The organism is Halorhodospira sp. 9621, assembly GCF_022228055.1.
Taxonomy (GTDB): Bacteria; Pseudomonadota; Gammaproteobacteria; order Nitrococcales; family Halorhodospiraceae; genus Halorhodospira; species Halorhodospira halophila_A.
Genome location: NZ_JAJNRD010000004.1, coordinates 112,782 through 158,991, shown reverse-complemented (window position 1 = coordinate 158,991; position 46,210 = coordinate 112,782). Strand labels below are relative to the sequence as shown.

Here is a 46,210-nt window from a genome sequence, read left to right as displayed (position 1 = left end):
GGACGCCGCCGGCGAGGGCTTCTAGGTGGTAGCCCTCCTCCAGCACAAAGGCCAGTCGGCCTTCGCAGTGCCGGTCGGCGATCCCTTGTACCACACCGGTCAGGGCGCCGAAGCCGGCGAAGGTGGCGTTGAGGGCCAGGTCGAACTGGTGTGCGTCGAAGCCGGCCGAGACCAGCACCAGATCCGGCTGGAACCAGTCCGCTGCGGGCACCAGGATGTCGTTGATAGCGCTGAGCAGGGCCGCATCACCGGCGCCCGCCGGCAAAGGGGCCGAAGCGGTGCCGATCTTGCGAGTGGTCATAGGGCCAGTATATGACCAGCGAGCGGCGGGCGTTGGGGCAGCGCGGCCGGCGTGAGGTCGGCTCAGAAGGGCCACACCCACGGGATCACGGCCAGCGCTACGGCGCCGGTGACCAGGTTCAGCGGCAGGCCGGCGCGCAGGTAGTCGGTAAAGTGGTAGCCGCCGGGGCCGTAAACCATCAGGTTGGTCTGGTAGCCCATGGGGGTGGCGAAGCTCGCCGAGGCGGCTAGCATGATCGCCACGGCAAAGGGGACCACGCTGACACTCAGATCCGCGGCGACGGACGCGGCGATGGGGACCATCAGAACGGCCGCCGCGTTGTTGGTGATCACGGAGGTGAAGAGCACGGTGACCAGGTAGACAACTGCCAAGTTGAGCCAGGGCACCTCGCCGGCAAGCTGCAGGAGGCCCCCGGCAATGACGGCGGCCAGCCCGGTCTGGTCCATCGCCGCGCCGATGCCGAAAGCGGCGGCGATGGTCAGGATCACGGACCAGTCCACCGATTGCCGCGCGGCGTTGAGCGTCATGCAGCGGGTGGCCAGCAGCGCGGCGCCGGCAGCCAGTGCCCCCTCCAGCATGCTTAGCCATCCGACGCCGACGACCCCGAGCATCACGCCGAGGATCCCCAGCGCCAGCCAAGCCCGGTCGTGGCGCGGCACGGCGGAGCCCTCGATGCCGCGGACGAGCAGAAAGTCGCGGGCGTTGCGCTGGCGCTCGACGAACCCCTCGCCGGCCTCGATCAGGAGGGTGTCGCCGGGGCGCAGGACGATGTCACCGATCTTGCCGTCGACCCGCTCGCCATTGCGGGCGACGGCAATGACCACGGCGTCGTAGCGGGTTCGGAAGCGGCCGTCACGGACCGTCCGGTTGGCCACCGGGCAGGTCTCGGAGACCACCACCTCGACGAGCCGGCGGTCGGAGCGGCGGCCGTCGAGCTTGAAGACCTGATCCGTGGCCGGTTGGAGGCCGCGTATCTTCTGCAGCTCCACCACCGAGTCCACCACGCCGACGAAGACCAGGCGGTCGCCGGCGCGCAGCTTCTCCCGGGGCGAGACCGCGGGCAGGATCTCGCCGCCGCGGTCGATCTCCATCAGGTAGCAGCCGGGCAGATGGCGCAACCCGGCCCGTTCGATGGTCCGGCCGACCAGCGGCCCGCTGGGCTCGACGATCATCTCGACCGTGTACTCGCGCGGATCTTCGAGGGTCTCCGCCGCCGGTCGGCGATCCGGGAGCAGCCAGCGGCTGGTGGCGAACATAAAGGCCAGCCCGACGATCAGCACCGGGATGCCGACCCAAGCGAGTTCGAAGAGCATCAGCCCCTCGCCGGTGCGTTGCTCCAGCGCGCCGTTGACCACCAGGTTGGTGCTGGTGCCGATGAGCGTGCAGGTGCCGCCGAGCATGGCGGCGTAGGACAGCGGCAGGAGGAGTTTCGACTCGGCGAGGTTGTGCTTGCGTGCCCAATCCCCCACCGCCGGGATGAGCATGGCCACCACCGGGGTGTTGTTGAGGAACGCCGAGAAGCCGGCCACCGGCAGGGTGAGGCGGCGCTGGGCGTCGAGCAGGGAGCGCGGGCGACCCAGCAGGCGGGTGCTGACCCACTGGACCCCGCCGGTCTCGCGGATGCCGGCCACCACCACGTAGAGCGCGGCCACGGTGAGCACGCCGGGGTTGGAGAGGCCCTCGAAGGCCTCCCTGGGCCCGATCACGCCGCTGACCAGGAGCACGGTCACCGCCCCGAGGAAGGCCATGTCCGGAGCCAGGCGCGTTGTGATTAGGGTGGTCAGCAGGGCGACGACGACGGCGGCCGTCAGGTACGCCTCCCAGCCCATGGCGCTAGATCGCCCCGCGCTGCTGGAGGGCCTGCAGGAGGTGTTCGGTGGCGGTCTCGACGCTGTCCCGGTCGGTGTCGATGATCAGGTCCGGGTCGTCCGGCGCCTCGTAGGGGTCGTCGATGCCGGTCATCCCCTGGAGCTCGCCGCGCCGCGCGCGGGCGTAGAGGCCCTTGGGGTCGCGCTGCTCGCAGGTGGCCAGCGGGGCGCGGACGTGGACCTCCAGGAAGCGTTCGGCGCCGATGGCCTCGCGCACCCGGGCGCGGTCCTCGCGATAAGGCGATATGAAGGCGGTGATCACGATCAGGCCGGCATCGAGCAGCAAGCGGGTGACCTCGCCGATGCGGCGGATGTTCTCCTGCCGCCCGGCGGCGGAGAGGTCCAGGTCCCGATTGAGCCCGTGACGGATGTTGTCGCCGTCGAGCAGGAAGCTGTGGCGCCCCCGCTCATGCAGGGCGTGCTCCAGCGCGTTGGCCAGGGTCGACTTGCCGGAGCCGGAGAGGCCGGTCAGCCAGACCGCCACGGGCCGTTGCCCGAGGGCCGCGGCGCGGTCCTCGGGGCGGATGCGGGTCTGGTGCCAGACAAAGTGCGGCTGTTCCGGCATGGCGGTGACCGCTGCCAGGCTCAGACGAAGGTGAGCCAGTCGGTGTGCGCCGGGTCGCGTCCCTCCACCGCCGCGAAGTAGCGCGACTGCAGCCGCTCGGTGATCGGTCCGCGGTGCCCGGGGCCGATGGTGCGGCCGTCGAGCTCGCGGATCGGCGTGACCTCGGCGGCGGTACCGGTGAAGAAGGCCTCGTCGGCGATGTAGACCTCGTCGCGGGTGATCCGCCGCTCGCGCACCTCGATGCCCTCCTCGGCGGCCAGGCGCAGGATGGTGTCCCGGGTGATGCCCTCAAGCGCCGAGGTGAGCGCCGGGGTGTGGAGCACGCCGTCGCGGACCATGAAGAAGTTCTCGCCGGAGCCCTCGCAGACGAAGCCGTCCACGTCGAGCAGCAGCGCCTCGTCGCACCCGGCCCGGGCGGCCTCCTGCACGGCGAGCATCGAGTTCATGTAGTTGCCGTTGGCCTTGGCCCGGCACATGGCGATGTTCACGTGGTGGCGGGTGAAGGAGCTGGTCTGCACGCGGATGCCCCGCTCCCGGCTCTCGTCGCCGAGGTAGGCGCCCCAGTGCCAGGCCGCCACCATGGTGTGGGTCCGCAGGCCGTCGGCGTGCAGCCCCATGCCCTCGGAGCCGTAGAACGACATGGGCCGGATGTAGGCGCTGCTCAGGCCGTTGCGGCGGACCGCGTCGATGCATGCCTGGTTGATCGTCTCGGGCGTGTGGGCGATCTCCATGCCGAGGATCTTGGCGGAGTTGAAAAGCCGCCGGGTGTGCTCGTGCAGGCGGAAGATCGCCGGCCCCTGATCGGTGGTGTAGGCCCGCAGCCCCTCGAAGACGCCCATGCCGTAGTGCAGGGTGTGGGTCAGGCAGTGGACCCGGGCCTCGCGCCAGGGCAGCATCTCACCATCGAGCCAGATGGAACCGTCGCGATCGGCGAAGGACATGGAATGAATCTCCGTCGGTAGTCATCGGGACCTGGGTGCAGCGCCGCAGTTTGCCATACTTGCCCGGCCGATGCCGCCCGCTGCCGGCGCGAAGGCGCCTTTAACCCTCCATGATCCGCTCCCAGATTCCGCTTACGGCCGCCCGCTCGTCGGCGAGCTCCTCGCTGTCGACCGCGGCGTCCTGATCCTGCAGGGCGAGCTGGTGGACGCGGCGCCGGTAAGCGCGGTAGGCGCCGGCCAGGCGGTTGGCGTCCGCCTCGTCCAGCCGACCGGCCCGGGCGAGCTCGCGCAGCAAGCGGATGTTGTCCGGGTAGCGGGTCAGCTCTGGGTGGTCGTGGGCGGCGTCGAGGACGCCGTACTGGACGATGAACTCGATATCGGTCAGCCCGCCGCGGTCGTTCTTGAGGTCGAAGCGCCCGGCGCGGCGACTGCCTTTCTCCTTGCGCTGGCGCTCGCGCATGCCGGCGACGGCCTCGCGCAACGCCGCCGTGTCGCGTCCCTGGCAGAGCACCTCGGCGCGGATCCGCTCGAACGCCTCGCGTGGTCCGGGGTCGCCGGCGACGCCGCGGGCCCGCACCAGGGCCTGGTGCTCCCACGTCCAGGCACCCTCGTGCTGATACTGGCGGAAGGCGTCCAGGGTGGTGCTCATCAGTCCGGCATTGCCCGACGGGCGCAGTCGGGTGTCGACCTCGTAGACGATGCCCCCGGGGGTGACGGTGTTGAGGACGTGGACCACGCGCTGGGCCAACCGGGCGAAAAAGACCTGGTTGTCGATGGACCGCTCGCCGTCGGTATGCTGCGCCTCGCCGCGGCTGTCGTGGAGGAAGACCAGATCCAGATCGGATCCGTAGCCCAGCTCCAGGCCGCCGAGCTTGCCGTAGCCGGCCACGGCGAACCCGGCCTCGCGGCGCTTGCCGTCATCGGTGCACATGGGCCGGCCGTGGCGGTGGACCAGGTGGGCGCGGCAGATGGATACCGCTCGCTCCAAGGCGGTCTCGGCGATCTGGGTGAGGTAGTCGCTGACCACCATCAGCGGTGCGGCGCCGGAGACATCGGCGGCTGCCACCTTGAGTTGGTTGGCCTGTTTGAACTGGCGCAGCGCCTCCATCTGCTGCTCAAGATCGTCCTCGGCGACACGCCGCAGCCGGGCGTCGAGGTCCGCTTCCAGGGCTTCGCGCCCGAGGGGCTCGTAGAGGGTGCGGGGGTCGAGGAGTTCGTCGAGCAGCAGCGGGTGTGCCGCCAGGAAGCGCGCCACCCACGCCGAGGCGTCGCAGAGCTGGACCAGCTGCGAGAGCGCCATGGGGTGCTCGACCAGCAGGGCCAGGTAGGCGGTGCGCCGGGCCACCGTCTCGATCAGGTCGAGGATCCGCTCCAGGGCCAGATCCGGGCGGCGGGCGCGCACGCAGGCGTTGATCACCAGGGGCATCAGCCGGTCCAGGCGGTGGCGGCCGCGGGCCGAGAGCGCGCGTACCTCGGCGCCCTCGCGCAGGCGCTCGAGACGTCGGGCGAGGTGTCCGGGCTCGGGGAAACCGAGCGCGTGCAGACGCTCGGCGGCCTCGTCCGGGTCCAGCTGGCCGTTCCAGACCAGCTCGGCGGGATCGGCTTCGCCTTCGGCGTCCTCAGCCTGCGGCGCGGCGAAGACCTGGTCGAAGTGGCCATGGACGTGGCGCCGGGTCTGCTCGAGCTCCGCCTCGAAGGTGTCGGCGTCCTGGAAGCCGGCGGCCAGCGCCACCCGGGCACGGCGCACCGGATCCTCGGGGACGGTGTGGCTCTGCTCGTCGGCGAGCATCTGCACGGCGTTCTCGGCCCGGCGCAGGAACCGGTAGCCGTCGCGCAGTTCGGTCACCGCGTGATCGGGCAGCAGCTGCTGATCGGCGATGGTCTCGAGGGTGGTCATCAGCCGCCGCGAGCGCAGCGCCGGATCGCGGCCGCCGCGGATCAGCTGGAAGGCCTGGGTAACGAACTCCACCTCGCGGATGCCGCCCAGGCCGGTCTTGATGTTGCGTGCCGTCCCGCGCCGCTGCACCTCGCGGGCGATCATGCCCTTCATCTCGCGGATCTGCTCGAGGGCCCCGTAGTCGAGGTAGCGGCGATAGACGAAGGGGCGCAGGCTGCGCGTCAGCTCGTCGCCGGCGGTGTAATCCCCACCGACGCAGCGCGCCTTGATCATGGCGTAGCGCTCCCACTCCCGCCCCTGGCTTTCGTAGTAGGTCTCGACGGCGGAGAAAGGTAGGGCCAGCGGGCCGGCGTCGCCGTTGGGGCGCAGGCGCATGTCGACGCGGTAGGGCTGTCCGTCGGGGGTGATCTCGCTGAGCGCGCCGATCAGCTGTCGGCCGAGCTTGACGAAGAACTCGTCGTTGCTGCGCCGCCGGTCGCCATCGGTCTCTCCGGTCTCGGGGAAGGCGAAGATCAGATCGATGTCCGAGGAGAAGTTCAGCTCACGGCCGCCGAGCTTGCCCATGCCCAGCACCACCAGGTGCTGGGGTTCACCGTCGGGTCCGCGCGGCGTGCCCCAGCGCTCGGCCAGGGCGCGGTGGAGCCAGCCGAGGGTCAGATCGATGCACGCCTCGGCCAGGTCGCTGGTCTCCTCCAGGGTCTCTTCCAGTCCGGTCCAGCCGGCCAGGCTGCGGTAGGCGATGCGCACCATCTCGCGGCGCCGGAAGCGACGCAGGGCGCGGTAGAGCTCGGCCTCTTCGGTGGCGGCGTCGAGGCATGGGCGCAGGCGCTGCCGGTGTCCGCTCTCGCCGTAAGCGGTGAATAGGTCGCCGCTTTCGGCCAGGTCGTGGAGCAGCTCCGGCTGCCGTTCGGCGACGGCCTGGGCGACGAAGTCGCTGGCGGCGACGACCCGGGGCAGGCTGGCGGTGATGCGTTCGTCGTCGGGCGCCGCCCCGGCCTCGTGCAGGGTGGCCAGGTGGCGCTCGGCGATCTCTTCAAGGGCGGCGGGTAGGGCATCCATGCCCGCAGTTTCGGCGCCGGGGCGGGGCGGTGTCCAGTCTCAGCGGCCCAGGCGGCGTAGCGCCTTGGCCACCCGCTCGATGAGGGTGCGCCGCTGTAGCCGAGCGACGGCGGCGGGCATCTGCGCCGGATCCTTACCCCAGCCGTAGCGCGCCCAGGCGTTCCAGTCCTGCTGCGCCGCCCAGCGCCACAGCGGCCCGCCGCGGCGATCCGGGTCGCGCAGCAGGGCGGTGCCGAAGTCGATCACCACCGCCTCGTGCTCTGGGGTGAGGATGATGTTGTCGTGGCGCTTGAGATCGGCGTGGGCCACGCCGCGCGCGTGCATGCCGGCGATGGTCCGGCGCAGGCCGACCACCGCGGGGTGTGGGGTGGCAGCATCCGGTGTGCGCACGTAGGGAAAGCGGATCTTCCACCCCGGCTGGTACGCCAGGACCAGCCACGCACCTGCGTACAGGCCGTAGCAGTGGGCGATGCCGGGTACGCCCGCCAGGCGCTGGTAGATGCGGTATTCGCGGCGGATCGCCCAGCGGCTGGCCGCATACGCCAGCCCGGGTCGAGGTGTCTTGATCACCAGCGGCGGGTCGTGGTCCGCGAAGACGTGGACCTGGCTCTGATTGGCCGTGGTGCCCCGGGGGACATCGCCGCCGCTGCGCAGCAGCGCGGCGATGTCGTGGTCGCTGAACGGGGCGGGGCCGTCGGGTGCGGTCTCGGGCATGGCTGCGTGGCTGTCAGCCGAGGCGCAGCCCCATGATGATCAGGCCGATGGTCAGCAGCGTGGCGATGATCGGCTCGCCATTGGGCTGGAGGCTCTGCCGGAACGACCAGCTGGTGACGTTCAGCGGGCGATCCGGGTTGAGATTGGGGATCAGCGCCGAGGTCTTGGCATGCCACGGCTCCCACTGCTCGGGGAATTTCTTGCGCAGCTTGGCGTCTTCCTTCTGGATCGCCGGCGGGTAGTAGAGGATGGCGAAGGCGAGGGCGACCGGAACCAGCCACAGGACCTGGCCAGCCATGAGGAAGCCGCCGATGATCAGAAAGTTGCCCACGTACAGCGGGTGGCGGACCAGGGCGTAGGGGCCGTCCTGGGCCAGTTCCTTGTCCTTGCTCAGGTAGCCGGCCGCCCACAGGCGGAAGAGGATGCCGGCACCGGCGATGATCGCGCCGAGGGTGTACAGCCAGCCTACGGTGGGGGCGCTGACGACGACGATGACGATCAGCAGCAGGATGCCGAGCGCCTGGCGCGCCTTGTGCCGCTCATGGACGACGGAGTTGTAAAGGCTCTTGGGATGGAGGTTCATGCGCTTCTGCCAGCCGGGTGTCGGAAATGGCCGGAAGCGTACCATCGTCGCCGGGTGGCTTCTAGCCGGAACTGCCTGCTGCGGGTTGTTGCTGGGAGCGCCCCGGCGGGCCGGCTTGCAACTTGCCAGCTGCGGACGGAGACTGGGCGGCCATGGATACCGTCTTCATTCGCGGCCTGCAGGTCGAGACCGTTATCGGCATCTTTGAGTGGGAGCGGCGCATCCACCAGCGGGTGCGCATCGACCTAGAGATGTCCGCCGATATCGCCCGGGCTGCAGCGACCGACTCCATCGACGACGCCCTCGACTACAAGGCCATCGGCAAGCGGATCATTGGGTTCGTCGGGGAGAGTGAGTTCCTGCTCGTGGAGACGCTGGCCGAGGAAGTGGCGAAGATCGTTCGCGACGAATTCGGCGTGGCGTGGCTGCGGCTTTCGGTGAGCAAGCCCGGCGCGCTGCGCGGCGCGGACGATGTGGGCGTGACCATCGAGCGAGGCGAGCGGATTTGAGACAGGCGTATCTGAGCATCGGCAGTAACATCGACCGCGACCGCAACATCCGCTCCGCCATGGCGGAGCTGCGCACGCGCTGGCCGGACATGGTGTTCTCCACCGTCTACGAGACCGCAGCGGTGGGTTTCGAGGGCGAGGACTTCTACAATCTGGTGGCGAGCTTCCGGGCCGAGGAGCCGCTGGAGAACGTCCTGGATACCCTGCGCGAGTTGGAGGATGCCCACGGCCGGCATCGGGCCGGCGAGAAGTTCTCCGCGCGGACCCTGGATCTGGATCTGCTGCTGTGGGGGGATGCAGTCCTCGAGGGCGATCCGGTGACCCTGCCCCGGGATGAGATCCTCCGCTTCGATTTTGTCCTCCGCCCCCTGGCCGAGCTGGCCCCCGAGGCCCGGCACCCGGTCAACGGGGAGTGCTTCCGCGATCTCTGGGCCGGTTTCACCGGCCACCCCTCCATCCGTCGTTCCGTGCCCCTGGCCGACTAGTCCCTGCGCCCGGCGCGGGCGTACGGGTTGGGGGCGTCCGGGTCGGGGCGCGTCTTGAAACGGCGGTGCAGCCACAGGTACTGCTCCGGGGCGTCGCGCACCTGAGCCTCGATGACCGAATTGATCCGCGTGGCGTCAGCGACGTCGTCGCCCGTCGGGAACGGCTCCAGCGCCGGCTCCAGGAAGACGTGCCAGCGGTTGCCGGCCAGGCGCCGGCAGTGCAGCGGCACCACCCGGGCGCCGGTGCTCCGCGCCAGGCGCGCGGTCATGGTTAGGGTGCTGGTCTCGACGCCCATGAACGGCGCGAAGACCGAACCCTGGCGGCCGAAGTCCTGGTCCGGGGCGTAGAAGACGACGTTGCCTTCACGCAGCACGCGCAGGATGCGACGCATGTCGGTATTGGGCAGCACATCGACCACGCCGGTGCGGCGCGCGCGCACCATGGCGGCGTTGAAGGCGCGGTCCTTGGCCGGCTTGTAGACCGGGTAGAAATCCGCGACGTGGGCGCCGATGATCTTCCCGCACATCTCTACGCTGGTGTAGTGCGGCCCCAGCAGGATAACCCCGCGACCGTGCTCCCGGGCCGCTTCTAGGTGCTCCAGGCCATCGATGGTGTAGTAGGGCGCCAGGCGGTTGATGGGTGCCCACCAGGCCAGTGCGCCTTCCAGCATGCCGCGGGCCGCCGAGCGGAAGTGTGCTCGCTCCAGGCGGCGCCGGCCGCGTGTGTCCAGCTCCGGGAAGGCCAGGCCCAAGTTGGTGCGCACGATGTGACGCCGGCTCGGCACCACCGCCCACAGCAGCATGCCGAGCCCGTCCCCGAGCCGGCCGATCAGCGGGATGGGCAGCAGCGCCAGCAGGCGCAGCACCCCGAGCCCGAGCCAGGTCGGCCAGTAGACGGGGTGGAAAATGTTGGTCGGCGGTTTTTTCTTCTTGCCCTTGCGGCGCTTTTTCTTCTCGCTCACCGGCGATCCGTGCTCTTTTCGGGTGAATGGGGCGGCTCGGGAGCGTAGTTTGGGCCGCTGGCGGCCGGCTCGCAAGCTGCCCCCGTAGCCATGAAAAAACCCCCGCCGGGCGAGGCCCGACGGGGGTTCGGTTGCGGCGTCAGGGCGCCGGGAACCGGACGGCTTACATCATGCCGCCCATGCCCCCCATGCCGCCCATGCCACCCATGTCGCCGCCACCGCCTTCGTCGTCCTTCTTCGGCAGGTCGGCGACCATGGCCTCGGTGGTCAGCATCAGCGCGGCCACGGAGGCAGCGTTCTGCAGGGCCGAGCGGGTGACCTTGGTCGGGTCGAGGACACCGGCCTGCACCAGGTCCACGTACTCGCCGGTGGCGACGTTGTAGCCCTGGTTGCCGCTGCCCTCCTTGACCTTGTTGACGATCACGGAGGCGTCCTCGCCGGCGTTGGTCACCAGCTGGCGCAGCGGCTCCTCCATGGCACGGCGGACCAGCGCGACGCCCTGGGTCTGCTCCTCGTTGGCGCCGCTCAGGCCCTCGAGGGCGGCCAGGGCGCGGATCAGGGCCGTGCCACCACCGGGGACGATGCCCTCTTCCACCGCAGCGCGGGTGGCGTGCAGGGCGTCCTCGACGCGGGCCTTCTTCTCCTTCATCTCGACCTCGGTGGCCGCGCCGACCTTGATCACGGCAACGCCACCGACCAGCTTGGCCACGCGCTCCTGGAGCTTCTCCTTGTCGTAGTCGGAGGTGGACTCCTCCATCTGCGCACGGATCTGCTCGACGCGGGCCATGATGTCGTCGTGACGGCCGGCGCCGCCGACGATGGTGGTCTCCTCCTTGGAGATCTGCACCTTCTTGGCGGTGCCCAGGTCGTCGACCGTGGCGTTCTCCAGGGTCATGCCGACCTCGTCGGAGATGACCGTGCCGCCGGTGAGGATGGCGATGTCCTGGAGCATGGCCTTGCGGCGGTCACCGAAGCCGGGCGCCTTGACCGCGGCGACCTTGACGATGCCGCGCAGGTTGTTGACCACCAGCGTGGCCAGGGCCTCGCCCTCAACCTCCTCGGCGATGATCAGCAGCGGCCGGTTCTGCTTGGCCACGCCCTCGAGCAGCGGCAGCAGATCGCGGATGTTGGAGATCTTCTTGTCGTGGAGGAGGATCGCCGCGTCCTCGAGCTCCGCCTTCATCGTCTGCTGATCGGTGACGAAGTAGGGGGAGAGGTAGCCGCGGTCGAACTGCATGCCCTCGACGACATCCAGCTCGTTCTCCAGGCCGGAGCCCTCCTCGACGGTGATCACGCCTTCCTTGCCGACCTTGCCCATGGCATCGGCGATGATCCGGCCCACGGCCTCGTCGGAGTTCGCGGAGATGGTGCCGACCTGGGCGATGGAGTTGTCGTCCTCGCAGGGCTTGGACAGCTCGTTGGCCAGGTAGTTGGAGGCCGTCTCGGTGGCCTTCTCGATGCCCTTCTTGAGCTCCATCGGGCTCATGCCCGCGGCCAGGGACTTCATGCCCTCGCGCAGGATGGCCTGGGCCAGGACGGTCGCGGTGGTGGTGCCGTCACCGGCGACGTCCGAGGTCTGCGAGGAGACCTCCTTGAGCATCTGCGCGCCCATGTTCTCGAAGTGGTCTTCGAGCTCGATCTCCTTGGCGACGGAGACGCCGTCCTTGGTGACGGTGGGGGCGCCGAAGCTCTTCTCGAGGACGGCGTTACGGCCGCGCGGGCCGAGGGTGACCTTGACGGCGTTGGCCAGCTGGTTGACGCCGCTCATCATGCGCTGGCGCGCATCATCGGAGAAACGGATTTCCTTCGCAGCCATGGTTGGCTCCTCTGCTCGATTCGGTGTTCGGGTCTCGGGTGTCTGGCTCGCTGCGCGTTGGAAGTCGGCGCTGCGTCAGCCCTCGAAGACGGCCATGATGTCGTCCTCGCGCATCACCAGGTAATCCTGGCCGTCGATCTTGACCTCGGTGCCGGCGTACTTGCCGAACAGGACCTGGTCGCCGACGTTCACCTCGACGGGGCGACGCTCGCCGTTGTCGAGCATCTTGCCGTTGCCGACAGCGATGACCTTGCCCTTCATCGGCTTCTCGGCCGCGGTGTCCGGGATGACGATGCCGCCCGGGGAAGTGCGCTCTTCTTCAAGGCGCTGGATGACCACTCGGTCGTGCAGGGGACGGATGCTCATCGGTCCTCTCTCCCTCTCTCTTTGGTCGTGGACTCTGGGATCTGGTTCGCCGCGCTTCCCGCGGCCTGCTAGCTGTTAGCACTCGGTAACCGTGAGTGCTAATCATATCGTTCGGTTCTTCTCCGTCAAGGGCTTCCGACACCTGCTTCGGGTGACGTTCCCTGCCGGTACCCGGTGGATGAGGACGCCGATGGTAGAATTCAACCCCTGTTCAACGACCGAGGAGGTGCAGCCATGTCGAGTCGAGAACTGGTCGTCCTGTGCACCTGCCCCGATGAGGAGACCGCCCGCCGGCTCGCCGGCGAGGTGGTGGAGGCGCGGCTGGCCGCCTGCGTCAACATCGTCCCGGGGGTGACCTCCGTCTTCTACTGGGAGGGAGAGGCGCAGGCGGAGACCGAGTGCCTGTTGGTGATCAAGACATCGGATTTTGCCTACACCCGATTGGAGGGGATGCTTGTGGAGCGGCATCCGTATGAACTTCCAGAGGTCATCGCGGTCGGCATCGAAAAGGGCCTGGCAGGCTTCCTGGACTGGATACGCGATGAAACCCGGTAGGAGGGTGTAAGCCGATGAAGGGCAGGATGCGTTACGACCGAGGCGGTCTGATCGCGGCGCTGTGGCTGGCGCTGGGTCTGCTGATTGCGGCCGCCCCGGCACAGGGAATGGTGGATCAGCAGGAGATCTTCCCGTTCACCGTCGAACAGGTGGGCGAGGATCGCCTGGTCGCACGCTGGGACGTGGCTGAGGACCACTACCTCTACCGCCACGCCTTCGACTTCGAGTTGCGCGACGGTGATAACGAGATCGTCGAGGTCGCGTACCCGAGCGGCGAGTCGTTCTCCGACGAGTTCTTCGGCGATGTGGTCATCTACCGGGGCACGCTGCAGGTGCACCTGGAGACCGCGGAGCCGATCGGCGAGGGGGCGCAGCTCTACGCCGAGTTCCAGGGTTGCAACGAGCCCGATTCCCTCTGCTACCCGCCAAGCAGCCTGGAGGCCGACCTCGGCTCCGGTGCCGTGCAGTACAGTGATGGCTCCGGCGGCCCCGCCGGCGGGGCCGGCAGTGGTCAGGGGCCCATGGGGGACCTGCAGGCGCTGCTCGGCGGCGGCAACCTCTGGGCCATCCTCGGGGGATTCTTCGTCGCCGGGCTGCTGCTCGCCTTCACCGCCTGCATCTACCCGATGATCCCGATCCTCTCGGGGCTGATCGTCGGCAGTCAGCCCGGCGGAGGCCGGCCCGGTACCGGGCGCGCGCTTTGGTTGTCCTTCGTCTACGTCCAAGGCATGGCGATTACCTACGCGCTGGCCGGCGCCCTGGCCGGGCTCTCCGGGCGCGCCATCCAGGCCGACCTGCAGGGGCCGGTGGTGACGGTGGCCTTCAGTGCCTTGTTCGTCGCCCTGGCGCTGGCCATGTTCGGGCTTTACAACCTGCAGATGCCGGCCTCGGTCCAGGGCCGGCTGCAGGCCGCTTCCAGCCGGTTGCCGGGCGGGCAGACGGCCGGAGTGGCGGCCATGGGTGTGCTCTCCACGCTGATTGTCGGCGCGTGCTCAGGGCCGGCACTGGTAGCCGCGCTGGCGTTCATCGGCAACACCGGCGAGGTGGTCCTCGGTGCCGGGGCGCTCTATGTCATGGCGCTGGGTATGGGGGCACCGCTGCTGGCCGTGGGCACGGCCGCGGGGCGCTGGATGCCGCGCTCCGGGCCGTGGATGGAGTCGGTCAAGCAGGTCTTCGGCTTCATCTTCCTGGGGGTGGCCTGGTGGATGTCCGCCCGTCTGATGCCGGACTGGCTGGTGCTGGCCGGCTGGGCGGCGCTGCTGCTGGCCGCCGCCGCGTGGCTCGTCTGGCGCCTGCTGCGCAGCCGTGGTGGGGGCGGTTCGCTGCCCATCCGGGCGGCGGGGGCCACGCTGGCCGTTCTGCTGGCGGTGGCCGGCGGGGCGCAGGTCCTGGGGGCGGCTACCGGTGCCGGCGATCCGCTGCGGCCCTGGGTCGGGATCACCGGCGATCCGTACGCCCAGGCCCGGGCTCGCGTGCTGGAGGAGTGGCACCACGTCGAGACCCTCGACGAACTCGAGGCGCTGCTCGCCGAGGCCCGCGAGGATGGCCGGCCGGTGGTCATCGACTTCTCGGCCGAGTGGTGCGTCTACTGTGTCCAGCTCGAGGAACGCACGCTCCCGGATGAGCGGGTGCAGGAGGCCCTTGAGGGCGCCGAGAAGGTGCGCATCGACGTCACCGACATGAGCGACGCGGACCGCGAGCTGATGGAGGCGTACGGCGTCTATCTGCCTCCGGCCATCCTCTTCTATGACGGCGAGGGCGAGGAGCGCTCGGAGCATCGGGTGGCCGGCTTCAAGGATGCCGAGGCGTTCGCTGAGCGCACCCGCGAAGCCTTCGGCGGCTGATCGGCCGGCCCGCGGCTCCTTTGGAATCCGCGCCGGCCGGCAGGGTTCAGCGCCGGTCGGCGCGGGCAATACGTCGCAGCCATCCCCGGGGAAACGGCGGCGAATGTGTTGCGATCGCCGTAAAACTGGACAATCTTTCGGCGCTCAGTCAGAATCGCGGACGGTGCGAGTCGGGTGAGCGCGTCAGATGCCTAAGCTGCTGTTAATCCACGGGCCCAATCTGAATCGGCTGGGAACCCGCGAGCCGGAACGCTACGGACGGCTGACGCTTCAGGACATCGAAACCCGCTTGCGGTCCATCTGCGATGCGGCCGATGTACAGCTGCACAGCGCCCAGTCCAATCACGAGGGCGAGCTCATCGATCGAATCCACGCCGCGGCGGACGAGGGCGTCGAGTTCATCGTCATCAATCCCGCGGCCCTCACGCACACCAGCGTCGGTCTGCGCGACGCGCTGCTCGCCGTCGCGCTGCCGTTCATCGAGGTGCACTTGAGCAACGTCCACGCCCGCGAGGCGTTCCGGCAACACTCTTTTCTGTCCGACATCGCCGAGGGGGTGGTCACCGGCCTCGGCGCGGACGGCTATGAATTTGCGGTCCGTGCAGCCATCCGGCGCATGGGCGGGCAGGCCTGAATACAGGGTTTCGTCGATCTATGGATATTCGCAAGATCAAACGTCTTATCGAGCTGCTCGACGAGTCCGGCGTCCACGAGATTGAGATCGCCGAGGGCGAGGAGTCGGTCCGGATCACGCGCAACGCGCCCAACCCGCCGCCGCAGCCGCAGCCGGCGTATGCTGCGCCGGCACCGGCGCCCGCCGCGGCCCCGCCGGCGGCTGCAGCCGCGGCGCCGGCCGGCGCCGCCGAGCCCGAGGAGGCCGGCGACGATGAGCCGGAGGGCGAGCCGATCCGCTCGCCGATGGTCGGTACCTTCTACCGGGCTCCGTCGCCGACGGCCAAGCCGTTCGTCGAGGAGGGGCAGCGGGTCAAGGCCGGCGACACGTTGTGCATCGTCGAGGCAATGAAGATGCTCAACCAGATCGAGGCCGACCGCGACGGGGTGATTACCGCCGTTCTGGTCGAGAACGGTCAGCCCGTCGAGTACGACCAGCCGCTGTTCCTGATCTCCGACTGAGTGAGCACCATGCAGAAGATCCTCATCGCCAACCGCGGCGAGATCGCGCTGCGCATCCTGCGCGCCTGCCGTGAGCTGGGCATCCGCAGTGTCGCCGTGCACTCGGCGGCTGATCGCGAGCTCAAGCACGTGCGCCTGGCCGACGAGTCGGTCTGCATCGGGCCGAACAACGTCCGCGACAGCTACCTCAACATCCCGGCGATCATCGCCGCCGCCGAGGTGACCGACTCCACCGCCATCCACCCCGGCTACGGCTTCCTCTCGGAGAATGCCGACTTTGCTGAGCGGGTGGAGCAGTCGGGTTTCGTCTTCATCGGCCCGCGCGCCGAGAGCATCCGCACCATGGGTGACAAGGTCTCGGCGATCCGCGCCATGAAGGAGGCCGGCGTACCGTGTGTGCCCGGCTCCAACGGTCCGGTGCCCGAGGACGATCCCGACGAGACGCTGCGTATCGCCTCGGAGATCGGCTATCCGATCATGATCAAGGCGGCCTCCGGCGGTGGCGGCCGCGGCATGCGCGTGGTGCGCAGTGAGGCGGCGCTGCTCAATGCCGTGTCGCTGACGCGCGGCGAGGCCGAGAACGCCTTCGGCGACGGCACCGTCTACATGGAGAAGTACCTGGAGAAGCCGCGCCATATCGAGGTGCAGGTGCTCGCAGACCACCACGGCAACGCCATCCATCTGGGCGAGCGCGACTGCTCCATGCAGCGGCGTCACCAGAAGGTGGTCGAGGAGGCGCCGGCGCCGGGGATCACCGAAAAGCAGCGCCAGGATATCGGCGAGCGCTGCGCCGAGGCGTGTCGGCAGATGGGCTACCGCGGCGCGGGCACCTTCGAGTTCCTCTACGAGAACGGCGAGTTCTACTTCATCGAGATGAACACCCGGATCCAGGTCGAGCACCCGGTCACCGAGATGGTCACCGGCTGCGATCTGGTCGCCGAGCAGATCCGCATCGCCTCGGGCGAGCCGCTGAGCTGGCGCCAGGAGGACATCCAGGTGCGCGGCCACGCCGTGGAGTGCCGGATCAACGCCGAGGATCCGAAGACCCTGATGCCGTGCCCGGGCACCATCGACCACTTCCACGCCCCGGGTGGCCCCGGGGTGCGTGTGGACTCCCACGTCTACACCGGCTACGCCGTGCCGCCGTACTTCGACTCCATGATCGGCAAGCTGATCACCCATGGTCCGAGCCGGGACAGCGCGCTGGCCCGCATGCGCACGGCGCTATCCGAGATCGTGGTCAGCGGCATCGGCACCAATATCTCGCTGCAGCAGGAGATCATCGGGGATGCCGCGTTCCGCGCCGGCGGGACCGACATCCACTATCTGGAGAAGAAGCTCGCCCTCGATTAAGGCTTGCACCACGGTGCGGCGACGCCCTGTAATGGGCGCAGGCGGGCAGACCCCAGCGGGGAGACGAGCATGATCAAGCGGATCGCGGCGGTGGCGGCCCTGGCACTTTGGGCGACAGCCCCGATGGCGCGGGAGCTGGACATCAATCTTCACGACGACGCCGCGGAGGTCGGGTTCTACTTCCCGCCCACCGAGGAGATGTACGTCGAGGATGCCGATCTGGGCGGCAGCCTGTTCTTCAACGACGACGGGGATGTCGCCCTCAGCGGCATCGTCCACGTCACCGGGCCGCCGGCCGAGGGGTTCAGCCCGCTTCAGTTCGGGGCCGGGGCCAAGGGTTACATCATCTACGCCGACGAGCCCGAACGCACCGTCGGCGCCTTGGCTCTGGGCGGTTCCGCGCGATTGAGCATACCGGCCCAAGTGCCCCAGGCGCTGGTCATCCGCGGCCATGTGGCGCCGAACATCACCGCCTTTGGCCGCGCCAAGCGGGTCTTCGAGGGGAATATACGTTACAAGCTGGACTTCACCCCTCGGGCCAGCGCCTATCTGGGTTTCCGCTACCTTCGCCTGCACATGTCGAGCGCCAGCAACCAGACCCTGGACAACAACCTCCACCTCGGCGTGCGGGTTCGGTTCTAGCTCAGCTGAGCAGCAGGCGCAGGGCCACGAACAGCAGCAGGATCGCGAACAGTCGCCGCAGCCGCCTTGCCGGGACCCGGTGGGCCAGCCGCGCCGCCAGAGACGAGGCGAGCAGGCTGGCCGTGACGATCCCGGCGAATGCCGGCCAGTAGATGTAGCCGGTGGCTCCCGGGGGTAGCTGCGGCTCACCCCAGCCGACGACCAGGTAGCCCAGGGCCCCGGTCAGCCCCAGCGGGAGCGCGGTGGCCGATGAGGTGCCCACCGCCCGGTGCATGGCCAGGCCGCGCCAGACCAGATACGGGACGGTCACCGTGCCGCCGCTGACCCCGACCATGGCCGACAGGGTGCCGATGCCGCCCCCGACTCCGGCGAGCACGCCGTCCCCCCCGCCACCACCGCGCCGCGGTGGCTGCCAGCCGGAGAGCATGTAGAGCGAGACCAGCAGTAGGAAGGTTCCGAACAGTCGCTGCAGTGCGACACCGTCCAGGTAGCCAGCCAGCCCCGTGCCCAGCACCGCCCCGGCAACCATGCCGGCCCCCAGGCGCAGCAACAGCGGCATGTCCACGGCCCCCAGCCGGTAGTGGCCGCGTGCCGAGCCCAGCGAGGTGACCACCACCGTAGCCAGCGAGGTGCCGATGGCCAGGTGGGTGGCGACCGCCGGGGCGACCCCGAGTACCGGGAAGACCAGCAGCAGGACGGGGACCACCACGATCCCGCCGCCGACCCCGAACAGCCCGGCGGTCGCACCGGCCAGGCAGCCGGCACCGAGGTAGATCAGCAATTCGAGCACCGGCCGAGTGTCGGCGGGATCAGCCCGCGGTGCAAGGGGTGGCCCGGCGTCGTTGAAAAGTTGCGCATAAAAGGCCACGGTATCGCACCGTAGCGATCGTTATTCGGTTCTTCAGGAGACCGTTCATGGACGCGAAGACCGTCTGTATCGTCGGCGGGACCGGTTTCGTCGGGATGCATGTGGCCAACCGGCTCGCCGGGCGGGGGTACGCGATACGGGCGCTGACCCGCCGCTACTACCGTGGCCGCGACCTGCTGCCCTTCCCCGGGCTGCGACTGATCGAGGCCGACGTCCACGACGAGCGGCAGCTGGTGCGCCACTTCAGCGGTTGCCACGCCGTGATCAACCTGGCCGGTGCCCACACCGGCCGCAATGGCCCGCGCGAGGGTGCCTATCGCGAGGTCCACGTCGACCTGGCCCGGCGGGTGCTTTCCGCCGCTCGCCGGGCCAGCGTGCCACGCTACCTGCACATGAGCGCCGTCGGCGCGCACCCGGACGCCAACAGCCTGTTCCTGCGCACCAAGGGCGAAGGCGAGCAGCTGGTGCGGGCGGCGGATCCGGAGCAGATCGGTGCCACGGTGCTGCGACCGTCGGTGATCTTCGGCAGTGGCGATCGGTTCCTGAATCGCTTCGCCGGGCTCCTGCGCTTCGCCCCCGGGGTCTTCTTCCTGCCCACGCCGGACGCCCGCTTCCAGCCGGTCTTCGCCGGCGACGTGGGCCAGGCAGTGATCAACGCCATGGAGAATCCGCGTACGGCCGGGCGTGCCTACGAGCTCTGCGGACCGCAGATCTATACCCTGCGCGAGCTGGTGGAGTACGTCGCCGAGCTGCGCGGCCTGCGCCGCCGGGTGGTCGGCCTGAACGACAGCCTGTCCCAGGCCAGTGCCCGAGTGCTCGGCTGGATGCCCGGCAGACCGTATACCCTGGATCAGTACCGGCTCAGCGCCACCCCGAGCTGCTGCGCCGAGGACGGCCTGGCGGCACTGGGCATCCAGGCGAACGCGCTCGAGGCCATCGCACCAAACTACCTGGGCACGGCCGGGCGGCAGGCGCAGTATCAGCAAGCCCGGCGCGAGGCCGGTCGCTAGCCCGTGCAACGGTATCGTGTCGGCGGCGCGGTCCGCGATCGCCTCCTGGGGCGGTCGGTGGACGAGGTGGACTGGGTGGTGGTCGGAGCCACGCCCGAGGCCATGGAGGCGGCCGGCTATCGCCCGGTGGGCCGGGAGTTCCCGGTCTTCCTCCACCCGCAGACCGGCGAGGAGCACGCCCTGGCGCGCACCGAGCGCAAGACGGCGGTGGGATACCACGGGTTCGCCTTCCACGCGGCGCCGGATGTCACCCTGGAGCAGGACCTGGCCCGGCGCGATCTGACCATCAACGCCATGGCCGAGGATGCCGAGGGCAACCTCATCGACCCGTTCGGCGGCCGGGCCGACCTCGAGGCCCGTCGGCTGCGCCATGTCACCGAAGCCTTTGCCGAGGACCCGGTGCGCATCCTGCGCCTGGCGCGTTTCGCGGCGCGTTTCGCCGATGCGGGTTTCGTCGTCGCCGAGGACACTATGGCCTTGTGCCAGCGCATGGTCGATGCTGGCGAGGTCGACGCCCTGGTCCCGGAGCGGGTGTGGCAGGAGCTGGCTCGGGGCCTGATGGAGCCCGCGCCCAGGCGCATGATCGAGGTCCTGCGTGAGGCCGGCGCCTTGGCCCGCGTGCTGCCCGAAGTGGATGCCCTGTTCGGTGTGCCGCAGCCGCCTGCGTACCACCCCGAGGGTGATGCCGGCACCCACACCCTCAAGGCCCTAGACGCCGCGGCGGGCAACGGTGCGCCGCTGGAGGCGCGCTTTGCCGTGCTGCTCCACGATGTGGGCAAGGCGCTCACGCCGGCCGAGGAGCTCCCCCATCACCCGGGCCACGAGGCCGCCGGAGTCGAGCCGGCGCGGGAGGCCAGCGAGCGTCTGAAGGCGCCGCGGGCGTGCCGGGACCTGGCCATCCTGGTCACACGTTGGCACATGCGCGCCCACCGCGCGCCGGAGCTGCGCCCCGGGGCGCTGGTGGAACTCTTCGAGGCCCTGGACCTGTTCCGGCGCCCGGAGCGCCTGGAGCCGTTCCTCCAGGCCTGCCTGGCGGACTACCGCGGCCGTGCCGGCAACGAGGTGGCCGACTGGCCCGCCGGGGCCTTCCTTCGCGACGCCTTCGAGGCGTGCCGCGGGGTGTCGGCGCGCGTCTTCGTCGAGCAGGGCCTGCGTGGGCCGGAGGTGGGCGAAGCGGTGCGCGAGGCGCGCTGCCGGGCGATGGCACAGGTCCCGCGCCCGGAGCGCGGCGGGACGGCCGCCGGCACGCCGCCGGCGGATCCGGATTAGAGCGTGGCGCGTCGGTCGGCCAGGGTGAAGCCGCTCAACGGGCCATGGTAGCCGCGCCCCAGGGCCATCACCTTGAACCGCTCCCCCATGTCGCCGGGGTGGGTGATGCGCTGGACCTCGTTGCTGACGGCCACCTGGCCGGCCGCATCGGCGCCGTCGATGGCCGACTCGGCGACCTGGGCAAGGCCGGCGCCCATGAGAAACGGCCCCTGCGGTGCATAGCCGAGGATCTCCAACCCGCAGTCGAGGGCCGCGTCGGCCACCGCCGTGAAGTCGACGAAGGCGGTGATGTCCTGCAGCCCGGGGTGAAAAAACGGATCGTCGTGGGCCCGGTGGCGGAAGTGGCAGAGCAGGGTGCCGCGGTGGCGCTCGGCCAGATAGTACTCGCGGCGGGGGTAGCCGTAGTCGAGCCACAGCATCACGCCGTGCGGCAGCGCCTCGGACAGCCCGCGGAGGAAGGGCTGGAGGCGGGTGCAGACCTCAGAGACGTAGCCCTCGGGCAGGGGCGCGTCCAGGCGTGCCTCGATGGCGGCGACGGCCCGCTGCAGCTCGGTGTCGGCGGGCTGTTCGCTCCACGCAAAGCCGTCGCCGTCGGGCTGCACGCCGAGCTCGCGGATCCCGTCGCCGCGCTTGACGAAGCGGCGCACCGGCAGGGCGTCGAGGACCTCGTTGGCGACCCAGACCGCCCGCGGGCTGTCGGTGGGCAGCGTCTCGAGCCACTCGACGCGCTCGAGCAGGTGGGGGACGAGGTCGGCGAGGGTCTGCTCCTGCTCCTGGCGCAGGGCGGCGCTCACCTCGAGCATGCGCCAGCGCCGCGGCAGACGGCCGAGGTGCTCGAGTTCGGCCAGCGCAGCGGCCGCCAGGCGTCCGGTGCCCGGGCCGAGCTCGATGACGTCGCCGCCACCCAGGTGGTCGAGGATTTCCGCGGCCTGCCGGGCCAGGGTGCGGGAGAACAGCGCGCTGAGTTCCGGGGCGGTGGCGAAGTCGCCCCCGGCACCGAAACGGGCCGCGCCGGCGCGATAGTAGCCGAGGCCGGGCTCGTACAGGGCCCGGTCCATGAAGGCCTCGAAGGTCAGCGCACCGCCGGCCTCGTCCATGGCCGTACGCAGGCGCTGGCTCAGGCGGTGGCTGATCGCCAGGGCGGCCGGGTCGAGGTCCAGGGCGGGGTTGTCTCGGGTCATGCCCGAGAGTTTCAGGGGCAACGCGCCGCGTGGCAAGGCGTATCGTCCGTGCCGCGTTTCCGGTATACGGTGGAGGGCGGCAGCGCCGCCCGGAGCTGATTGAAACTTGCAACGCGCCACTGATCGACAGAGACTTGCGCCATGCTGGATGTCATCCTTGTAATCATCGGTTATCTCATCGGTTCCATCTCCTCGGCGATCGTGGTCTGCCGGGTGATGAATCTCGGCGACCCGCGCCAGGGCGGCTCCGGCAACCCCGGGGCGACCAACGTGTTGCGCCTGGCCGGCAAGGTGCCGGCGGGCATTACCCTGGTTGGCGACTGGCTCAAGGGGACGCTCCCGGTGCTGCTGGCCTGGCTGGCCACCGAGGATCCGGTGGTGGCCAGCGCCGCGGGTCTGGCGGCCTTCTTTGGCCACCTGTTCCCGGTCTACTTCCGGTTCCAGGGGGGCAAGGGTGTGGCCACGGGCCTGGGGGTGATCCTGGCCTGGTCTCCGCTGGCCCTGCTGGCCACTGCGGTGACCTGGCTGGCCGTGGCCGGCGCCTTCCGCTACTCCTCGCTGGCCGCCGTGGTGGCCTTCGCCATGGCGCCGATCTACATGCTCTGGCTCTCGGGCTCGCCGGTGCTCACCGCGGCGACGGCCATCCTCACGGTGGCCATCGTCTGGCGCCACCGCGAGAACATCGTCCGGCTCGCCGCCGGTGAGGAGAGCCGCATCGGCTCCTCGGGCTCATGAGCGAGCGTGCGGCCGGCAGCAGCCCGTTCCGGATCGGGCACGCGGCTGCCGTCCTGCGCCGCGGTGGGGTGGTGGCCTATCCCACCGAGGCGGTCTGGGGGCTGGGGTGCGATCCGCGGCGCGACGACGCCGTGGCGCGCCTGCTGGCGCTGAAGGGTCGTCCCGAGCGTCAGGGCCTGATCCTGATCGCCGCCGAGCCGGAGCAGCTCGGCGGCTTCCTGGCACCGCTGCCGGAGGAGCGGGCCGAGGAGATCCGCGCCAGCTGGCCGGGGCCGATGACCTGGGTGCTGCCGGCCTCGCCCCGGGCGCCGAGGTGGGTCAGTGGTGGACGCGACACGGTGGCCGTGCGGGTGACCGCGCATCCGGTGGCCGCGGCCCTGTGCCGGGCCTTCGGCGGTGCGCTGGTCTCCACCAGCGCCAACCCCTCGGCCGGGCGGCCCGCTCGGAGCGCACCGCAGGTGCGGCGTTACTTCGGCACGCGGATCGATGCCCTGGTGCCTGGTCGGCTGGGCGGGCTGGGGCGCCCCACCCCCATCCGGGACGGGCGCAGCGGGGCGTACCTGAGACGCTGAGCCGCCGTTTTCTGAATCCGTCCGGATCGGAGTCTCCCCTGTGCGCGTACTAGGTATCGAGAGTTCCTGTGACGAAACCGCCGCGGCGGTCTACTGCCGCCGCGAGGGTCTGCTGGCGCACGCCGTGCACAGCCAGGTGGTCGACCATGCCGCTTATGGCGGGGTTGTGCCGGAGCTGGCCTCACGGGATCACGTGCGCAAGTTGCCCGGGTTGGTCAACGGGGTGCTGCGTGACGCCGGCCTGACGCCGGCGGAGCTCGACGGCGTCGCCTGGACCCGCGGCCCCGGCCTGCCCGGGGCGTTGATGGTCGGGGCCGCCTTCGCGCGGACTCTGGCCTGGGCCCGCGGCCTGCCCGCCGTCGGCGTCCACCACATGGAGGGGCATCTGCTGGCTCCGCTGCTCGAGCCGGATCCGCCGGCGATGCCGCTGGTGGCCCTGTTGGTCTCCGGGGGGCATACCATGCTGGTGCAGGTGGCGGACTTTGGCCGCTACCGCGTCCTTGGGGAGTCGGTGGATGACGCCGCCGGCGAGGCGTTCGACAAGACCGCCCGGCTGCTGCAGCTGCCGTATCCCGGTGGTCCGTCCATCGCCCGCCTGGCCGCGGAAGGGACTCCGGGCGCGGTGCGCCTGCCGCGGCCGATGACCGACCGGCCGGGGCTCGATTTCAGCTTCAGCGGGCTGAAGACCGCCGTCCTGCATGCCGTCGAGGCTGCCGGGGACGACTCCCAAGGGCGGGCGGACATCGCCCACGGATTCCAGGAGGCGGTGGTGGATACCCTGGTGATCAAGTGCCGGCGTGCGCTCGAGCAGACCGGCGCGGGCCGGCTGGTGGTCTCGGGCGGGGTGGGGGCCAACGCCCGGCTGCGCGAGCGGCTCGACGAGGCCGGGCGCGCGAGCGGATTCACCGCCCACTACCCGCGCTTGGAGCTGTGTACCGACAACGCCGCGATGATCGCCTACACCGGCTTGCGTCGCCTGGAGGCCGGCCACCGCGACGATCTCGACTTCAGCGTGCGCCCACGCTGGCCGCTGGCCGAACTCAGGTAGTCGCCTTGCTGCGCCCGCGCCCGCCCTTGGAGGTGCCGCCGCGGCGCCCCTTGCGGGCCGGTGCCTTGGCGATCAGCTCCTGGCACTCCTCGTGGGTGAGCGAGTCCGGCTCCCGGTCCTTGGGCACCTTGGCGTTCTTCTCGCCGTTGGTGATGTACGGTCCGTAGCGCCCGCGCAGGATCTGAATCCCGTCGCCGAAGTCGTGGATGATCCGGTTGGCGTCGGCCTGTTTCTTCTCCCGGACCAGCTCGTGGGCCCGCTCCTTGGTAATGGTGTACGGGTCCTCGTCCTTGGGGATGGAGACGAACTTCTTGCCGTAGCGCACGTAGGGGCCGAAGCGGCCGATGCTGACCTGTACGTCTTCGCCCTCCTCGGTCTCGCCCATATCCCGCGGCAGCTTGAACAGCTGCAGGGCCTCATCGAGGGTGATCGTGTCGATGCTCTGACCGGGGCGCAGGCCGGCGAAGCGCGGCTTCTCGTCGTCGTCCCGGGAGCCGAGCTGGGCGAACGGCCCGTAGCGGCCGATGCGTACCGTCACCGGCTTGCCGGTCTTCGGGTCGGTGCCGAGTTCGCGGGCCTGGACGGCCTCCTGGCGCGAGACGTTCTTCTTCTCCTCGACCCGCTCGCGGAAGGGCTCCCAGAACGCCTCGAGGACCGGCACCCAGTCCTGCTCGCCGCGGGAGATGGCGTCCAGGTCGTCCTCGAGCCGGGCGGTGAAGTCGTAGTCGACATAACGGTCAAAGTGCTCGGTGAGGAACTTGTTAACCGTGCGCCCGATGTCGGTGGGGATGAAGCGCTTGCCGTCCATCTCCACGTAGTTGCGGTTCTGCAGCGTGGAGATGATCGAGGCGTAGGTGGACGGCCGGCCGATGCCGTACTCCTCCAGGGCGCGCACCAGGCTAGCCTCGGTGTAGCGCGGCGGCGGCTCAGTGAAGTGCTGCTCGGCGCGGATGGCGTGTAGCTCCACCTGCTCGCCTTCCTCGAGCTCCGGGAGGAACTTCTCGCCGGAGTCGTCCTTGCCGTCGTCACTGCCTTCGCGGTAGACGACCATGAAGCCCGGATCGGCCACCGTGGAGCCGGTGGCCCGCAGCAGGTGGCGGGCGTCGGCGTCCGCGGCCAGGTCGACGGCCACCGTGTGGATGGTGGCGTGCTTCATCTGCGAGGCGACCGCCCGCTTCCAGATGAGGTCGTAGAGCTTGCGCTGCTCGTCGTTGAGGTAGGCACGCACATCGTCCGGGTGGCGTGCCGCCGACGTGGGCCGGATGGCCTCGTGGGCCTCCTGGGCATTCTTCGAGCGGGTCTTGTAGACCTGCGCCTTGTCCGGGAGCCTGTCGGCCCCGTAGCGATCCGTGATCGCCTGGCGCATCTCGGTGATCGCCTCGCCGGAGAGGTTCACGGAGTCGGTCCGCATGTAGGTGATCAGGCCGACGGCGCTGCCCTCGCCGACGTCGATGCCCTCGTAGAGCTGCTGGGCGATGCGCATGGTCCGGCTGGCGGTGAAGCCGAGCTTGCGCGATGCCTCCTGCTGCAGGGTCGAAGTGATGAACGGTGCTGCCGGATTGCGGCGGCGCTGCTTGCGCTCCACCGAGGCGACCCGCAGCGTCCCGATGACCTCGGTGTCGCCATCGCCGACGGGGCCCAGCCGGGACGGGTCCGCCTGGGCCCGGGCCGCCTCGCGCAGCGTGCGGTCCACTTCCTGCGCGTGGGCCTCGTCGGTGATGGTGAACTGGCGGACCTTCTCGCCGTGGAGTTGCGAGAGCTTGGCCACGAAGGGCTGCTGCGCCTTGGCCGCATCCGCCTCGACGCTCCAGTACTCCTGGGGCTCGAACTGCTCGATCTCGGTCTCACGCTCGCAGATCATGCGCAGCGCGGGGCTTTGCACACGCCCGGCGGAGAGGCCGCTGGTGATCTTGCGCCAGAGCAGCGGCGAGAGGTTGAACCCGACCAGGTAGTCCAGGGCGCGGCGGGCCTGCTGGGCGTTGACCAGCTCCTCGGAGATGTCCCGCGGGTGGTCCATGGCCTCCTGGATGGCGCCCTTGGTGATCTCGTGAAAGACCACCCGGTAGACCGGCTTGCCGTCCAGGATCCCCTTGTCGCGGAGCAGCTCCACCAGGTGCCAGGAGATGGCCTCGCCCTCGCGGTCCGGGTCGGTGGCCAGGTAGAGGGCATCGGCTTTCCGGGCCGCCTTGGCGATGGCATCGACGTGTTTCTGGTTCTTGTCGATGGGCGCGTACTTCATGGCGAAGCCGCTGGACGGATCCACCGCCCCCTCCTTGGGGACGAGGTCACGGACGTGGCCGTAGGAGGCCATGACCTCGTAATCGGAACCCAGGTATTTGTTGATCGTGCGCGCCTTGGCAGGCGACTCGACGATGACGAGGCTTTTACCCATGCAGAGCCGTTCGTGTATGTAGAGGAGGGCGGTCGGGTGGCGACCGAAGGGCGGTGCCGGGCCGTGGAACCGGCCGCCGCGCCGGGGCGCGGCGGCCACCCGTCGTCAGTGGACGAGGTGCGTCGGGACGTCGAACATCAGGTTCTCCATCCAGTTGTACGCCTCTTCCTCGCCGGGGCGATTGAACAGGACCATGAGGATGACCCATTTGACCGTATCGAGATCCACCTCGTGGTCATCCAGCGCCAGGATCCGGTCGAGCACCAGCTCGCGACTTTCCGCGGTGAGAATGCCGACCTGCTCCAGGTAGAGAATGAACCCGCGCGTCTCGGTGTCCAGGCGCGCCAGCTCGGGGTCGCCGAACAACCGGATCGACGACTTGCCCGACGGGGCGGCCGGCAGTACGCGGGAGTCGGCCAGGGCGTCGAGCCACTCGAACGCCTTGCGGATCTCCATCGCGCTGAAGCCGGCCTCGTGGAGCTCGCTCTCGAGCGAGTCCCGATCGCCGGGTTCCTCGTCGTTGTAGAGGTAGTTCTCGAACAGGTACATCAGGACTTCGAAAACGTTCTGCTTCATCTTCAGCCCTCTGGCCCGCGCCGCTGATACCGGCCCCCGGGTATCGCAGTCACCAGGCCTTTCAGCTCCATGGTTAGCAGAATGGATGAAAGCCTATCGAGCGTCAATCCAGACCGCTGCTGGAGGGTGTCGAGGGTGAGCGGATCGTGGCCGAGGGCCGCGAGGATGCGCGCCTCGTCCGGATCCGCGGCTGGACTGGTCGAATCCGAGGGGGCGTTCACGGGGGCGCTGCCGACCGTGCCCGGGAGTTCTTCCAGGATATCGTCCACCGATTCTACCAGCTTGGCACCCTCCCGCAGAAGCGCATGGCACCCGCGGGCCAACGGGTCGTGGATGGATCCGGGTACGGCGAAGACCTCGCGGCCCTGTTCGGCGGCGAGCCGGGCGGTGATCAGCGAGCCGCTGTGGCGGCCGGCCTGAACGACCACCACCCCCAGCGACAGGCCGCTGACGATGCGGTTGCGCCGCGGGAAGTGGGCCGCCAGCGGTCCGCAGCCGGGGGGCAGCTCGCCGAGGACGGCGCCGGAGGCGAGGATCCTGGCGTGGAGGCGGCGGTGGCGGGCCGGATAGATCCGGTCCGGGCCGGTGCCGACGACCGCCAGCGTGGTGCCGCCAGCCTCCAGGGCACCGCGGTGGGCAGCGGCATCGATGCCTGTGGCCAGGCCACTGGTGGTGGCGACCCCGGCTCGTGCCAGGCCTGCGGCCAGGTCGTGGGCCAGGTCGCGCCCGGCGGCGGTGGCGTGGCGGCTGCCGACGATGGCCACCTGAGGGTGGTGCAGGGTCGCCGGGTCGCCGGCGACGAACAGTAGCGGTGGCGGGTCGGGGATCTCGGCCAGCTGCCCCGGGTAGCCCGGCCGCGCCAGGCGCAGTAGGTGGCGCGCCCCCGGGCCGTCCAGCCAGCGGGCATCGGCCCGGGCGGCGGCCCAGTCCGGGGCGAGGATACCGGCCTCCGTGGTGGCGTCGAGACCCAGACTGCGCAGGGCGCTGCGCCCGGCCCGGAAGACCGCCTCCGGCCCGCCGAAGGCCGCCATCAGCCGGGACCAGGTGCGCGGGCCCACGCCGGGAACCCGCGCCAGGGCGAGGGCGTGGTAGGTGTCGTCGTCCATGTCGTTGCTCACCGTCCTTGGCAAGGGACCGATACGTTGCCCGGCGGCGGCGGGCGGGCGCAAGGGCGGGGTTGCTGCGGAAGCGGTTCTCAGATGCGCCGTAGAAGCATTCCAGGTTGTGGCTGCCCTCCGTGCGCCGGTGCGTTACAATCGATGCGTCACTCAACAATAGGCGCAGCATCGCTCATGGCCCTCCTCGATATACTTGTTTACCCTGACCCCCGCCTCCGCGAGCGGGCCGAGCCCGTCGCGGAGGTCGATGACGCCGTCCGCCGTCTGGCAGACGACATGCTTGAAACCATGTACGAGGCTCGCGGCATCGGGCTGGCCGCCACGCAGGTGGGGGACCGCCGGCGGGTGGTGGTGATCGACGTCTCCGAGGAGCGCGACGAGCCGCGGGTGCTGGTCAATCCGGAAATCCTCGAGGCCACCGGTGAGGCCAGTGGCGAGGAGGGGTGCCTGTCCATTCCGGGCTACTACGACGACGTTGCGCGGGCAACGCGGGTGCGTTACCGGGCGCTGGAGCGCGATGGCCGGGTGGTCGAGGACGAGGCTGAGGGCACCCTGGCCGTCTGCCTGCAGCACGAGATCGACCACCTCGAAGGTCGGCTGTTCATCGATTACCTCTCCGAGCTCAAGCGCAAGCGGGTGCGCAAGCGTATGGAGAAGCGTGAGCGGTTCAGCGCGGCGGGCTGATGGCGGCACGGATCATCTTTGCGGGAACGCCGGAGTTCGCGGTGCCCGGCCTCGATGCTCTGGTCGAGGCCGGCGTGCCGCCGGTGGCTGTTTTCACCCAGCCTGATCGCCCCGCCGGTCGGGGACGCCGGCTGACGCCGCCGCCGGTCAAGCGTGCCGCCGACCGGCACGGGCTGACCGTTCACCAGCCCGAGCGCCTCGGCGACGAGGAGGCAGCGCGGATCCGTGAGCTGGCACCCGACCTGATGGTGGTGGTGGCCTACGGCCAGATCCTGCGGCGCAACGTGCTGGATGCACCACGCTGCGGGTGCGTGAATGTCCACGCCTCGCTGCTGCCGCGCTGGCGGGGGGCGGCGCCCATCCAGCGCGCCCTGCTCGCCGGCGACGAGCAGACCGGCGTGACCCTGATGCAGATGGACGAGGGCCTGGATACCGGACCGATGCTCGCCCGCGAGGGGACTCCCATCAGCGCCGACGAGACCGCCGGGTCCCTCCACGATCGACTGGCCCGGATCGGCGCCGACCTGCTGGTCGCGCACCTGGCGGAGATCCTGGCCGGAGCCATCACCCCGGAGCCCCAATCCGAGGAGGGCGCCACCTACGCCGCCAAGCTGACCCAGGCCGAGAGCTGGCTCGACCCCGCCGAGCCGGCGGAACAGCTGGAACGCCGCGTGCGCGCACTGGCGCCGGTGCCCGGGGCGCGGATCCATCTGGGGGGGACGCAGGTGCGGGTGCTGGCGGCGCGGGCTTGCCCCGGCCGCCCCGACGATCAGGCCGGTACCGTGGCGGCGGCCAGTGGCAGTGGCATCGAGGTCGCCACCGGCGAGGGGCGGCTGTGTATCACGCGGCTTAAGCCAGCCGGTGGCCGTGAGCAGAGCGCTGCCGATTACCTCAACGGGCGCCGCCTGGCGCCGGGAGAGCGCGTTCAGTGAGTACCCCTCCGCGGGTGGCCGCGGTGCACGTCCTCGAGCGGGTGCTGGAGCGCGGCGAGACCCTGGACGAGGCCCTTGAGGGGCAGTTCACCCGCGTCGCCGAGCGCGACCGGCCGCTGCTCCAGGCGCTGGTCTACGGGGCGCTGCGCTGGCTGACCCGGCTGGAGGCCCAGGTGGCCACCCTCACCCCCCGCGATGACTGGCGACGGGATCCGCTGCTGCGCGCTCTGCTGGTGCTTGGTGCGTGGGAGGCCCAGGGGCTTGCCACACCGGCCCACGCGGCGGTCTCGGAGTCCGTCGACGCGGCGCGCAGGCTGCGTCGGGCCCGGGCCGCCGGCATGGTGAATGCCGTACTGCGCAAGCTGCACAAGGCCACTCCGCCCCTGCCGACGGACGAGGCCACGCGGTACGCACTCCCGGGCTGGCTGGCCGAGCACCTGCGTGGCGCCTGGCCGGAGGATTGGCCCGCGGTGGCCGAGGCCGGCAATGCCCACCCGCCGATGACCCTGCGCGTGGACCGCGCCCGTATCCCCCGCCCGGCGTGCCTGGAAGCGCTGGCCGAGCGCGGGGTCGCGGCACAGCCCGGGGCCGTCGCACCCACCGCGGTGATTCTCGACGATCCGGTACCTGTGGCCCGCCTGCCCGGGTTCGCCGAGGGGTGGCTATCGGTGCAGGACGAGGCCGCGCAGCTCGCTGCCCCCCTGCTCGACCCGCAGCCCGGCGATCGCGTGCTCGACGCCTGTGCCGCCCCCGGCGGCAAGACGGTGCACCTGCTCGAACACGCCCCGGCGGCGACGGTGACCGCACTCGACCGCTCGGTGCGCCGGCTGCGGCAGGTGCGCGACAACCTCGCCCGCGCCGGCCACGAGGCCCACTGCGTGGCCGCCGACGCCGCCAATCCCGATGCCTGGTGGGACGGCGAGCCGTTTCAGCGCATCCTCCTCGACGCTCCGTGTACGGGCAGCGGCGTGATCCGCCGCCACCCCGATATCAAATGGCTGCGCCGGGCCGACGATCCGGCGCGCATGGCCCCGGCGCAGCGCCAGCTGCTCGACGCCCTTTGGCGGGTCCTGGCGCCGGGCGGGCGGCTGGTCTACGCCACCTGCTCGATCTTTCCCGAAGAGAACGAAGCGGTGGTGGCCGGGTTCCTGGCCGAGCAGCCCGACGCCTCGCGGGGGCCGTTGCCGGCGGTTGGCCGCCGCACCGGCGCCGGGTGCCAGATCCTGCCCGGCGAACAGGGCATGGACGGTTTCTTCTACGCCTGCCTGGAACGGAGCGTGGAATGACGGATGCGATGCCGGCTGACGGCCTGCAGCGTGTGCACGATTGGCTGGTGACCTGGCAGGGGCGGGTCTGCAGAGCCATCGAGAGCTGGGACGGACGCGGTGCCTTCCACGCCGACCGCTGGCAGCGCCCCGGAGGCGGTGGCGGCGAGAGCCGCGTGCTCAAGGGCGGGCGGGTGATCGAGCAGGGTGGGGTGAATTTCTCCCACGTCCGGGGCGATGCGCTGCCCGATACGGCCACCGAGCGACGCGCTGATCTGGCCGGCCAGCCCTACGAGGCGGTGGGTGTATCGCTGGTGCTGCACCCGTGGAACCCGTATGTGCCGACCACCCACGCTAACCTGCGCCTGTTCGTCGCCGGCGAGCCGGGTTGCGGCGCCCAGTGGTGGTTCGGCGGCGGCTTCGATCTGACCCCGTACTACCCCTTAGACGACGACTGCCGCCACTTCCACCGCCAGGCCCGGGCGGCCTGCGAGCCGTTCGGCGAAACCGTCTATCCGACGTTCAAGCGCTGGTGCGACGAGTACTTCCGGCTGCCCCACCGCGATGAGCAGCGCGGCATCGGCGGGCTGTTCTTCGACGATCTCAACGACTGGGGGTTCGAGGCGAGCTTCCGCTTCGTGCAGGCGGTAGGTGGGGCGTTCCTGGACGCCTACGGTCCCATCGTCGAGTCCCGCCGCGACCATCCCTACGGTGAGCGCGAGCGGGAGTTCCAGCTCTACCGGCGGGGCCGGTACGTGGAGTTCAACCTCCTGCAGGATCGCGGGACCCGGTTCGGGATCCAGTCGGAGGGGCGGACCGAATCGATCCTGATGTCGCTGCCGCCCCGGGTGCGCTGGGAGTACGGCTTTGAGCCAGAACCCGGGAGCCCGGAGGCCCGTCTGACGGAGGCGTATCTGGTCCCCCGCGACTGGGCGTGAACGCCCTGCGCCCCCGGGCGGGGCGCAGGGCGTCCGGTTCGGGCGCGCGTCAGCCCTCCCGGTGGTAGCTGGTAACCTGCTCCACCTCGTTTTTGGAGCCGAGGACCACCGGTGCCCGCTCGTGGATGTCGGTCGGATCGAGCTCAAGGATCCGCTGCCGGCCGGTGGTCGCGGCGCCGCCGGCCTGCTCGACGATGAGGCTCATGGGATTGGCCTCGTACATCAGGCGCAGGCGGCCGCTTTGTCCCTTGGCCTTGATCTTGGCGTCGAGCGGGTACATGAACACCCCCCCGCGGCAGAGGATGCGGTGGACCTCGGCGACCATCGAGGCCACCCAGCGCATGTTGAAGTCCTTGCCCCGCGGCCCCTCCTTGCCCTTGAGGCACTCATCGATGTAGCGCTGGACCGGTTCCTCCCAGTGACGCTGGTTGGAGACGTTGATGGCGAATTCCTTGGTGTCCTCCGGGATCTGCACGTCCTTGCGGGTAAGGATGAACTCGCCGAAGTCGCGGTTGAGCGTGAACATCTGCACGCCCTGGCCCTTGACCGCGAGCACCAGGATCGTTGACGGCCCGTAGAGGCAGTAGCCGGCGGCCACCTGCTCCGTGCCGCGCTGGAGGAAGTCCCCGGTCGAGGGCTTTTCGCTGCCCTGCGGGGCGCGGACGATGGAGAAGATCGTGCCCACGGAGACGTTCACGTCGATGTTCGACGAGCCGTCGAGCGGATCGCACAGCAGCAGGTAGCGGCCCCGCTGGGACGGGTTGGGCAGGGGGTAGATGTCGTCCATCTCCTCGGAGACGAGCCCGGCGATGTGGCCGTTCTGGGTCAGGGCCTCGATGAAGACCTCGTTGGTGACCACGTCGAGCTTCTTCTGGGTCTCGCCCTGGACGTTCTCCGAGTCCGCCGACCCAAGCATGCCGACCAGGTCGCCCTTGTTGACCAGGTCCGCGATGCGCTTGCAGGCGACGGAGATGTCGTTGAGCAGGCCGGTGAATTCGCCGGTGGCCTCCGGCAGGTTGCGCTGCGTCTCGATGATGTAGTTGGTCAGAGTCGTACCGATGTGCATGGTTTTCTCCCCTGGCGTGCGGTTTCCATGGCTTCTTTAATATCAACCGAGGACATCCGCCGCCGATGGCGCGGCGGCGGCAAGCGTTCGGCGCATTCCTCCGGTACATTGGTGCGCAAGCCCATAAGCGTCAACACACAAGTCTGATCGCATGCCAAAGAACGCACTATATGCTCAGTCCGGCGGCGTCTCGGCGGTCATCAACGCCAGCGCCTGGGGCGTCATCGAGGCGGTGCGCGGCCATCCGGCCCATTTCGGCACCTGCTATGCGGCCCGCAACGGGATCCTCGGGGTGCTCGAGGAGGAGATCATCGACCTCGACGAGGAGGATCCGCTGACTCTCGCCGCGCTGCGCCACACGCCCGGTGGCGCGTTCGGGTCGTGCCGCTTCGACCTCGGCGATCTCCACGCGGACCGGGCGCAGTACGAGCGCCTGGTGGAGGTCTTCCACGCCCACGACATCGGCTACTTCTTCTACAACGGCGGTGGCGGCTCCATGGATACCGCCCACAAGGTCGCGCGCATCGGCGACGAACTCGGTTACCCCATCACCGCCGTCGGTGTGCCCAAGACCATCGACAATGACCTGGGCATGACGGATACCAGCCCTGGGTTCGGGTCGGCGGCGAAGTTCATCGCCACCGTGGTCCGCGAGGCAAGCCTCGACGTCGAGTCGGCCCACACCACCTCGACCCGGGTCTTCATCCTCGAGGTGATGGGGCGTCACGCCGGGTGGTTGGCGGCGGCGGCGGCACTGGCTCAGGAGTATGACGGCCGGCCGCCAATGCTGATCCTCTTCCCCGAGAGCCCCTTCGATCTGGGCGACTTCCTGACCCAGCTGCAGATGGCGATCCGCACCCACGGCTACTGCGTGGTGGTTGCCTCGGAGGGGCTGAAGAACCCGGATGGCTCCCTGTTCTCGGTGGCGCAGAGCCATGACATCTACGCCTATACGCAGCTCGGCGGCGTGGCGCCGCGGCTCGCCGAGATCATCCGCCAGGAGACGGGGCACAAGCTGCACTGGTCGGTGGTGGACTACATTCAGCGGGCGGCCCGGCATCTGGCCTCGCGCACCGATGTCGAGCAGGCCTACGCCGTCGGGCGGGCTGCCGTGGAAGGGGTGGTGGCCGGCCGGCATGGCTTCATGCCGGTGATCCGCCGTGAATCGGACCAGCCGTATCGCTGGTCCATCGACCGGGTACCGCTCGAGGAGGTGGCGAGCATCGAGCGCGGGTTGCCGCCCTCGTTCATCTCGCCGGACGGCTACGGCATCACCGCCGCCTGTCGCGACTACCTGCGACCGCTGATCGAGGGCGAGGACTATCCGCCGTTCGAGCGCGGACTGCCCTGCTATCCGCGTATCCGCGGGGTACTACGCCCCCAGCGCTGCCCGCCGTTCCGCGCCGAACCGCCGGGTTAGTCCCCGGTCGGCGGCGCTCCGGCGCGCGACTCAACGTGGGCGAGGATGGCGTCGGCGTAGAGGCCGGCGGTGTCCTGCGCCGCCTGCACCGTGGCTGCCGCCTGCTCGCCCATCTCCCGGCGGGTCCGGGGATCCTGTGCCAGCTCGGCGATGGCGTGGCGCAGGTCGGTCTCATCGAAGAACCGCTGCGCCCCGCCGGCGGCCAGCAACCGCTCCGACTCTTCGGCAAAGTTGCTCATGTGCGGCCCGAACAGGATGGGCTTGCCCAGCCGGGCCGGCTCCACCAGGTTCTGCCCGCCGCGGCGGATCAGCGAGCCGCCGATGATCACCGTCTCCGCGCCGGCCATAAAGGCCTCCAGCTCCCCCAGGGTGTCGGCTACGTAGATGTCGGCCCACTGCCAGTCCTCGCCGGCCGAGCGCAGCGCCACCCGGAAACCGGCCTGCTGCAGCGACTGACGGATCGCCGGCCCGCGCTCTGGGTGGCGCGGGACGATGACCAGCAGCTGCGGCACGTCCCGCTCCCTGCGCGCCTCGGCCCAGCAATTGGCGATGCGGATCTCCTCATCATCATGGGTCGAGGCGGCCACCAGTGCCGGGCGCCGGAAGGCGAACGGCTCCGGGGGTGGGGTGATCGGCGGGGCCAGTTTCAGGCTGCCGAGGGTGTGCAGACGCTCGGCGGGGACGCCGAAGCCGGCGAAGCGCCGGGCGTCCAGGGTGCTGCGGGCCAGGATGAGATCGACGTGGGCTAGGGCCTTGCCCTGCAGCCGCCGGATCACCGCGGCCCCCTCGACGGTGCGATCGGAGAGCCGGGCGTTGGCCAGCAGCAGCGGGATGCTTCGCCGTGCGGTGGCGGCATAGAGATTCGGCCAGATCTCCGTCTCCAGGATCACCGCCGCGCGCGGCTGGAAGGTGTCCAGAAAGCGGCGCACCGCCCCGGGCCAGTCCAGTGGCAGGTAGGCGTGGCGGGTGGCGGCGGGCAGTACGTGGGCAGCGGTCTCGGCGCCGGTGGCGGTGGCCGTGGTGACCAGCAGTGGCAGCCCGGGTCGGCGCGCGGCGAGGGCGTGGACCAGCGGGGCTGCGGTGCGCACCTCGCCCACCGAGGCGCAGTGCAGCCACAGCGGCTGGTCCGCCTCGGTCAGTCCGTAGTATCCGCGGCGCTCGCGGCGCATACGGGCGCCGCCGCGCTGGCGAGTGCTGCGCACCAGCCACAGCCAGATCAGCGGTGACAGGCCGTAGAGCAGGGCGGTATAGACGGGTTTGAGCATCGGTTCAGTAGCGCGGGGGCTCACCCTCGGGTCGGGATTTGAAGCGTTTACGTACCCAGAAGTACTGCTCCGGCTGGTGCCGGATCCATCGCTCGATCAGTTGGTTGATGCGCGCGGTGTCGGCGTGGATGTCGCCGCTGGGGAAGGCCTCCAGTGGCGGCTCGAAGACCAGCCGGTAGCGCCCACCCGGCAGCCGCTGCGGGTAGTAGGGCAGCACGATGCAGTCGGTGCGCTCGGCCAGTCGCGCGGTGGCTGGTGTGGTGGCCGCCTGGATGCCGAAAAACGGCGCGAAGATGCCGCCGCGCCGCGGGGCGATGTTCTCGTCCGGCGCGTACCAGATGATGTCGCCGCCCTTGAGCGCGCGGATCATGCCGCGCATGTCTTGGTTGGAGATCACATCCTCGATGCGGCGGCGCCGATTGCGCCGGATCAGGGTGGCCACCAGCGGGTTGCGGTCCTCGCGGTAAAGGGCCTTGAACGGCGTGATCTGACGCACCCGGGCGCCGCTGAGCTCCAGGCCAAGCATGTGGCAGGTCAGCAGCAGGACGCCGCGACCGCTGTCGCGTGCGGCCTCGAGATGCTCTTGGCCGTGGACCTCGAAGAGCTCGGCGATGCGCTCCATGGGCAGCCACCAGCCCATGGCGGTCTCCACTACGCCGATGCCCATCAGCCGGAAGTTCTCCCGGGCGATGGTCTGCCGGCGCTGTGCGGAGAGTTCCGGGAAGCTCAGCTCCAGGTTGCGCAGGGCCAGCCGGCGCCGCTCCCCCGCCAGATGCCAGGCGAGTTCGCCGATCGCGGCGCCGATGGCCATGCGCGCCCGGTGGGGCAGGGCCACCACGCCCCGCAGCAGACCCAGCTGCAGCCACACCCCCCAGAAGCGCTGATGGAGGAAGCGCAGCTGCAGCAGGCGGTCGTCCTTCGGGGTGGGCCGGGCCCCGCGGCGCCGGCCCTTGGGGGCGGTCACGGTGTCGCTCAAAGCTTGAATGGGTTCCTCTTGGTCAGGCCGCGCAGCGGCGGTACCGCGGTATCGAAGACGCTCTGGGTGGACCAGGCGTTGGGCCCGGTGCGCGTGATGCGCAGGGCCTCCATCATCGGGCCGCTGCCGACGATGACGAACAGACGCCCGCCGATGGTCAGCGAGCTGTGGAAGCCGTCGTGGAGCTCCGGCAGGGAGCCAGTGACGGCGATCACGTCGTAGTGCTGGCCATCGTGCCAGCCGCTGGCAGCGTCGCCCTGGGCCAGCTCGATCTGCTCGCCCAGCCCGGCGGCCCCGAGCCGCTGCTGCGCCTGCCGGTGCAGGTCGGCTTGGAGCTCGACGCTGGTTACGTGGCCGCACAGGTGGGCCAGACAGGCGGTGACGTAGCCGCTGCCGGTGCCGATCTCCAGCGCCTTCTCGCCCGGGGCCGGGTCCAGTTCCTGGAGCATCCGCCCCTCCAGGCGGGGCTCCATCATGACCTCGCCGTTGCCCAGTGGCAGCTGCAGGTCGCTGTACGCCATCCCGCGCAGGTGCTCCGGCACGAACGCTTCTCGGGGGATCTCCTCCAGCACCTCCAGCACCCGCGGCTCGAGCACGTTCCACGGGCGGATCTGGCGGCGGATCATGTTGTCGCGTGCCGAATCAGTCACGCTTTGTGTCATTATAATCTCCTCCCCTCATCCCTGGAGCGATGGGCAGGGCAATCGTAGGGGGTCTGGTCGGGCGCGGCAAGCACTCCTTGCGTTGGCCGCCGGATGCTGGTATAAAAACCGCCTTTTCCGGCGGCTGCCGGCGAGCTGGGATTGAGGAGCGTAGTTATGTCCAAGGTCTGCCAAGTCACCGGCAAGCGTCCGGGTACGGGAAACAACGTTTCCCACGCCAACAACAAGACGCGCCGGCGTTTTCTGCCCAATCTGCACGATCACCGCTACTGGGTGGAGAGCGAGAATCGCTGGGTACGGCTGCGTGTCTCCGCCAAGGGCATGCGGATCATCGATAAACGCGGCATTGACGCGGTGCTCGCCGACATGCGGGCCCGTGGGGAGAGGGTCTAATGGCCGGGAAGAGCGCACGCGAAAAGATCAAGCTGGTGTCGAGCGCCGGCACGGGCCACTTCTACACCACCGACAAGAACAAGCGGAACACCCCGCACAAGCTTGAGATGAAGAAGTACGATCCGGTGGTGCGCAAGCACGTGACCTACCGCGAGACCAAGCTCAAGTAACACCGACGGCGTCCCCATGCGCCGTGTGGCGAACGGGCCCGGCTGCCTTCGGCACCGGGCCCGTGTCGTTTCGGGGTTCCGATCGCGCTTGACCGGTCCGCCTGGCTCGAAGACCCTTGCAGCCAGCCCCCCAACGCTGCATCGTGGAGAGTCCCTGCCATGTCGGAGGTCTTCCTGGCTCGTCAGCCGGTGTTCGACCGCGAACTGCGAGTCTGCGGCTACGAACTCCTCTACCGCGGCGGGCGCGAGGACTCGGCCCGTTTTGTCGACGGCGACGCCGCCACTGCCACGGTCATCCTCAACGCCTTCATGGAGATCGGGCTCCGCGCGGTCACCGGCGGGCAGCCGGCGTATCTCAACCTCACCCGACGATTCCTCCTGCAGCAGCCCGTCCCGTTCCCGCAGCACGAGGTGGTCCTTGAGGTCCTGGAGGACATTGAGCCGGACGCCGAGCTGAGGGGGGCGCTGTGCCGGCTGTCACGGCAGGGCTACCGCATTGCCCTGGATGACTATTTGCTCGACGGCTCGGGGCGGGAGCGCCTGCTGCCCTGCGTGGACATGGTCAAGGTGGACGTGCTCGGTATGGCGCCGCAGGAGATCGTCCGCCACGCTCGGACTCTGCAGCGCCAGGGGGTGCCCGCCCTGCTCGCCGAGAAGATCGAGAGCCGGGAGGTTATGGAGCTCTGCCGCGCCGCGGGGTTCGATTACTTCCAGGGCTTCTTCCTGTCGCGGCCGTCGACCCTCTCGCGGCGCTCGGTGCCGCACAACCGCCTGCCATTGCTGCGCCTGATCGCCTCGCTGCAGCGCCCGGAGCTGGATGTCCGCGAGATCGAGCGGATCATCGGCCAGGACGTCTCGCTGTCGTACAAGATCCTGCGTTACCTGGCCTCGCCGCTGTTCCCCACGCGGGATATCGACAGCATCCGTGCCGCCGTGCTCTATCTGGGGCGGCGGCAGCTGGCCAACTGGGCCGTGCTGCTGGCCATGACCTCCTACGGCGATCAACCCTCCGAGCGCATCGTGGCCCTACTGGTGCGTGCGCGCACCTGCGAGCAGCTCGTCCGGCACCGCCACGGTGGCTCGGACCCCGGAGCGGCGTTCACCATCGGTCTGTTCTCGGGGCTCGATGCGGTGCTCGATGCGCCGCTGTCGGTCATCTGTGCCGAGTTGCCGCTGAGCACCGAGGTGCGTCAGGCTCTGCTCGAGCTTGAAGGCCCTTACGGCGGCATCCTCGCGGCGGTGCTGGCCCAAGAGCGCGGCGACTGGGAGCGCCTGGCCGGAAGCGGTATCGAGCCGCTGCAGGTCAATCACCACTACCTCGAGGCGCTGCGCTGGGCGGACGCCCAGTGGGCCTGGCTGGCCCATCTCTCCCGGGCCGAGCGCGCCGATCGACTCCCGCCGCGGCGGCGCGGCTCGCCGTCGTCGTCGTGATTCGGGTGGGGACGCCGCGTGCCTGAGCTGCCCGAGGTGGAGACCATCCGCCGTGGCCTGGAGGAGCACCTGGTCGGACGGGCGCTGCAGCGCGTCGTGGTGCGCCAGCCGCGGTTGCGCTATCCCGTCCCGGCCGGGCTGGAGGCCGCTGTTGCCGGCGAGCCGGTGGTGGCCCTGGAACGCCGCGCCAAGTACCTGCTCATCCGCCTCGCCGGTGGCGCCTGGCTGCTGCTGCACTTGGGCATGTCCGGGAGCCTGCGCTTGGTGGCGGCGACCGATGCGCCCGGGCGGCATGACCACGTCGATCTGGTGCTCGACGACGGCCGCGCCCTGCGGCTGACCGACCCGCGGCGTTTCGGCTGCCTGCTCCTCGGCGAGGGCGACCCCGAGGCCCATCGGCTGCTCTCCCGCCTGGGGCCCGAACCGTTGGGGCCGGCGTTCGACGGCGCGTATCTGCACCGCGCCGCCCGGGGGCGCCGGGTGGCGGTGAAGGCCTTCCTGATGGATGCCACCGTGGTGGTCGGGGTCGGGAACATCTACGCCAACGAGGCGCTCTTTCGTGCCGGGATCCGCCCGGATCGCGCCGCCGGGCGCATCGCGCGGGTGCGGTACGAGCGCCTGGCCGGGGCCGTGCGGGAGGTTCTGGAGGCGGCGCTGGCGGCCGGTGGCACCACCCTGCGCGACTTCACCGACGGCGCGGGGCGGCCGGGGTATTTCGCCGTCGATCTGTCGGTCTACGGCGGCTCCAGCTGCCCGTCCTGCGCCAGTGCGCTGCGCCAGCTCCGGGTGGCGCAGCGCGGGACCTGGTTTTGCCCCCGCTGCCAGCGCTGAGCGTGCTCAGAGCGCCGGCTGCCCCAGCCACAGGCCGATGGCGAACAGGGTCATGAACAGCAGGATGATGAACACGTCGCGCAGCATCCGGAACAGGTCGTCGAGCTTGGGGACCGGGGCCCGGACGCCGTAGTCCCGTGGGTCGAGGGTCCCTTCGTCGGCCCGGGCGATGATCTCCCGGGCCAGTTCCCGCGCCCACGGTGGGGTGCGGTCCTGGTCGCGCATGTACAGCCCGAAGAGACGGTCCAGGTCCTCGCGCCTGGCAATGCGCCGGAACTGGTGCCAGTGGGCGAGGGCGAAGAAGTCGTACTCGGAGATCTGCAGCAGCTGTGCCGCCTCGAGCACGCTGTTGTCGTAGACCAGCGGCTTGAACCACGACCAGGCCATGGCGCCCTCCTTTTCGCGGGGTGCGGGTCAGGGAACGCGGCGGACGCGCAGGCGCAGCGCCTCCGCCACGGCCGGGTGGACGAAGCGCGAGACATCGCCGCCCAGGGCGGCGACCTCACGGACCAGGCTCGAGGAGATGAACGCGTACTGCTCCGCCGGGGTGAGGAAGACAGTCTCGACGTCGGCGCGCAGCTGGCGGTTCATGCTTGCCAGCTGGAACTCGTATTCGAAATCGGAGACGGCCCGCAGGCCCCGGACGATGACTTGTGCCTCGTGGTGCGCTACGAAGTCCACCAGCAGGGAGGTGAAGGCCTCCACCTGGACATTGTCGACGCCGGCCAACGCGGTGCGGGCCAGCTCCAGGCGTTCCTCCACGGCGAAGGTGGGGGTCTTCGAGGGGCTGGGGTTGGCGGCAACGCCGACGATCAGGCGGTCGAACAGTCGCGCCCCGCGCTGGATCAGATCGGTGTGCCCGTGGGTGATCGGGTCGAAGGTCCCCGGGTAGATGGCGGTTACGCCCATCAATGGCTCCTCAGTCCTCATCTCGGTTGGTTCCGTCCGCGCGCAGCAGCCGAAAGCGGCAGCGTCCGGCCTGGCCTTCCCGGTGCACGGACCAGCTGGCGGGCAGTTCCGGTGTCGGCGCATTCCGATCGTCTTCAATATAGATCTGCGCCCCGGGCGTCAGCCATCCCGCCGTGGCTAGCCGCTGGCAACACACCTCCAGAAGCCCGCTGCCGTAGGGCGGATCCAGGAAGACGATCTCAAAGGGCGCTGCAGGAGGCCCCTGCAGGTAGTCGGCGCCGTCGGCCACCTCGATGCGGGCGCCCGTCGCCGCCAGGGTGGTGAGGTTGCCCCGCAAGCCGTCGGCGATGCGCCGGTCACGCTCGACCAGGACCACCTCGGCGGCGCCACGCGACAACGCCTCCAGGCCCAGTGCCCCGGTGCCGGCGAACAGGTCCAAGCAGCGCGCCCCCGGCAGCATCGGCGCGAGCCAGTTGAACAGCGTCTCGCGGACCCGGTCGCCGGTCGGCCGGACCCCGGCCTGGGCCGGGATCGGAAGGCGTCGGCCCCGCCACTGCCCGGCGATGATGCGCAGCTCGCTCCCGCGTCGGCGGCTCACGGCGGATCCATCTCCACGTCGGCGTCCTCCACCCCCGGGCCGACCAGGACGGTGACCATCCGCGCCAGGTCCAGCCGCTCGTCCAGGGCCCGGCGGATTGCCTGCTCATCGACGGCCTCCATGCGCGGGATGTAGCGCGCCAGGTGATCGGCGGGCAGGCGGTTTGCCGCCAGGACGCTGAGCTGCCCGGCCAGGGCCGAGTTGTTCGCCACGCTCAGCGGGAAGGCGCCGGTTAGATGGCGCACCGCCGCGTCGATCTCCTCGCTGTCCAGCCCGTCCCGGGCCAGGCGCTCGATCTCCCCGCGCAGCACCTCCAGGGCCTCCTCGCTGCGGCCAGCCTCGACGGTGGAACGGATCAGCCACGGGCCACGCTGCGGCATGATGTTGAGACTCGAGGAAGAGGCGTAGGAGAGGCCGCGCTCTTCGCGCATGCTCTGGTAGAGCCGCGAGACCAGGCCCCCGCCGCCGAGGACGTGATTGGCAACCCGCAGCGGGTACTCCAGCTCCTCCTCGCCGCGGGCGATGGCGGGCAGGCCCATCATCAGCGCGGTCTGCGAGGCGGGGAAGTCGATGCGGACCTCCGTCTCTTTCGGCTCGCTCGGGGGGGCGGGTAGCGAGGGCGCGGGTTCGCCGGCCTCCATGGCGCCGAGGAGCCGGGCGGCCAGCGCTTCGGCCTCCTCGCGGTCGAGATCACCAACGATGGCAACGCTGGCGTTGGCGGCGACGTAGTGCTCCGCGTGGAAGGCCGCCACGCGCGCCGCGTCCAGGCTGTCCAGCCCCGCCTCGGTGCCCGAGGCCGGAGTGGCGTAGGGGTGATCGCCGTACATGGCCGCGTAGAGCGAGCGCAGGGCGATGCGCGAGGCCGACTGCCGCTCGGCCCGCAGGGCCTGCTGCATGCGCCTGCGCTCCCGCTCGACGGCGGCGTCGTCGAAGCTCGGCGCGCCGAGCACTTGCTCGAGCAGCTCCGTTGAGGCGTCCAGGGCAGCGCTTTCGGAGAGGCTGCGCAGATGGACCTCGGCCTGGTGGCGGCCGGCGGAGGTGTTCAGCCGCGCGCCGACATCCTCCAGGCGGCGGGCCAGTTCGCCGGCGTCCATGTCGCCGGCCCCCTGGTCCAGGGTGCGCGCGGTGAGCCCGGCCAGGCCCGGTGTGCCGCGGTCGCGGGCACTGCCGGCGTCAAGGATCACCCGGACGTCCACCATCGGGAGTTCGCGGGCTTCGATGAAGTAGACGGCAGCCCCCTCGCGGCCGTCCCAGCGTTGCACCTCAGGTCCGAACGGATCGGCCTGCGCGGGGACGGCCAGCAGGGTGGTGGCGGCCACGGCAGCGGCGCGCAATCGATCCAGCAGACGCATCACTCCTCCTCGCCGGGCAGCAGGCGGCCCACGGTGAGCCGTTCCGGTTCTAGGTAGGTGCGGGCGACGCGCTGGATGTCCTCCGGCGTGACCGCGCGCACCCGCTCCTCGAAGCGCTGCGCCTCCTCCCAGCCGATCCCGGTGCTGGCCAGTCGGCCCAGGCGCTGGGCGCGCCCCATGGGGGCGTCTTGGGCGTAGACCTCGGCCGCGAGCAGGCGGGTGATGGCGCGCTCGAGTTCCGAGTCCTCCACCGGATCGTCGCGGAGCCGGCGAACCTGCTCGCGCAGGGCGGATTCCAGCTCGTCCAGGTCGTGGCCCTCGGACGGCCTCGCCACCAGCGAGAACAGCGTGTCGAGGCGTGCTACCGGGGAGTAGCCGACTGAGGCGCTGGTCGCCAGGCCGGGGCCGCGCACCAGTTCCTCGGGCAGCCGGGCGGAGCGTCCGCCATCGAGCAGCTCGGCGGCGAGCAGCAGGGCGTAGGCGTCGCTGGGCTCGGCCGCCGTGGCCAGCGAGGGGACGTTGTAGCCGAGGAAGAGCAGCGGCACGCGGGCATCCTCGAAGCGCACCTCGATGCGCCGCTCACCGGGGCCGGTCGCGATCTCGCGCCCTTCCGGCGGCGGCTCGACCTCGCCCGCGGGGACCGCGCCGAAGTGGCGCTCGGCCAGCTCGAAGACCCGCTCGGGTTCCACGGCACCGACCACCACCAGGGTGGCGTTGCCCGGCGTGTACCAACGCTGATACCAGGCCTCGAGCTCCTCGAGACGCAGGCGGTCCAGGTCCTTGCGCCAGCCGATGATCGGGTGGCGATACGGGCTGGCCATGTGCGCGGTGGCGGTGAAGCGCTCGAAGGCCCGGGCCTCGGGCGGGTCGTCCACGCGCTGGCGGCGCTCCTCATGGATGACCTGCATCTCGCGCTGGAACTCCTCGGAGTCGAAGACCAGCCGGTGCATGCGCTCGGCCTCGAGCTCCAGGGCCAGTTCCAGGCGGTCGGCGGCCAGCAGCTGGAAGTAACCGGTGAAGTCGCGGGCGGTGAAGGCGTTGGTCCGCCCGCCCTCGCGGGCGATTAGGCGTGCAAACTCGCCGGTCCCGCGCACCTCAGTGCCCTTGAACATCATGTGTTCGACGGCGTGGGAGATGCCGGTGATCGGTCGATGCTCGTGTCCGGAGCCGACGTGATACCAGAGCATCGAGGCGACCACGCCGCCGCGGTGGTCCTCCTGAACAAGGACGGTCAGGCCGTTGTCCAGCTCGTGGTGGTGGATCCGGTCCGCCGCCGCGGCGGACGCCAGGCCGAAGAGTAGGAGGGTGGTGAGCAGTCTGAGCGGGGCCATGGCTCCTCTGGGTCGGGTCGCCGCCGGGTTCCGATCCAATGGTAGGATACCCGACAGCACAAGTCGCGGGCGGCCGTTGCCCATCGAACCCCGCGGCATCCCTGAGACCACAATCGTGCCGAAGGCCATGAGCGAAAGCGAGAAGACCGAGAAGCGCCCCGGACTGATGGGGCGGCTGCGCAACGGGCTGCGGCGCACCCGCAGCGGGCTCACCGAAGGGCTTGCGACGCTGTTCGTCGGCCGCCGTGAACTCGACGACGAGCTGCTCGAGGAACTCGAGATGCGGCTGCTCCAGGCCGACGTGGGCATGGAGGCGACGCAGAAGGTGCTCGATGGGCTGGTCGAGCGCCTCGGCGGCTCCGCGGGTGGCTCCGGCGAGACGGTGCTCGAGGCCCTGCGCGGCGAGATCGTCAAGGTGCTTCAGCCGGTGGAGCAGCCGCTGCAGGTCGATCCGGCCAAGCGCCCTTACGTCATCCTCACGGTCGGGGTCAACGGCGCCGGCAAGACCACCACCATCGGCAAGCTGGCGGCCCGCTTCCAGAGCGAGGGGCAGTCGGTGATGGTCGCCGCCGGGGATACCTTCCGGGCTGCTGCGGTGGATCAGCTCCAGCAGTGGGGCGAGCGGGTTGGCTGCCCGGTCATCGCCCAGCCCATCGGCTCGGATCCGGCCTCCGTGGTCTACGACGCCCACCAGGCGGCGCGGGCCCGGGGTGTGGATGTGCTCATCGCCGACACCGCCGGTCGCCTGCACACCCAGGACAACCTGATGGAGGAGCTGCGCAAGATCCGCCGCGTGCTCGGCCGTCAGGACAATGAGGCGCCCCACGAGACCCTGTTGGTCCTCGACGGCGGGAATGGCCAGAACGCCCTGGCCCAGGCCGAGCAGTTCGGCCGGGCGGTGGATGTCACCGGCCTGGCCGTGACCAAGCTGGACGGTACCGCCCGCGGTGGCGTGCTGCTGGCGCTGGCCGAGCGGCTGCAGGTGCCGGTGCGCTATATCGGCGTCGGCGAGAGGGTTGAGGACCTGCGCACCTTCCGCGCGGCCGATTTTGCGGAGGCGCTGACCGCGGAATGATCCACTTCGACCGGGTCAGCAAGCGCTACCCGCGCGCTGGCCAGGACGGCTTGCGCGGCGTCAGCCTGGAGATCGGGCAGGGGGAGCTGGTCTTCATCACCGGTCACTCCGGCGCTGGCAAGAGCACCTTGCTGCGCCTGATCCCCCGCCTGGAGCAGCCCAGCGGAGGACGGGTGGTGGTCGCCGGCGTCGATGTGGGCCAGCTGCCCCGGCGCAGGATCCCGCTGCTGCGCCAGCGGGTCGGGGTCACCTTTCAGGATCACCGTCTGTTGGCCGACCGCAGCGTCTTCGGCAACGTCGCCCTGCCCCTGGAGATCGCGGGCGTGCCCCGCCGCGAGGCGGCGCGCCGGGTCCGGGCGGCCCTGGATAAGGTCGGCCTCCTGCACAAGGAGTCGAGCGCTCCTGAAGCCCTCTCCGGTGGCGAACAGCAGCGGGTGGGCATCGCCCGCGCGGTGGTCAACCGGCCCCCGGTGCTGCTGGCCGACGAGCCCACCGGCAATCTGGACCCGGGACTCTCCGAGGAGATCATGCGGTTGTTTACCTCGTTCG

General features: G+C 70.2%; 47 protein-coding genes and 1 pseudogene (1 of these 48 running past the window's edge). 24 read left to right on the top strand and 24 right to left on the bottom strand.

Annotated elements, in window-relative coordinates; translation table 11 throughout:
• The 7 genes and pseudogenes from LRF89_RS03885 to LRF89_RS03855 form a co-directional block, all read right to left on the bottom strand.
• Positions 1–301: pseudogene (locus tag LRF89_RS03885) on the bottom strand (histone deacetylase); the annotation flags it as partial.
• A gap of 62 nt (positions 302–363) precedes the next feature.
• Entirely contained in the window at positions 364–2,130 is a 1,767-nt protein-coding gene (locus tag LRF89_RS03880) for an SLC13 family permease (RefSeq protein ID WP_201173435.1), read from the bottom strand.
• A 4-nt stretch (positions 2,131–2,134) separates the two neighbouring features.
• Positions 2,135–2,734 (bottom strand): adenylyl-sulfate kinase, encoded by a 600-nt coding sequence (gene cysC, locus LRF89_RS03875; RefSeq protein ID WP_201241392.1) that lies wholly within the window; start codon positions 2,732–2,734, stop codon positions 2,135–2,137.
• Positions 2,735–2,754: 20 nt separating this feature from the next.
• On the bottom strand, positions 2,755–3,675 hold the full coding sequence (locus LRF89_RS03870; protein ID WP_201173433.1) for a branched-chain amino acid transaminase: 921 nt from the start codon (positions 3,673–3,675) through the stop codon (positions 2,755–2,757).
• A gap of 100 nt (positions 3,676–3,775) precedes the next feature.
• The gene (glnE, locus tag LRF89_RS03865) at positions 3,776–6,631 is read right to left on the bottom strand and encodes a bifunctional [glutamate--ammonia ligase]-adenylyl-L-tyrosine phosphorylase/[glutamate--ammonia-ligase] adenylyltransferase (RefSeq protein WP_238636625.1); all 2,856 of its coding nucleotides are present in this window, start codon (positions 6,629–6,631) and stop codon (positions 3,776–3,778) included.
• 39 nt (positions 6,632–6,670) lie between these two features.
• Positions 6,671–7,345: a hypothetical protein gene (locus LRF89_RS03860; protein ID WP_238636624.1), complete on the bottom strand. Its 675-nt coding sequence runs from the start codon at positions 7,343–7,345 to the stop codon at positions 6,671–6,673.
• Between the two features lie 13 nt (positions 7,346–7,358).
• Positions 7,359–7,928: a methyltransferase family protein gene (locus LRF89_RS03855; RefSeq protein WP_238635020.1), complete on the bottom strand. Its 570-nt coding sequence runs from the start codon at positions 7,926–7,928 to the stop codon at positions 7,359–7,361.
• Positions 7,929–8,080: 152 nt separating this feature from the next.
• Here LRF89_RS03855 and folB point away from each other — a divergent pair, with 152 nt between their 5' ends.
• Together folB and folK are read left to right on the top strand one after the other, a co-directional pair.
• The gene (folB, locus tag LRF89_RS03850) at positions 8,081–8,437 is read left to right on the top strand and encodes a dihydroneopterin aldolase (protein ID WP_201173425.1); all 357 of its coding nucleotides are present in this window, start codon (positions 8,081–8,083) and stop codon (positions 8,435–8,437) included.
• A complete protein-coding gene (folK, locus tag LRF89_RS03845; protein ID WP_201173417.1) occupies positions 8,434–8,922 on the top strand; it encodes a 2-amino-4-hydroxy-6-hydroxymethyldihydropteridine diphosphokinase in 489 nt (162 codons plus the stop codon). The genes folB and folK overlap by 4 nt, the downstream gene beginning before the upstream one ends.
• Here the strand turns inward: folK and LRF89_RS03840 are convergent.
• The 3 genes from LRF89_RS03840 to groES form a co-directional block, all read right to left on the bottom strand.
• Positions 8,919–9,884, bottom strand: coding sequence for a lysophospholipid acyltransferase family protein (locus LRF89_RS03840; RefSeq protein ID WP_238636623.1), 966 nt, complete (start codon positions 9,882–9,884; stop codon positions 8,919–8,921). The genes folK and LRF89_RS03840 overlap by 4 nt on opposite strands.
• A 163-nt stretch (positions 9,885–10,047) precedes the next feature.
• Positions 10,048–11,700: a chaperonin GroEL gene (gene groL, locus LRF89_RS03835; protein ID WP_201173411.1), complete on the bottom strand. Its 1,653-nt coding sequence runs from the start codon at positions 11,698–11,700 to the stop codon at positions 10,048–10,050.
• A gap of 75 nt (positions 11,701–11,775) precedes the next feature.
• Entirely contained in the window at positions 11,776–12,066 is a 291-nt protein-coding gene (gene groES / locus LRF89_RS03830; RefSeq protein ID WP_201173410.1) for a co-chaperone GroES, read from the bottom strand.
• Between the two features lie 234 nt (positions 12,067–12,300).
• Between groES and cutA the strand changes: the two genes are divergently transcribed.
• The 6 genes from cutA (at position 12,301) to LRF89_RS03800 (ending at position 17,594) form a co-directional block, all read left to right on the top strand.
• The gene (cutA, locus tag LRF89_RS03825) at positions 12,301–12,621 is read left to right on the top strand and encodes a divalent-cation tolerance protein CutA (protein WP_201173409.1); all 321 of its coding nucleotides are present in this window, start codon (positions 12,301–12,303) and stop codon (positions 12,619–12,621) included.
• 14 nt (positions 12,622–12,635) lie between these two features.
• Positions 12,636–14,465, top strand: coding sequence for a protein-disulfide reductase DsbD (gene dsbD, locus LRF89_RS03820; protein WP_201173408.1), 1,830 nt, complete (start codon positions 12,636–12,638; stop codon positions 14,463–14,465).
• A gap of 187 nt (positions 14,466–14,652) precedes the next feature.
• A complete protein-coding gene (gene aroQ, locus LRF89_RS03815; protein WP_201173403.1) occupies positions 14,653–15,099 on the top strand; it encodes a type II 3-dehydroquinate dehydratase in 447 nt (148 codons plus the stop codon).
• Between the two features lie 20 nt (positions 15,100–15,119).
• Complete coding sequence (accB, locus tag LRF89_RS03810) at positions 15,120–15,599, top strand: acetyl-CoA carboxylase biotin carboxyl carrier protein (RefSeq protein ID WP_238636622.1); 480 nt, start codon at positions 15,120–15,122, stop codon at positions 15,597–15,599.
• Positions 15,600–15,608: 9 nt separating this feature from the next.
• A complete protein-coding gene (gene accC / locus LRF89_RS03805; protein ID WP_201173387.1) occupies positions 15,609–16,952 on the top strand; it encodes an acetyl-CoA carboxylase biotin carboxylase subunit in 1,344 nt (447 codons plus the stop codon).
• A 69-nt stretch (positions 16,953–17,021) separates the two neighbouring features.
• On the top strand, positions 17,022–17,594 hold the full coding sequence (locus LRF89_RS03800; protein WP_201173386.1) for a YfaZ family outer membrane protein: 573 nt from the start codon (positions 17,022–17,024) through the stop codon (positions 17,592–17,594).
• A 1-nt stretch (position 17,595) separates the two neighbouring features.
• Here the strand turns inward: LRF89_RS03800 and LRF89_RS03795 are convergent, their stop codons facing one another.
• Positions 17,596–18,462: a TSUP family transporter gene (locus tag LRF89_RS03795; protein ID WP_201173384.1), complete on the bottom strand. Its 867-nt coding sequence runs from the start codon at positions 18,460–18,462 to the stop codon at positions 17,596–17,598.
• A gap of 47 nt (positions 18,463–18,509) precedes the next feature.
• On the opposite strand from LRF89_RS03795, the gene LRF89_RS03790 reads away from it, so the two are divergent.
• Together LRF89_RS03790 and LRF89_RS03785 are read left to right on the top strand one after the other, a co-directional pair.
• Entirely contained in the window at positions 18,510–19,472 is a 963-nt protein-coding gene (locus LRF89_RS03790; RefSeq protein ID WP_238636621.1) for a complex I NDUFA9 subunit family protein, read from the top strand.
• 3 nt (positions 19,473–19,475) lie between these two features.
• A complete protein-coding gene (locus LRF89_RS03785) occupies positions 19,476–20,741 on the top strand; it encodes a multifunctional CCA addition/repair protein (RefSeq protein WP_238636620.1) in 1,266 nt (421 codons plus the stop codon).
• Here the strand turns inward: LRF89_RS03785 and LRF89_RS03780 are convergent.
• Complete coding sequence (locus tag LRF89_RS03780) at positions 20,738–21,922, bottom strand: class I SAM-dependent methyltransferase (protein ID WP_238636619.1); 1,185 nt, start codon at positions 21,920–21,922, stop codon at positions 20,738–20,740. The genes LRF89_RS03785 and LRF89_RS03780 overlap by 4 nt on opposite strands.
• Before the next feature lie 141 nt (positions 21,923–22,063).
• On the opposite strand from LRF89_RS03780, the gene plsY reads away from it, so the two are divergent.
• The 3 genes from plsY to tsaD are packed head-to-tail and all read left to right on the top strand — an operon-like array spanning position 22,064 to position 24,277.
• Complete coding sequence (gene plsY, locus LRF89_RS03775; RefSeq protein ID WP_201173356.1) at positions 22,064–22,657, top strand: glycerol-3-phosphate 1-O-acyltransferase PlsY; 594 nt, start codon at positions 22,064–22,066, stop codon at positions 22,655–22,657.
• Complete coding sequence (locus LRF89_RS03770; protein WP_201173347.1) at positions 22,654–23,229, top strand: L-threonylcarbamoyladenylate synthase; 576 nt, start codon at positions 22,654–22,656, stop codon at positions 23,227–23,229. The genes plsY and LRF89_RS03770 overlap by 4 nt, the downstream gene beginning before the upstream one ends.
• 40 nt (positions 23,230–23,269) lie before the next feature.
• Entirely contained in the window at positions 23,270–24,277 is a 1,008-nt protein-coding gene (gene tsaD / locus LRF89_RS03765) for a tRNA (adenosine(37)-N6)-threonylcarbamoyltransferase complex transferase subunit TsaD (RefSeq protein WP_238636618.1), read from the top strand.
• On the opposite strand, the gene LRF89_RS03760 is transcribed toward tsaD, so the two are convergent.
• The 3 genes from LRF89_RS03760 to dprA form a co-directional block, all read right to left on the bottom strand.
• Positions 24,270–26,669: a DNA topoisomerase I gene (locus LRF89_RS03760; protein ID WP_201173338.1), complete on the bottom strand. Its 2,400-nt coding sequence runs from the start codon at positions 26,667–26,669 to the stop codon at positions 24,270–24,272. The two genes, tsaD and LRF89_RS03760, sit on opposite strands and share 8 nt — an antisense overlap.
• A gap of 105 nt (positions 26,670–26,774) precedes the next feature.
• A complete protein-coding gene (locus LRF89_RS03755) occupies positions 26,775–27,245 on the bottom strand; it encodes a DUF494 family protein (RefSeq protein WP_238636617.1) in 471 nt (156 codons plus the stop codon).
• A 2-nt stretch (positions 27,246–27,247) separates the two neighbouring features.
• On the bottom strand, positions 27,248–28,351 hold the full coding sequence (dprA, locus tag LRF89_RS03750; RefSeq protein ID WP_201173400.1) for a DNA-processing protein DprA: 1,104 nt from the start codon (positions 28,349–28,351) through the stop codon (positions 27,248–27,250).
• A gap of 186 nt (positions 28,352–28,537) precedes the next feature.
• On the opposite strand from dprA, the gene def reads away from it, so the two are divergent.
• Genes def through hemF form a run of 4 tightly spaced genes read left to right on the top strand, consistent with a single transcriptional unit; the run spans position 28,538 to position 32,182 of the window.
• A complete protein-coding gene (gene def, locus LRF89_RS03745; RefSeq protein WP_201173335.1) occupies positions 28,538–29,047 on the top strand; it encodes a peptide deformylase in 510 nt (169 codons plus the stop codon).
• Positions 29,047–29,979, top strand: coding sequence for a methionyl-tRNA formyltransferase (gene fmt, locus LRF89_RS03740; RefSeq protein ID WP_238636616.1), 933 nt, complete (start codon positions 29,047–29,049; stop codon positions 29,977–29,979). The genes def and fmt overlap by 1 nt, the downstream gene beginning before the upstream one ends.
• Positions 29,976–31,265, top strand: a complete 1,290-nt coding sequence (gene rsmB, locus LRF89_RS03735; RefSeq protein ID WP_238636615.1) for a 16S rRNA (cytosine(967)-C(5))-methyltransferase RsmB — start codon at positions 29,976–29,978, stop codon at positions 31,263–31,265. The genes fmt and rsmB overlap by 4 nt, the downstream gene beginning before the upstream one ends.
• Positions 31,262–32,182 (top strand): oxygen-dependent coproporphyrinogen oxidase, encoded by a 921-nt coding sequence (gene hemF, locus LRF89_RS03730; RefSeq protein WP_238636614.1) that lies wholly within the window; start codon positions 31,262–31,264, stop codon positions 32,180–32,182. The genes rsmB and hemF overlap by 4 nt, the downstream gene beginning before the upstream one ends.
• A 49-nt stretch (positions 32,183–32,231) precedes the next feature.
• Here hemF and LRF89_RS03725 read toward each other — a convergent pair whose 3' ends face one another.
• The gene (locus tag LRF89_RS03725) at positions 32,232–33,248 is read right to left on the bottom strand and encodes a class 1 fructose-bisphosphatase (RefSeq protein WP_201241830.1); all 1,017 of its coding nucleotides are present in this window, start codon (positions 33,246–33,248) and stop codon (positions 32,232–32,234) included.
• Positions 33,249–33,399: 151 nt separating this feature from the next.
• Between LRF89_RS03725 and LRF89_RS03720 the strand changes: the two genes are divergently transcribed.
• Entirely contained in the window at positions 33,400–34,668 is a 1,269-nt protein-coding gene (locus tag LRF89_RS03720) for a 6-phosphofructokinase (protein ID WP_201173325.1), read from the top strand.
• Here the strand turns inward: LRF89_RS03720 and LRF89_RS03715 are convergent.
• The 3 genes from LRF89_RS03715 to LRF89_RS03705 are packed head-to-tail and all read right to left on the bottom strand — an operon-like array spanning position 34,665 to position 37,571.
• Positions 34,665–35,933, bottom strand: coding sequence for a 3-deoxy-D-manno-octulosonic acid transferase (locus LRF89_RS03715; protein ID WP_201241829.1), 1,269 nt, complete (start codon positions 35,931–35,933; stop codon positions 34,665–34,667). The genes LRF89_RS03720 and LRF89_RS03715 overlap by 4 nt on opposite strands.
• Positions 35,934–35,937: 4 nt before the next feature.
• Positions 35,938–36,909 carry an LpxL/LpxP family Kdo(2)-lipid IV(A) lauroyl/palmitoleoyl acyltransferase gene (gene lpxL / locus LRF89_RS03710; protein ID WP_238636613.1) on the bottom strand — a complete coding sequence of 324 codons (972 nt, stop codon included), beginning with the start codon at positions 36,907–36,909 and terminating at the stop codon, positions 35,938–35,940.
• Positions 36,906–37,571 carry a protein-L-isoaspartate O-methyltransferase family protein gene (locus LRF89_RS03705; RefSeq protein ID WP_201173305.1) on the bottom strand — a complete coding sequence of 222 codons (666 nt, stop codon included), beginning with the start codon at positions 37,569–37,571 and terminating at the stop codon, positions 36,906–36,908. Before LRF89_RS03705 ends, lpxL begins: the two co-directional genes overlap by 4 nt.
• A gap of 156 nt (positions 37,572–37,727) precedes the next feature.
• On the opposite strand from LRF89_RS03705, the gene rpmB reads away from it, so the two are divergent.
• The 4 genes from rpmB to mutM all read left to right on the top strand — a co-directional run bounded on the left by rpmB (position 37,728) and on the right by mutM (position 40,396).
• Positions 37,728–37,964: a 50S ribosomal protein L28 gene (gene rpmB, locus LRF89_RS03700; RefSeq protein WP_201173302.1), complete on the top strand. Its 237-nt coding sequence runs from the start codon at positions 37,728–37,730 to the stop codon at positions 37,962–37,964.
• Positions 37,964–38,134 carry a 50S ribosomal protein L33 gene (rpmG, locus tag LRF89_RS03695; RefSeq protein WP_011815098.1) on the top strand — a complete coding sequence of 57 codons (171 nt, stop codon included), beginning with the start codon at positions 37,964–37,966 and terminating at the stop codon, positions 38,132–38,134. Before rpmB ends, rpmG begins: the two co-directional genes overlap by 1 nt.
• Positions 38,135–38,293: 159 nt before the next feature.
• Positions 38,294–39,565, top strand: a complete 1,272-nt coding sequence (locus LRF89_RS03690; protein WP_201173300.1) for an EAL and HDOD domain-containing protein — start codon at positions 38,294–38,296, stop codon at positions 39,563–39,565.
• Between the two features lie 18 nt (positions 39,566–39,583).
• A complete protein-coding gene (mutM, locus tag LRF89_RS03685; RefSeq protein WP_201173298.1) occupies positions 39,584–40,396 on the top strand; it encodes a bifunctional DNA-formamidopyrimidine glycosylase/DNA-(apurinic or apyrimidinic site) lyase in 813 nt (270 codons plus the stop codon).
• Between the two features lie 6 nt (positions 40,397–40,402).
• Here the strand turns inward: mutM and LRF89_RS03680 are convergent, their stop codons facing one another.
• The 5 genes from LRF89_RS03680 to LRF89_RS03660 are packed head-to-tail and all read right to left on the bottom strand — an operon-like array spanning position 40,403 to position 44,586.
• On the bottom strand, positions 40,403–40,783 hold the full coding sequence (locus LRF89_RS03680; RefSeq protein WP_201173288.1) for a hypothetical protein: 381 nt from the start codon (positions 40,781–40,783) through the stop codon (positions 40,403–40,405).
• 27 nt (positions 40,784–40,810) lie between these two features.
• A complete protein-coding gene (coaD, locus tag LRF89_RS03675) occupies positions 40,811–41,305 on the bottom strand; it encodes a pantetheine-phosphate adenylyltransferase (protein ID WP_201173285.1) in 495 nt (164 codons plus the stop codon).
• Positions 41,306–41,315: 10 nt separating this feature from the next.
• Positions 41,316–41,903 (bottom strand): 16S rRNA (guanine(966)-N(2))-methyltransferase RsmD, encoded by a 588-nt coding sequence (gene rsmD / locus LRF89_RS03670; protein ID WP_201173270.1) that lies wholly within the window; start codon positions 41,901–41,903, stop codon positions 41,316–41,318.
• Positions 41,900–43,255 (bottom strand): M16 family metallopeptidase, encoded by a 1,356-nt coding sequence (locus tag LRF89_RS03665; protein ID WP_201173255.1) that lies wholly within the window; start codon positions 43,253–43,255, stop codon positions 41,900–41,902. The genes rsmD and LRF89_RS03665 overlap by 4 nt, the downstream gene beginning before the upstream one ends.
• The gene (locus LRF89_RS03660; RefSeq protein WP_201173253.1) at positions 43,255–44,586 is read right to left on the bottom strand and encodes a M16 family metallopeptidase; all 1,332 of its coding nucleotides are present in this window, start codon (positions 44,584–44,586) and stop codon (positions 43,255–43,257) included. Before LRF89_RS03660 ends, LRF89_RS03665 begins: the two co-directional genes overlap by 1 nt.
• A gap of 127 nt (positions 44,587–44,713) precedes the next feature.
• Between LRF89_RS03660 and ftsY the strand changes: the two genes are divergently transcribed.
• Both ftsY and ftsE read left to right on the top strand, forming a co-directional pair.
• Positions 44,714–45,661, top strand: a complete 948-nt coding sequence (ftsY, locus tag LRF89_RS03655; protein WP_238636612.1) for a signal recognition particle-docking protein FtsY — start codon at positions 44,714–44,716, stop codon at positions 45,659–45,661.
• Positions 45,658–46,210: the 5' portion of a cell division ATP-binding protein FtsE gene (gene ftsE, locus LRF89_RS03650; protein ID WP_201173249.1), read on the top strand. The gene runs 128 nt beyond the window's last position; the window shows 553 of its 681 coding nt (coding positions 1–553); the start codon lies at positions 45,658–45,660; its stop codon lies off the right edge, out of view. The genes ftsY and ftsE overlap by 4 nt, the downstream gene beginning before the upstream one ends.

What these genes read in the sequence shown, in the direction of transcription:
- LRF89_RS03705 (WP_201173305.1), bottom strand. Translation starts at nt 37,571, where the DNA reads ATGACACAAAGCGTGACTGATTCGGCACGCGACAACATGATCCGCCGC.
- LRF89_RS03660 (WP_201173253.1), bottom strand. Translation starts at nt 44,586, where the DNA reads ATGGCCCCGCTCAGACTGCTCACCACCCTCCTACTCTTCGGCCTGGCG.
- LRF89_RS03755 (WP_238636617.1), bottom strand. Translation starts at nt 27,245, where the DNA reads ATGAAGCAGAACGTTTTCGAAGTCCTGATGTACCTGTTCGAGAACTAC.
- aroQ (WP_201173403.1), top strand. Translation starts at nt 14,653, where the DNA reads ATGCCTAAGCTGCTGTTAATCCACGGGCCCAATCTGAATCGGCTGGGA.
- LRF89_RS03770 (WP_201173347.1), top strand. Translation starts at nt 22,654, where the DNA reads ATGAGCGAGCGTGCGGCCGGCAGCAGCCCGTTCCGGATCGGGCACGCG.
- ftsY (WP_238636612.1), top strand. Translation starts at nt 44,714, where the DNA reads ATGAGCGAAAGCGAGAAGACCGAGAAGCGCCCCGGACTGATGGGGCGG.
- LRF89_RS03880 (WP_201173435.1), bottom strand. Translation starts at nt 2,130, where the DNA reads ATGGGCTGGGAGGCGTACCTGACGGCCGCCGTCGTCGTCGCCCTGCTG.
- fmt (WP_238636616.1), top strand. Translation starts at nt 29,047, where the DNA reads ATGGCGGCACGGATCATCTTTGCGGGAACGCCGGAGTTCGCGGTGCCC.
- LRF89_RS03690 (WP_201173300.1), top strand. Translation starts at nt 38,294, where the DNA reads ATGTCGGAGGTCTTCCTGGCTCGTCAGCCGGTGTTCGACCGCGAACTG.
- folB (WP_201173425.1), top strand. Translation starts at nt 8,081, where the DNA reads ATGGATACCGTCTTCATTCGCGGCCTGCAGGTCGAGACCGTTATCGGC.
- accB (WP_238636622.1), top strand. Translation starts at nt 15,120, where the DNA reads ATGGATATTCGCAAGATCAAACGTCTTATCGAGCTGCTCGACGAGTCC.
- LRF89_RS03720 (WP_201173325.1), top strand. Translation starts at nt 33,400, where the DNA reads ATGCCAAAGAACGCACTATATGCTCAGTCCGGCGGCGTCTCGGCGGTC.
- LRF89_RS03855 (WP_238635020.1), bottom strand. Translation starts at nt 7,928, where the DNA reads ATGAACCTCCATCCCAAGAGCCTTTACAACTCCGTCGTCCATGAGCGG.
- LRF89_RS03860 (WP_238636624.1), bottom strand. Translation starts at nt 7,345, where the DNA reads ATGCCCGAGACCGCACCCGACGGCCCCGCCCCGTTCAGCGACCACGAC.
- LRF89_RS03715 (WP_201241829.1), bottom strand. Translation starts at nt 35,933, where the DNA reads ATGCTCAAACCCGTCTATACCGCCCTGCTCTACGGCCTGTCACCGCTG.
- coaD (WP_201173285.1), bottom strand. Translation starts at nt 41,305, where the DNA reads ATGGGCGTAACCGCCATCTACCCGGGGACCTTCGACCCGATCACCCAC.
- LRF89_RS03680 (WP_201173288.1), bottom strand. Translation starts at nt 40,783, where the DNA reads ATGGCCTGGTCGTGGTTCAAGCCGCTGGTCTACGACAACAGCGTGCTC.
- groES (WP_201173410.1), bottom strand. Translation starts at nt 12,066, where the DNA reads ATGAGCATCCGTCCCCTGCACGACCGAGTGGTCATCCAGCGCCTTGAA.
- cysC (WP_201241392.1), bottom strand. Translation starts at nt 2,734, where the DNA reads ATGCCGGAACAGCCGCACTTTGTCTGGCACCAGACCCGCATCCGCCCC.
- LRF89_RS03790 (WP_238636621.1), top strand. Translation starts at nt 18,510, where the DNA reads ATGGACGCGAAGACCGTCTGTATCGTCGGCGGGACCGGTTTCGTCGGG.
- def (WP_201173335.1), top strand. Translation starts at nt 28,538, where the DNA reads ATGGCCCTCCTCGATATACTTGTTTACCCTGACCCCCGCCTCCGCGAG.
- hemF (WP_238636614.1), top strand. Translation starts at nt 31,262, where the DNA reads ATGACGGATGCGATGCCGGCTGACGGCCTGCAGCGTGTGCACGATTGG.
- LRF89_RS03725 (WP_201241830.1), bottom strand. Translation starts at nt 33,248, where the DNA reads ATGCACATCGGTACGACTCTGACCAACTACATCATCGAGACGCAGCGC.
- plsY (WP_201173356.1), top strand. Translation starts at nt 22,064, where the DNA reads ATGCTGGATGTCATCCTTGTAATCATCGGTTATCTCATCGGTTCCATC.
- dprA (WP_201173400.1), bottom strand. Translation starts at nt 28,351, where the DNA reads ATGGACGACGACACCTACCACGCCCTCGCCCTGGCGCGGGTTCCCGGC.
- accC (WP_201173387.1), top strand. Translation starts at nt 15,609, where the DNA reads ATGCAGAAGATCCTCATCGCCAACCGCGGCGAGATCGCGCTGCGCATC.
- LRF89_RS03800 (WP_201173386.1), top strand. Translation starts at nt 17,022, where the DNA reads ATGATCAAGCGGATCGCGGCGGTGGCGGCCCTGGCACTTTGGGCGACA.
- LRF89_RS03665 (WP_201173255.1), bottom strand. Translation starts at nt 43,255, where the DNA reads ATGCGTCTGCTGGATCGATTGCGCGCCGCTGCCGTGGCCGCCACCACC.
- cutA (WP_201173409.1), top strand. Translation starts at nt 12,301, where the DNA reads ATGTCGAGTCGAGAACTGGTCGTCCTGTGCACCTGCCCCGATGAGGAG.
- groL (WP_201173411.1), bottom strand. Translation starts at nt 11,700, where the DNA reads ATGGCTGCGAAGGAAATCCGTTTCTCCGATGATGCGCGCCAGCGCATG.
- LRF89_RS03780 (WP_238636619.1), bottom strand. Translation starts at nt 21,922, where the DNA reads ATGACCCGAGACAACCCCGCCCTGGACCTCGACCCGGCCGCCCTGGCG.
- glnE (WP_238636625.1), bottom strand. Translation starts at nt 6,631, where the DNA reads ATGGATGCCCTACCCGCCGCCCTTGAAGAGATCGCCGAGCGCCACCTG.
- LRF89_RS03760 (WP_201173338.1), bottom strand. Translation starts at nt 26,669, where the DNA reads ATGGGTAAAAGCCTCGTCATCGTCGAGTCGCCTGCCAAGGCGCGCACG.
- dsbD (WP_201173408.1), top strand. Translation starts at nt 12,636, where the DNA reads ATGAAGGGCAGGATGCGTTACGACCGAGGCGGTCTGATCGCGGCGCTG.
- LRF89_RS03870 (WP_201173433.1), bottom strand. Translation starts at nt 3,675, where the DNA reads ATGTCCTTCGCCGATCGCGACGGTTCCATCTGGCTCGATGGTGAGATG.
- rpmB (WP_201173302.1), top strand. Translation starts at nt 37,728, where the DNA reads ATGTCCAAGGTCTGCCAAGTCACCGGCAAGCGTCCGGGTACGGGAAAC.
- rpmG (WP_011815098.1), top strand. Translation starts at nt 37,964, where the DNA reads ATGGCCGGGAAGAGCGCACGCGAAAAGATCAAGCTGGTGTCGAGCGCC.